This is a genomic window from Streptomyces sp. NPDC001663 (assembly GCF_042893105.1).
GTDB lineage: Bacteria > Actinomycetota > Actinomycetes > Streptomycetales > Streptomycetaceae > Streptomyces.
Genome location: NZ_JBIAUR010000010.1, coordinates 226522 through 283226 on the forward strand (window position 1 = coordinate 226522; position 56705 = coordinate 283226).

Annotated in this window: 51 protein-coding genes (1 of these 51 running past the window's edge); 21 read left to right on the top strand and 30 right to left on the bottom strand. The window is 71.5% G+C overall.

The genetic code is table 11. From position 1 onward, the window contains the following. Positions 1 to 397, bottom strand: the beginning of a protein-coding gene (locus tag ACFY1L_RS31195) for an amidohydrolase (protein ID WP_388831483.1). 1238 nt of this gene lie to the left of the window's left edge; 397 of the gene's 1635 nt are visible here — the first part of the coding sequence; its start codon is at positions 395 to 397; its stop codon lies beyond the left edge, outside the window. Positions 398 to 417: 20 nt separating this feature from the next. Further along, positions 418 to 1920: an APC family permease gene (locus ACFY1L_RS31200; protein WP_388831485.1), complete on the bottom strand. Its 1503-nt coding sequence runs from the start codon at positions 1918 to 1920 to the stop codon at positions 418 to 420. A 150-nt stretch (positions 1921 to 2070) separates the two neighbouring features. Here ACFY1L_RS31200 and ACFY1L_RS31205 point away from each other — a divergent pair, with 150 nt between their 5' ends. From ACFY1L_RS31205 to ACFY1L_RS31215, 3 genes are all read left to right on the top strand, one after another. After that, positions 2071 to 2814, top strand: coding sequence for a TetR/AcrR family transcriptional regulator (locus tag ACFY1L_RS31205; protein ID WP_388831487.1), 744 nt, complete (start codon positions 2071 to 2073; stop codon positions 2812 to 2814). Between the two features lie 29 nt (positions 2815 to 2843). After that, entirely contained in the window at positions 2844 to 3308 is a 465-nt protein-coding gene (locus ACFY1L_RS31210; protein ID WP_388831489.1) for a pyridoxamine 5'-phosphate oxidase family protein, read from the top strand. A 77-nt stretch (positions 3309 to 3385) separates the two neighbouring features. Then, positions 3386 to 3778, top strand: a complete 393-nt coding sequence (locus ACFY1L_RS31215; RefSeq protein ID WP_388831491.1) for a VOC family protein — start codon at positions 3386 to 3388, stop codon at positions 3776 to 3778. A gap of 16 nt (positions 3779 to 3794) precedes the next feature. On the opposite strand, the gene ACFY1L_RS31220 is transcribed toward ACFY1L_RS31215, so the two are convergent. Next, positions 3795 to 4097 (bottom strand): DUF4235 domain-containing protein, encoded by a 303-nt coding sequence (locus ACFY1L_RS31220; RefSeq protein ID WP_361272919.1) that lies wholly within the window; start codon positions 4095 to 4097, stop codon positions 3795 to 3797. A 33-nt stretch (positions 4098 to 4130) separates the two neighbouring features. Next, positions 4131 to 5141, bottom strand: a complete 1011-nt coding sequence (locus ACFY1L_RS31225; RefSeq protein ID WP_388831493.1) for a glutathione S-transferase family protein — start codon at positions 5139 to 5141, stop codon at positions 4131 to 4133. A gap of 120 nt (positions 5142 to 5261) precedes the next feature. On the opposite strand from ACFY1L_RS31225, the gene ACFY1L_RS31230 reads away from it, so the two are divergent. Continuing rightward, positions 5262 to 6230, top strand: coding sequence for a cation diffusion facilitator family transporter (locus tag ACFY1L_RS31230; protein ID WP_388831495.1), 969 nt, complete (start codon positions 5262 to 5264; stop codon positions 6228 to 6230). An 86-nt stretch (positions 6231 to 6316) separates the two neighbouring features. On the opposite strand, the gene ACFY1L_RS31235 is transcribed toward ACFY1L_RS31230, so the two are convergent. Further along, positions 6317 to 6754 carry a nitroreductase family deazaflavin-dependent oxidoreductase gene (locus ACFY1L_RS31235; protein ID WP_388831497.1) on the bottom strand — a complete coding sequence of 146 codons (438 nt, stop codon included), beginning with the start codon at positions 6752 to 6754 and terminating at the stop codon, positions 6317 to 6319. A gap of 302 nt (positions 6755 to 7056) precedes the next feature. On the opposite strand from ACFY1L_RS31235, the gene ACFY1L_RS31240 reads away from it, so the two are divergent. Further along, positions 7057 to 8256, top strand: a complete 1200-nt coding sequence (locus tag ACFY1L_RS31240) for a cytochrome P450 (RefSeq protein ID WP_388831499.1) — start codon at positions 7057 to 7059, stop codon at positions 8254 to 8256. A gap of 13 nt (positions 8257 to 8269) precedes the next feature. Continuing rightward, positions 8270 to 8476, top strand: a complete 207-nt coding sequence (locus tag ACFY1L_RS31245; RefSeq protein WP_388831501.1) for a ferredoxin — start codon at positions 8270 to 8272, stop codon at positions 8474 to 8476. Positions 8477 to 8478: 2 nt separating this feature from the next. Here the strand turns inward: ACFY1L_RS31245 and ACFY1L_RS31250 are convergent, their stop codons facing one another. Continuing rightward, on the bottom strand, positions 8479 to 9030 hold the full coding sequence (locus ACFY1L_RS31250) for a TetR/AcrR family transcriptional regulator (RefSeq protein WP_388831882.1): 552 nt from the start codon (positions 9028 to 9030) through the stop codon (positions 8479 to 8481). Between the two features lie 114 nt (positions 9031 to 9144). Between ACFY1L_RS31250 and ACFY1L_RS31255 the strand changes: the two genes are divergently transcribed. Further along, complete coding sequence (locus tag ACFY1L_RS31255; protein WP_388831503.1) at positions 9145 to 9603, top strand: nuclear transport factor 2 family protein; 459 nt, start codon at positions 9145 to 9147, stop codon at positions 9601 to 9603. Between the two features lie 9 nt (positions 9604 to 9612). Beyond that, complete coding sequence (locus ACFY1L_RS31260) at positions 9613 to 10140, top strand: flavoprotein (protein WP_388831505.1); 528 nt, start codon at positions 9613 to 9615, stop codon at positions 10138 to 10140. 1 nt (position 10141) lies between these two features. Here the strand turns inward: ACFY1L_RS31260 and ACFY1L_RS31265 are convergent, their stop codons facing one another. From ACFY1L_RS31265 to ACFY1L_RS31320, 12 genes are all read right to left on the bottom strand, one after another. After that, a complete protein-coding gene (locus ACFY1L_RS31265) occupies positions 10142 to 10933 on the bottom strand; it encodes an MBL fold metallo-hydrolase (protein WP_388831507.1) in 792 nt (263 codons plus the stop codon). A 52-nt stretch (positions 10934 to 10985) separates the two neighbouring features. After that, a complete protein-coding gene (locus ACFY1L_RS31270) occupies positions 10986 to 11783 on the bottom strand; it encodes an alpha/beta hydrolase (RefSeq protein WP_388831509.1) in 798 nt (265 codons plus the stop codon). A gap of 25 nt (positions 11784 to 11808) precedes the next feature. Then, positions 11809 to 12642: an alpha/beta fold hydrolase gene (locus ACFY1L_RS31275; RefSeq protein WP_388831511.1), complete on the bottom strand. Its 834-nt coding sequence runs from the start codon at positions 12640 to 12642 to the stop codon at positions 11809 to 11811. A gap of 20 nt (positions 12643 to 12662) precedes the next feature. Then, positions 12663 to 13487, bottom strand: coding sequence for an alpha/beta fold hydrolase (locus ACFY1L_RS31280; RefSeq protein ID WP_388831513.1), 825 nt, complete (start codon positions 13485 to 13487; stop codon positions 12663 to 12665). A 98-nt stretch (positions 13488 to 13585) separates the two neighbouring features. Further along, the gene (locus tag ACFY1L_RS31285) at positions 13586 to 16333 is read right to left on the bottom strand and encodes an AAA family ATPase (protein WP_388831515.1); all 2748 of its coding nucleotides are present in this window, start codon (positions 16331 to 16333) and stop codon (positions 13586 to 13588) included. A 111-nt stretch (positions 16334 to 16444) separates the two neighbouring features. Next, a complete protein-coding gene (locus ACFY1L_RS31290) occupies positions 16445 to 17287 on the bottom strand; it encodes a hypothetical protein (protein ID WP_388831517.1) in 843 nt (280 codons plus the stop codon). Between the two features lie 118 nt (positions 17288 to 17405). Next, positions 17406 to 18707 carry an alpha-glucosidase/alpha-galactosidase gene (locus tag ACFY1L_RS31295; protein ID WP_388831519.1) on the bottom strand — a complete coding sequence of 434 codons (1302 nt, stop codon included), beginning with the start codon at positions 18705 to 18707 and terminating at the stop codon, positions 17406 to 17408. Beyond that, a complete protein-coding gene (locus ACFY1L_RS31300) occupies positions 18704 to 19642 on the bottom strand; it encodes a carbohydrate kinase family protein (protein WP_388831520.1) in 939 nt (312 codons plus the stop codon). The genes ACFY1L_RS31295 and ACFY1L_RS31300 overlap by 4 nt, the downstream gene beginning before the upstream one ends. A 5-nt stretch (positions 19643 to 19647) precedes the next feature. Beyond that, positions 19648 to 20469 carry a carbohydrate ABC transporter permease gene (locus tag ACFY1L_RS31305; protein ID WP_388831522.1) on the bottom strand — a complete coding sequence of 274 codons (822 nt, stop codon included), beginning with the start codon at positions 20467 to 20469 and terminating at the stop codon, positions 19648 to 19650. After that, positions 20466 to 21431: a carbohydrate ABC transporter permease gene (locus ACFY1L_RS31310; RefSeq protein ID WP_388831524.1), complete on the bottom strand. Its 966-nt coding sequence runs from the start codon at positions 21429 to 21431 to the stop codon at positions 20466 to 20468. Before ACFY1L_RS31310 ends, ACFY1L_RS31305 begins: the two co-directional genes overlap by 4 nt. A gap of 23 nt (positions 21432 to 21454) precedes the next feature. Then, positions 21455 to 22750: an ABC transporter substrate-binding protein gene (locus ACFY1L_RS31315; RefSeq protein ID WP_388831526.1), complete on the bottom strand. Its 1296-nt coding sequence runs from the start codon at positions 22748 to 22750 to the stop codon at positions 21455 to 21457. 5 nt (positions 22751 to 22755) lie between these two features. Continuing rightward, positions 22756 to 23715, bottom strand: coding sequence for an endo alpha-1,4 polygalactosaminidase (locus ACFY1L_RS31320; protein WP_388831528.1), 960 nt, complete (start codon positions 23713 to 23715; stop codon positions 22756 to 22758). A 249-nt stretch (positions 23716 to 23964) separates the two neighbouring features. Between ACFY1L_RS31320 and ACFY1L_RS31325 the strand changes: the two genes are divergently transcribed. Next, the gene (locus ACFY1L_RS31325; protein WP_388831530.1) at positions 23965 to 24936 is read left to right on the top strand and encodes an aldo/keto reductase; all 972 of its coding nucleotides are present in this window, start codon (positions 23965 to 23967) and stop codon (positions 24934 to 24936) included. Here ACFY1L_RS31325 and ACFY1L_RS31330 read toward each other — a convergent pair whose 3' ends face one another. Continuing rightward, positions 24937 to 25758, bottom strand: coding sequence for a phytanoyl-CoA dioxygenase family protein (locus ACFY1L_RS31330; RefSeq protein ID WP_388831532.1), 822 nt, complete (start codon positions 25756 to 25758; stop codon positions 24937 to 24939). It abuts the gene before it with no gap. Between the two features lie 63 nt (positions 25759 to 25821). On the opposite strand from ACFY1L_RS31330, the gene ACFY1L_RS31335 reads away from it, so the two are divergent. Beyond that, complete coding sequence (locus ACFY1L_RS31335) at positions 25822 to 26730, top strand: helix-turn-helix domain-containing protein (protein ID WP_388831534.1); 909 nt, start codon at positions 25822 to 25824, stop codon at positions 26728 to 26730. Between the two features lie 424 nt (positions 26731 to 27154). Continuing rightward, the gene (locus ACFY1L_RS31340) at positions 27155 to 29011 is read left to right on the top strand and encodes a ricin-type beta-trefoil lectin domain protein (protein ID WP_388831536.1); all 1857 of its coding nucleotides are present in this window, start codon (positions 27155 to 27157) and stop codon (positions 29009 to 29011) included. 9 nt (positions 29012 to 29020) lie between these two features. Here ACFY1L_RS31340 and ACFY1L_RS31345 read toward each other — a convergent pair whose 3' ends face one another. From ACFY1L_RS31345 to ACFY1L_RS31355, 3 genes are all read right to left on the bottom strand, one after another. After that, the gene (locus ACFY1L_RS31345) at positions 29021 to 30274 is read right to left on the bottom strand and encodes an SLC13 family permease (protein ID WP_388831884.1); all 1254 of its coding nucleotides are present in this window, start codon (positions 30272 to 30274) and stop codon (positions 29021 to 29023) included. Between the two features lie 82 nt (positions 30275 to 30356). Then, positions 30357 to 31031 carry a DUF4232 domain-containing protein gene (locus ACFY1L_RS31350; protein ID WP_388831538.1) on the bottom strand — a complete coding sequence of 225 codons (675 nt, stop codon included), beginning with the start codon at positions 31029 to 31031 and terminating at the stop codon, positions 30357 to 30359. 127 nt (positions 31032 to 31158) lie between these two features. After that, positions 31159 to 32523, bottom strand: a complete 1365-nt coding sequence (locus ACFY1L_RS31355; protein WP_388831540.1) for a serine/threonine-protein kinase — start codon at positions 32521 to 32523, stop codon at positions 31159 to 31161. 19 nt (positions 32524 to 32542) lie between these two features. Here ACFY1L_RS31355 and ACFY1L_RS31360 point away from each other — a divergent pair, with 19 nt between their 5' ends. Beyond that, on the top strand, positions 32543 to 33115 hold the full coding sequence (locus tag ACFY1L_RS31360) for an RNA polymerase sigma factor (protein WP_388831542.1): 573 nt from the start codon (positions 32543 to 32545) through the stop codon (positions 33113 to 33115). A 4-nt stretch (positions 33116 to 33119) separates the two neighbouring features. On the opposite strand, the gene ACFY1L_RS31365 is transcribed toward ACFY1L_RS31360, so the two are convergent. After that, entirely contained in the window at positions 33120 to 35495 is a 2376-nt protein-coding gene (locus ACFY1L_RS31365; RefSeq protein ID WP_388831544.1) for a SpoIIE family protein phosphatase, read from the bottom strand. 256 nt (positions 35496 to 35751) lie between these two features. Here ACFY1L_RS31365 and ACFY1L_RS31370 point away from each other — a divergent pair, with 256 nt between their 5' ends. From ACFY1L_RS31370 to ACFY1L_RS31390, 5 genes are all read left to right on the top strand, one after another. Next, the gene (locus ACFY1L_RS31370; RefSeq protein ID WP_388831546.1) at positions 35752 to 38850 is read left to right on the top strand and encodes a glycoside hydrolase family 2 TIM barrel-domain containing protein; all 3099 of its coding nucleotides are present in this window, start codon (positions 35752 to 35754) and stop codon (positions 38848 to 38850) included. A gap of 187 nt (positions 38851 to 39037) precedes the next feature. After that, the gene (locus tag ACFY1L_RS31375) at positions 39038 to 39979 is read left to right on the top strand and encodes an ABC transporter ATP-binding protein (protein ID WP_388831548.1); all 942 of its coding nucleotides are present in this window, start codon (positions 39038 to 39040) and stop codon (positions 39977 to 39979) included. After that, a complete protein-coding gene (locus ACFY1L_RS31380; protein ID WP_388831550.1) occupies positions 39976 to 41373 on the top strand; it encodes an ABC transporter permease in 1398 nt (465 codons plus the stop codon). The genes ACFY1L_RS31375 and ACFY1L_RS31380 overlap by 4 nt, the downstream gene beginning before the upstream one ends. Positions 41374 to 41377: 4 nt before the next feature. Continuing rightward, positions 41378 to 44134: a phosphoesterase gene (locus tag ACFY1L_RS31385; RefSeq protein WP_388831552.1), complete on the top strand. Its 2757-nt coding sequence runs from the start codon at positions 41378 to 41380 to the stop codon at positions 44132 to 44134. A gap of 218 nt (positions 44135 to 44352) precedes the next feature. Continuing rightward, positions 44353 to 46596 (top strand): glycoside hydrolase family 9 protein, encoded by a 2244-nt coding sequence (locus tag ACFY1L_RS31390; protein ID WP_388831554.1) that lies wholly within the window; start codon positions 44353 to 44355, stop codon positions 46594 to 46596. Between the two features lie 6 nt (positions 46597 to 46602). On the opposite strand, the gene ACFY1L_RS31395 is transcribed toward ACFY1L_RS31390, so the two are convergent. The 3 genes from ACFY1L_RS31395 to sigJ all read right to left on the bottom strand — a co-directional run bounded on the left by ACFY1L_RS31395 (position 46603) and on the right by sigJ (position 49595). After that, positions 46603 to 47103, bottom strand: coding sequence for a hypothetical protein (locus ACFY1L_RS31395; RefSeq protein ID WP_388831556.1), 501 nt, complete (start codon positions 47101 to 47103; stop codon positions 46603 to 46605). A 105-nt stretch (positions 47104 to 47208) separates the two neighbouring features. After that, a complete protein-coding gene (locus ACFY1L_RS31400; RefSeq protein WP_388831558.1) occupies positions 47209 to 48678 on the bottom strand; it encodes a cytochrome bc complex cytochrome b subunit in 1470 nt (489 codons plus the stop codon). Beyond that, positions 48675 to 49595, bottom strand: coding sequence for an RNA polymerase sigma factor SigJ (gene sigJ, locus ACFY1L_RS31405; RefSeq protein ID WP_388831560.1), 921 nt, complete (start codon positions 49593 to 49595; stop codon positions 48675 to 48677). The genes ACFY1L_RS31400 and sigJ overlap by 4 nt, the downstream gene beginning before the upstream one ends. A gap of 171 nt (positions 49596 to 49766) precedes the next feature. Between sigJ and ACFY1L_RS31410 the strand changes: the two genes are divergently transcribed. Further along, entirely contained in the window at positions 49767 to 50378 is a 612-nt protein-coding gene (locus ACFY1L_RS31410) for a hemerythrin domain-containing protein (protein ID WP_388831562.1), read from the top strand. On the opposite strand, the gene ACFY1L_RS31415 is transcribed toward ACFY1L_RS31410, so the two are convergent. Both ACFY1L_RS31415 and ACFY1L_RS31420 read right to left on the bottom strand, forming a co-directional pair. Then, complete coding sequence (locus tag ACFY1L_RS31415) at positions 50375 to 51097, bottom strand: 2OG-Fe(II) oxygenase (RefSeq protein ID WP_388831564.1); 723 nt, start codon at positions 51095 to 51097, stop codon at positions 50375 to 50377. The genes ACFY1L_RS31410 and ACFY1L_RS31415 overlap by 4 nt on opposite strands. Positions 51098 to 51107: 10 nt before the next feature. Beyond that, positions 51108 to 51599, bottom strand: coding sequence for a methylated-DNA--[protein]-cysteine S-methyltransferase (locus ACFY1L_RS31420; protein WP_388831566.1), 492 nt, complete (start codon positions 51597 to 51599; stop codon positions 51108 to 51110). 146 nt (positions 51600 to 51745) lie between these two features. Between ACFY1L_RS31420 and ACFY1L_RS31425 the strand changes: the two genes are divergently transcribed. From ACFY1L_RS31425 to ACFY1L_RS31435, 3 genes are all read left to right on the top strand, one after another. Continuing rightward, on the top strand, positions 51746 to 51991 hold the full coding sequence (locus tag ACFY1L_RS31425; RefSeq protein WP_388831568.1) for a hypothetical protein: 246 nt from the start codon (positions 51746 to 51748) through the stop codon (positions 51989 to 51991). A gap of 3 nt (positions 51992 to 51994) precedes the next feature. Continuing rightward, positions 51995 to 52372 carry a toxin Doc gene (locus tag ACFY1L_RS31430; protein WP_388831570.1) on the top strand — a complete coding sequence of 126 codons (378 nt, stop codon included), beginning with the start codon at positions 51995 to 51997 and terminating at the stop codon, positions 52370 to 52372. A gap of 447 nt (positions 52373 to 52819) precedes the next feature. Beyond that, the gene (locus tag ACFY1L_RS31435) at positions 52820 to 54427 is read left to right on the top strand and encodes an RICIN domain-containing protein (RefSeq protein WP_388831572.1); all 1608 of its coding nucleotides are present in this window, start codon (positions 52820 to 52822) and stop codon (positions 54425 to 54427) included. A 61-nt stretch (positions 54428 to 54488) separates the two neighbouring features. On the opposite strand, the gene ACFY1L_RS31440 is transcribed toward ACFY1L_RS31435, so the two are convergent. After that, on the bottom strand, positions 54489 to 55469 hold the full coding sequence (locus ACFY1L_RS31440) for a 2-hydroxyacid dehydrogenase (protein WP_388831574.1): 981 nt from the start codon (positions 55467 to 55469) through the stop codon (positions 54489 to 54491). A gap of 2 nt (positions 55470 to 55471) precedes the next feature. Continuing rightward, positions 55472 to 56635 carry a lactate 2-monooxygenase gene (locus ACFY1L_RS31445; RefSeq protein WP_388831576.1) on the bottom strand — a complete coding sequence of 388 codons (1164 nt, stop codon included), beginning with the start codon at positions 56633 to 56635 and terminating at the stop codon, positions 55472 to 55474. Positions 56636 to 56705 lie beyond the last annotated feature (70 nt).

Here is a 56705-nt window from a genome sequence, read left to right on the forward strand (position 1 = left end):
GCCGGTCGGGTACCGCCGCGTCCAGCAGCTCCTTGGTCGGCGTACCGCCCTCGAAGGCCTCCATGGACCAGCCGCCGCCGAGGATCCACTCCCGCTCGGGATGCGCCTCGGCGTACGCGCGGACGGCGGCGACCGTCTCCTCGGCAGTCCTGCTCCCGGTCAGATCGCACTGGCTCAGCTCGAGGCCCGCCGGGATCGGATGGACGTGTGCGTCCTGGAAGCCCGGCAGCAGCAACCGCCCGGCCAGGTCGACCACTTGGGTCCGCGGCCCGGCGAGATCCAGGACCTCGTCGTGCCCGACGGCGGTGATGCGGTCGCCGGTGACGGCCACGGCAGTGGCGGTGCGGCCCTCGGGGGTGAGGACCGGGCCGCCCGTGAAGAGAAGATCTGCGTGCATGTTCCGTTTCCTGGTGGGGGTCAGTTGGGAGTGGCCAGCAGCTGCGGCGCGTCGGCGTCCGTGCCGTCGCCCGTCCTGAAGTACGGCGACCTGCGCACCCACTTGGCCCACACGGCGGCCACGAAACCGGACACGATCATCGCCAGGGGAGTGAGCAGCAGGAACCAGCCGTTGTCCGCGCGGAGTTCGAGGTGGTCGGTGGAGGTGTAGAAGGACCAGCCGAGGTAGCCGCCGAGGCCGAGCAGCGCGGCGGCGCTCAGCGCGGGCAGCACCACCGCCCGTATGCCCTGCCGCCAGTCCTCGCGCAGCAGCGAGCGGAAGCGTACGGCGGCCGCGAGTGCGGTCAGTGCGTACGAGAGGGCGACCACGATGCCCACGGCGCTCACCGTCGCCATGATCATGTCCGCGAGCCGCGGAATGACCAGGGCGAGCGCCGCGATCGCCGTCGCCAGCGCGCCGATCAGCAGCGTCCCGATGGCCGGAGTCCCGTACCGGGAGCTGACCTTGGACCACACCGGCCCGAGGGTACGGTCCCGGCTCATCGCGAACATCGCCCGGGCCGTCGGGATCACCCCGGCCTGCAGCGAGGCGACCGCCGAGAACATCAGCGCCACGAGAGGGAGTGCGGCCCAGGGCTGGGACGCCAGGCGGTCGCCGAAGTACGCCAGTCCCTGGGCACCGTGGCCCGCCAACTCCGGCTCGGACAGCACCCGTTGGAAGGCGACCGAGCCGAACAGGAACAGCGCCAGCATGGTGACCAGAGTGATGAGCCCGGCGCGGGAGGCGTCCCGAGGGTCGCGCACCTCCTCGTTGACGCTGAACGCGGCCTCGAAGCCCCAGTAGCAGAACACCGACAGCAGCAGCCCCTGCGCGAGCGCCGACGCCGACGGGATCGCGAACGGGTCGAACCAGCTCAGGCTGAAGGCGTGCGGGCCGTGGACGATGCCGTATCCGCAGAACCCGAGCAGCACGACGTACTCGAAGACCAGCAGCCCGGTCTGCAGCCGTGCCGCCGTGCGGATGCCGGTGACCGCGGTGAGCGTGACCGCGACCAGCACGACGATGCCGATCGCGGTCGTCTGCGCCGTCGAGCCCGGGTCCAGGGCGAGTCCGGCCACCCGGTGCAGCCCGGCCTCTCCGGCGAGCTGGATCAACGCAGAGCCGGTGACCGCGGTCGTGTACGCGAGGAACGCCAGCGTCGCCACGATGTTCACCCAGCCGACCATGAAACCGAGCCACGGGCTGAGCGAACGGCCCACCCACACATAGCCGTTGCCGGCGTTGGGCTCCACCCGGTTCAGCCGGGAGTAGGCGCCCGCGATGCCGAGGATCGGCAGGAACGCGAGCAGCATGATCGCCGGCAGATGCAGGCCGACCACGCCGGCCGTGACGCCCAGGCCGATGCCGATGCTCGTGGTCGCGGCCGTGCTGGACGCGGCGATGGCGACGCCGTCCAGGACGCCGAGGGATTTGCGCAGCGCGGGCCGCGCGGGTGGGTCTGCACCGAAGGGCTGGTCGGACATGGCCGGTCTCCGCTCGCACCTGGGGGGCCGGTCGGCCCCGGTGACCGCACATGAAACTGCGCGGGGCTTAACAGGTCAACGGTGTTGTCGTAAGGTGCCGGGCAGTGGGGCCGTCCGAGGGAGGCGGTCGACGTTCGAGGGAGGCAGTGCATGAGCGAGCGCGTCGTCCCGGCCACCGCGCGGCAGCGCAGACGCCCGACCAAGCAGGGCGTCGTCCTGTCCGAGGAGCTGATCGTCGAGACGGCCCTCAGACTGATCGAGGAGCACGGCGCCGACGCCCTGTCCGTGCGCCGTCTGGGCCGCGCCCTCGGCTCGGACCCCAGCTCGCTGTACCGCTACTTCCGGCACACCGACGACCTGATGCTCGCCATCGCCGACGAGCTCATCGGCCGTACGCTGCGCACCTGGCGCCCCACCGGCGACTGGCGCGCCGACCTGCGCGACCTCGGCCTGCGCATGCACGCCGGAGCCCTCGCCCATCCCCGGGCGGCCGTCCTGAGCTCGTACCGGGTGACCGGACGGGCGTACGAGATCCAGGCCGTCGAGACCATCCTGGGCGTGCTCCGCGACGCCGGCTTCCCCGACGCCGACGCGGTGCGGATCTACCACGCCTTCGTCGACCAGGCCCTCGCCTTCGGCGCCCTCGACTCGGCGAGCGTCGCGATGCCGAGGGCCGCACAGGAGGCGGAGACGGCCGTGTGGCGGGCCACGTACGCCCGGCTGTCCGCCGACACCCACCCGCACATCGCCGCGACGGCCCGCCACCTGGTGGCCGACATGCGGCACAGCTCCTACCCGGCGGCCCTGGACCTGCTGCTCAGCGCGGCGGCGACGCGGCTGGCGGAATCCCGGGCGGGAGGAGATCCCAACGATCAGACTGGGCAGGCCAGTTGACCATGTCCCGCGAGGAGGCCCGACCGCCCATGACCGCACCCGCCGCACGCACTCCCAAGCAGCGCAAGCAGGACACCCTGCACCGCCTGGAGCACGACGTCGACGCCTGGGTCGCCACCGCCGGTGCCGACGGCGGAGCGCCGTACCTCGTGCCGCTGTCCTTCCGCTGGGACGGCGAGACCCTGCTGCTGGCCACCCCGGCCAAGAGCCCCACCGGACGGAACCTGACAACGTCCGGCAGAACGCGCCTCGGCATCGGCGAGACCCGCGACGTCGTGCTCGTCGAGGGGTCCGTGGACTCGCTGACCCCCGCCGAGCTGTCCGCGGAGGAGGGCGATCTCTTCGCGGCCCACACCGGGTTCGACCCGCGCCAACTGGCCACGCCCTACCTGTACTTCCGCGTTCGCCCCGGCCGCATCCAGGCCTGGCGCGAGGCCGACGAACTGGACGGGCGGGAGCTGATGCGGGACGGGGAGTGGCTCCACGCCGACTGAATCGGCCGAAGGGGGATATCCGTGAGGTACAGGGCCGCGGGGTACAAGCCCCGCGCCCCGGACCGTTCGGAGGAGACATGCCACTGGTGGAAGCGGGCTACGTGGTGCTCGACTGCGCCGAGCCCGAGAAGCTCGCCGTGTTCTACAAGGAACTGCTGGAGGCCGAGCAGACGGACGCGACCGCCAACCGCGTGGAGATCAGGGCCGCCGACGGTATCCGGCTCGCCTTCCGCCGCGACGCGAAGGCGACGCCGCCGAGCTGGCCCCGTCCCGAGAACTCCCTCCAGGCCCACCTGGACTTCGCGGTGGAGGACCTGGACGCGGTGGAGCGCAAGGTCGTGGAACTCGGCGGACGTCCGCTGGAGACCAAGGACGCGTCCGGCCCCTTCGAGGAACGCGGCTACGCCGACCCGGCGGGCCACTCCTTCACCCTTCGCAAGGCCACACCCACCGCCCCCAAGCAGGGCTGACCCGGGGCCTGCCCGGTCAGTCCCGGCCGCCCTTGTCGTCGGTCGGCCACACGCCCGTCGACCGCTCGATGGCCTTCGCGCCCCCGCGGTCCACGGCGCTGCGCACCACGGCGAAGATGGCGCCCTGGACCGCGGCGGCCAGCAGGATCTCCCCCCAGCCGCGGTCCCGGTCCAGGGCGTCGGGGGCGTCCTCCTCGTGCCGTAGCGCCATCCACGTCTTCTGGAAGGCGAGCCCCGCCAGCCAGCCGCTCGACCAGCCCAGGACGAACCCGAGGGGCTTGTAGGCGAGGGGGAGCTTCAGCTTCTTCTTCTTGGCCATGAATCTCTCCAAACGTTGTCGGGCCTGCGTCGGTCAGGGCCGTCCCTGTGCCGGGACCTCCTCGCCCGCCGGAACGGGCCCGGGCGGTGTCCCGTCGCCGAACGGACGGCCGCCCAGCTCCTGGCGGTGATGGGCCGTCAGCCAGCCGGACAGGTCCGGTCCGAGGGGCACGATGCGGGTCGGGTTGATGCCGGTGTGCACCTGGTGGTAGTGCCGTTTGATGTGGTCGAAGTCGACGGTGTCACCGAAGCCCGGCGTCTGGTAGAGGTCGCGGACGTACGCCCACAGGACCGGGTTCTCCGCCAGCTTCCAGCGGTTGCACTTGAAGTGGCCGTGATAGACCGCGTCGAAGCGGACCAGCGTGGTGAACAGCCGGATGTCCGCCTCGGTGATCGTGTCGCCGACGAGATAGCGCTGCCGCTCGAGGCGCGGCGTGAGCAGCTCCAACCGCCGGAACACGCCGGCGCAGGCGGCCTCGTACTCCTCCTGGTCGGTGGCGAAGCCCGCCCGGTACACCCCGTTGTTGACGTCCTCGTAGACGTCCGCCATCACCGTGTCGATCTCGTCGCGCAGGTCGTGCGGGTACAGGTCGGGGGCGCCGTCGCGGTGCAGGGCGGTCCACTCGGTGGCGAGGTCGAGGGTGATCTGCTGGTAGTCGTTGGTGACCAGCTTCCCGCTCGGTACGTCGACGACGGCGGGCACGCTGACCCCGCCCGGGTAGTCGCTCTCCCGCTTGTCGTAGGCCTCGGCGAGGAAGCGGATGCCGAGGACCGGGTCGCGGCCGTCCGGGTCCAGGGTGAAGCGCCAGCTGCGGTCGTCCTGGATCGGGTCGGCGATCGCCATCGACAGCGACTCCTCCAGGCCGAGCAGCCGCCGGGAGACCACCGCGCGGCTCGCCCACGGACAGGCACGGCTGACCACCAGCCGGTAACGGCCCGCAGCCACGGGCCAGCCGTCGCGGCCGTCCGCCGTGATCCGGTCCGTGAAGTGACTCTTGGACCGCTTGAACGTCTTCCTGCCGTACTCGTCGTTGCCCCCGCCCATGATTCCTCCCTGCGGTGTCCGTGCCCTGCCGGCCGTTTGCCCCCGCGTTCGTTCCCCTGAGTTCCCCGTTTTCCGCCGCCCGCACGGTGTGAGCCGCCGGCAGAGGGGCAGTCGGCGAAGGTGAGCGGGACACCCTCGGACAAGAAGGCGGACCGGAGGACACGCGTCACCGTGCTGGTGGCGCTCGCGGCCAATCTGGTGATCGCGGCGGCCAAGGCCGTCGGCGGCCTGATGGCCGGATCGCCGGCCCTGCTGTCGGAGGCGGCGCACTCCGTCGCCGACAGCCTCAACGAAGTGTTCCTGCTGGCCGCGCTGCGCCGCAGCCGCCGCCCCGCCGACCGGCGCCACCCCTTCGGCTACGGCAAGGAACGGTTCTTCTGGTCGCTGCTCGCCGCCGTCGGGATCTTCGTGATGGGCGGCTGCTTCTCCTTCTTCCAGGGCTTCGAAGCTCTCAGGAACGGTGCCGAGGAGAAGCTCAGCGGATACGTGGCGGGCCTGATCGTGCTCGGCGTGGCCTTCCTCGCCGAGGGCGCCTCGCTGCTGCGGGCCCTGCACCAGGTGCACCGGCAGGGCGGCTGGGGCGGCCTGCGCGACCCGGCGCTGCGCACGGTGGTCGCCGAGGACGGCACGGCCGTGCTCGGCGTGACGCTGGCCGCCGTGGGGATGGCGCTGCACATGGTCACCGGAGAGGTGGTGTGGGAGGCATCGGCCTCGTTCGCGATCGGCGCGCTGCTCGTCTTCGTCGCCTTCCACCTCGGCCGCGAGGCACGCGACCAGCTGATCGGGGAGGCCGCCGACCCGGAGGCGGACCGGCGGATCCGGTGCCTGCTGGATGCGCAGCCCGAGATCGACAGCGTGGAGGCGCTGTTCACCATGAAGACGGGCCTGGACACGGCCCTGGTGGCCGCCCGCGTGGACCTGGTGCCCGGCATGGACAGCGAGCGGGTGGAGGAGGTCGCCGTCCGGATCAAGCGGTCCGTCGCGAACAGCGTGCCCGAGGCGGACCAGATCTTCCTCGACATCACCGACCGGCCGGCCGAGGAGGCACGAGAAAGCCCCGCCGCGACGGGGGAACGCGGCGGGGCCTGACGCACGGGTGCCCGGCGGATGCGGCTTCATGCGTCTTTCGGCGAAGATTTTTCCGGCAACGTTCTCAAGGCTGCTCGGGAACCCCCTCAGGGTTCGACCACGAACACCGGAATCTGCCGGTCCGTCTTCTTCTGGTAGTCGGCATACGGCGGATACGCCGCCACGGCACGCTCCCACCACTCGGCCCTCTCCGCGCCGGTGACCTCGCGGGCCGTCATGTCCTGCTTCACCGGCCCGTCCTGGAGCTCCACTTGGGGATCCCCCTTGACGTTGAAGTACCAGACCGGGTGCTTGGGCGCACCGCCCTGCGAGGCGACCAGCGCGTACCGTCCGTCGTGCTCGACGCGCATCAGCGGCGTCTTGCGGATCTTGCCGCTCTTCGCACCGCGGGTCGTGAGCACGATGACGGGCAGGCCCGTGTCCATCAGCGTCGTGCCCTCCGTGCCGCCGGAGCTCTCGTACAGCTCCACCTGATCGCGCACCCACTGTGCCGGGCTGGGTTCGTACTCGCCCTCAAGAGGCATGGCATCCGTCCCATCGTCGGGTTCTACGGCTGACGGGCCATTTCAACACCTGCACGCGCGGGATTCATCCACCCCGCGCGGCTCGGCCATATCCGGCGGTCCGTCCGCGCCATCGGGCGTCCCTATCGCGCCAGCTTCGCCGTCCTGCCGTACGGCGATCACGGGGTCCGGGACCGCAGAGGCGGGCATCACCGGCCAGATTGGGGCCGCCACCGATCTGGCCGAACTTCACGTCGCCCCATAGATGCCCCGGGCATCTAATGAAGATCTGCACGACGCACTCTTCGTCTGCGAGGTCTTCCATGACGGCAACGGAACCCGTCGCGTTCCCCCAGGACCGGACCTGCCCCTACCACCCGCCCACCGCCTACGAGCCCCTGCGTGCCGATCGCCCGCTGACCCGGGTCACGCTCTACGACGGCCGGCAGGTCTGGCTGGTCACGGGGCACGGCCTCGCCCGCGACCTGCTCGCCGACCAGCGCCTGTCGACCGACCGCACCCATCCCGACTTCCCGGCGCCCACCGAGCGGTTCGCGGCGGTGAAGAACCGGAGGGTCGCGCTGCTCGGCGTCGACGACCCCAAGCACCGCACCCAGCGGCGCATGATGGTCCCCAGCTTCACCCTCCGCCGCGCCGTCGAACTGCGCCCGGAGATCCAGCGCATCGTGGACGAGCGGATCGACGCGATGATCGCGCAGGGCCCGACCGCCGAACTCGTGAGCGCCTTCGCGCTGCCGGTGCCGTCGATGGTGATCTGCGCGCTGCTCGGCGTCCCCTACGCCGACCACGACTTCTTCGAGGGGCAGTCGCGCCGGCTGCTGCGCGGCCCGACGGTCGACGACGTGCAGGACGCCCGTAACCAACTGGACGCCTATTTCGAGGAGTTGATCGACCGCAAGCTGAAACAGCCCGAGCCCGGCGACGGCGTGCTGGACGAACTCGTCCACCAGCAGCTGCGGGAAGGCGTGCTGGACCGCCAGGAAGTCATCTCCTTCGCGACCATCCTGCTGGTCGCCGGCCACGAGACGACCGCCAACATGATCTCCCTCGGCACCTTCACGCTCCTCCAACACCCCCAGCGGCTGGCCGAGTTGCGTGACGACCCCGGGCTGATCCCCGGTGCGGTCGAGGAACTGATGCGCATGCTGTCGATCGCGGACGGACTGCTGCGCAGGGCCACCGAGGACATCGAGGCGGGCGGCTCGACCATCCGCGCGGGCGACGGCGTGGTCTTCGCGACCTCGCTCATCAACCGCGACCAGGACGTCTACGCCGACCCCGACTCCCTCGACTGGCACCGGCCCGCCCGCCACCACGTCGCGTTCGGCTTCGGCATCCACCAGTGCCTCGGCCAGAACCTGGCCCGCGCCGAGCTGGAGATCGCCCTGCACACCCTCTTCGACCGGCTGCCGACGCTCCGCCTCGCCGCCCCGCCCGAGGAGATCCCCTTCAAACCCGGCGACACGATCCAGGGGATGCTGGAACTCCCCGTGACCTGGTAAGAGGCTCGAGGCCATGCACACCGACACGCGTATCGAGATCGACAAGGACGCCTGCATCGGCGCCGGCCAGTGCGCCCTGGCCGCACCGAGCGTCTTCACCCAGGACGACGACGGATTCAGCACGCTGCTGCCGGGCCGCGAGGACGGCGGCGGCGACCCGATGGTCCGCGAGGCGGCCCGGGCCTGCCCGGTCAGTGCCATCACGGTGTCCGACGGCTGAACTCAGCGGGCCCGCAGCAGGAGGCGCGCCGCCTCGCGCGCCTCCTGGGCGGGCTCCGTACTCGGCGTTGTGCCGGCGGCGACCATGGCGCCCTCGGCCAGCAAAAACAGCTGCCCGGCCAGGATGCCGGGCAGCCCCGCGTCCGCCACCAGCCCGGCGAGGTAGTCGCGGAACGCCCGCTTGTGCGCCCGCACCTGGGCCACCACACGCTCCGACGTGGCCCCCAGCTCGCCGTAGGCATTGATCCACGCACACCCGCGGAATCCGTCCTCGCCGAACCACTGCTCCAGCCAGTCGAAGACCGCCAGGATCCGCTCCTCGGGGTCCTCGTGGCGCTCCACGAACTCGGCGAGCCGCCCGCGCCAGCGCACGTCGCGCCGCTGCAGATACGCCTCGACGAGCTGTTCCTTCGCCGGGAACAGCTGGTACAGCCGCTTGAGCGAGACGCCGGAGGCGCCGCGGATGTCGTCCATGCCGACGGACTGGATGCCCCGCCCGTAGAACAGCTCCTCGGCGGCGTCCAGCGCCTGCTCCCGGGCGGCTGCGCTGTCCATGACGGCCATGCGGCGTACGACCTTCCTTGACGTGAGAACGCGCGTTCTCCTACGGTAGCAGCCGACCGGAGAACGCACGTTCTCCATCGTTGTCCGTCCGTCGAGGAGGAGACCGTGACCGACCGTCCGCCCCGGCCCCCGTTCACCCGCGAGACCGCCGCGCAGAAGGTCCAGGCCGCCGAGGACGCCTGGAACACCCGCGATCCGCACAAGGTGGCGCTCGCCTACTCGGAGGACTCGGTGTGGCGCAACCGCGACGCCTTCGTCACCGGCCGCGCCGCGATCGTCGAGTTCCTGACCGCCAAGTGGGAGCGCGAGCTGGACTACGCGCTGCGCAAGGACCTGTGGGCCTACGACGGCAACCGCATCGCCGTCCGCTTCCAGTACGAATCCCGGGACGCCGGCGGCCAGTGGTGGCGCTCCTACGGCAACGAACTGTGGGAGTTCGACGAGCATGGCCTGATGACCCGCCGCGAGGCCAGCATCAACGACGTACCCATCGAGGAGAAGCAGCGCCGCATCCACGGCCCGCGCCCCGAAGCCGAACGCGGACGGTCCTTCCCGCTCGAATAGGGTTCCCGCGTGACCGAACAGGCCGAGAAACCCTTCCTCTACGTCGTCGTCTGCGCCGCCGGGATCGCCGCGGACGTCAGCAAGCTGATCACCGCCGCGCAGGAGCGGGACTGGGAGGTCGGCGTCATCGCGACGCCGGTCACCATGAACGGCTTCTTCGACACCGCCGCCGTCGAGGCGCAGACCGGCCGCCCGATCCGCTCCGCCTGGCGCACGCCCGGCGATCCGCGGCCCTTCCCGCCGCCGGACGCCGTCGTGGTCGCGCCCGCCACCTTCAACACGATCAACAAGTGGGCGGCGGGCCTGGCGGACACCCTCGCCGTGGCCACCCTGTGCGAGACGTACGGCCTGGGCGTCCCGGTGGCCGTACTCCCTTGCGTGGCCGACGCGTTGGCCGCCCACCCCGCCTACCAGGACAGCCTGATACGCCTGCGCGCGATGGGCGTCCGCTTCGGCGAGCCGTACTCCGGCGAGGTGGGGCAGGACGGTGTGCGGCCGGAGTTCGGGTGGGAGCGGGCGCTGGACCTGCTCGGGTGAGTCAGACGGTGACCTCCAGCGGGGACCCGGTCGGCAGCCAGCGGAAGCGTTCGCGGATCTCGGCGGGAGCCTTCGCCAACTCGGCCTCCACCGTCCGACGGCCCTCCTGGAAGTGGGACCAGCCCTCGTAGTGGACGGGCAGCGCGGTGTGCGGGCGCAGCAGGCGGCACAGCTCCACGGCACGGGACGCCGTCATCGTGTAGCGGACCGGCCCGGTCACGGGGAAGCGCACGCCGCCCAGGTGCAGCAGCGCCGTGCCGACGGTCATCCGGTGCGCGACCTCGCGTACCCCGTCGTACAGGACCGTGTCCCCGGAGATCCACAGTGCGCCGTGCTGCTGGCCTTCCCAGCGCAGCGCGAAGCCCGCCACGTCGCCGACGAACGGGTGGGACAGGGGCGGCCCGTGGCGTGCGGGTGTGGCGGTGACCTCGATGGTGGGGCGGTCCGGGGCCTGAAGGCGCCAGGTCGTCCACGGGGCCAGTCCACGCGAGTTGCCGCCGAGGCGACGCGACCCGGGCGGTGTGGTCAGGACGACGTCCGCCGTCGGCAGCAGGTCGCGTCCGGCCGCGTCGAGGTTGTCGGCGTGGTGGTCGTGGGTGAGCAACACCGCGTCCAGCGGCGGGAGTTCGGCGGCCTTGAGAGCGGGGCCGGCGGTCTTGCGCGACGAGGTGCCGTAGCCGAAGGAGTAGCGGCGGCCGGGCGGGTCGAACGTCGGGTCCGTCAGCAGACGCCATCCGGCGGCCTCGATCAGCGTGGTCGGGCCGCCGATGTGGGTGATGCGGGCCTCGGTCATGCGTGGTCCCTTCCGGATGCCCGGGGCGGTGCACCGCCCCGGGCGCACGGCGTCAACGGGCGTGCGAGAGAGCCCAGTCGAGGGCGTGGTCGGCGACCTCCTCCCAGCCGGGCGCGGCGGGCAGCAGGTGCGGCATGCCCGGGAACTCCTTCACCTCCGTGACCGTGTTCGACTTGTAGTGGCGGGCGTTGGACTGCTGCACCTTCGGCGGCATCAGATGGTCCTGCTCGCCGGAGATGAACAGCAGCGGAGCGCGGGCGTCGTTGTGGTAGTCGACGTACGTGCTCTGGTGGCCCGGGCGCAGCGTGGCCAGGGCGCTGTCCCAGAAGATGGCGCCGGAGGCGGGGATCGCATAGCGCTCGTACAGCGCCCGGGACTCCTCCTCGGAGAACGTGTTGGTGAAGGCGTAGTGCCACTGCTCGGCCGTCAGGCCCACCGCCCGGTGCCGGTTGGCCGGGTTCTTCAGCACCGGGAAGGCCGACTTGATCTGGGTCAGCGGCACCACGGCCACACCCTCCGTGGGCGCGGAGTTCATCGCCACGCCCGCGGCGCCGTGGCCGCGGTCCAGCAGCAGTTGCACGAAGACGCCGCCGGCGGAGTGGCCGATCAGGATCGGCGGCCGGTCCAGTCCGCGGACCACGTTCTCCAGGCTCTCGACGATCTGCGGGACGGTGACCTGCTCGATCGGGGCGGGGTCGGCGTTCAGGGACTCGACCTCCGCCTCGAAACCGGGATAGGCGGGCGCGAGCACGCGCAGACCCCGCTTCTCGTAGTGGGCGACCCAGTGCTCCCAGCTCCTCGGAGTGACCCAGAAGCCGTGGACGAGGACGACGGTGTCCGGAGCGGTCATGTCTCCTCCCTTCCTTCCGGAGGCGTCAGCGGGTGGCGCGGTGGGCGGCCTCGATCTGCCGGACGACGGCGTCCGGGTGCGACATCATCACGACGTGCGAGGCGCCCTTGACCTCGACGGTCCTGCTCTTGGCGCGGTCGGCCATGAAGCGCTGCACCGCGGGCGGAATGACACGGTCGGCGCCGGCCACGACGTACCAGGACGGCAGGCTCTTCCACGCCGGTACGCCGCTCGGGGCGCCCAACCCGCCCACGGCGCCCGGGCGTTGGGCGGCCGCCATCAGGCGGGTCACCGAGCGCGGCAGGTCCTGGGCGAACACGTCGTGGAACTTCGCCGGGTCGATGTAGCCGTCGGTCCCGGTGGTGCCGTCGGGCAGCGGGAACGGACGGGTCAGCAGCGCGTCCGGCAGCCCGCTCCCCGGGAACTTCCCGGCCAGCTGCAGCGCGCTCTCGCCCTCGTCCGGGGCGAAGGCCGCGACGTAGACGAGAGCCCTGACGCCGGCCCGCCCCCGCCCCGCGTTGGTGATCACCTCGCCGCCGTAGGAGTGGCCGACCAGGATGACCGGACCGGGGATCGTGTCGACGACGCTGCCGATGTACGCCGAGTCGCCGGCCAGGTCGCGCAGTGGGTTGGCCGGGGCGATGACCTCGTAACCCGCCTTCTGCAGGCGGGAGCTGACGTCGTTCCAGCCGGAGGCGTCGGCGAAGACACCGTGGACCAGGACGACCGTCGGTCTGCCGCCGCCTTCCGTGCGGACGTCGGCCGAGGCGGGCGTGGCGGCGGTGCCGAGGGTGACGGCACCTCCGGCCGCCAGCAGCCCGCCGAGGACGCGCCGGCGGGGATGACTTTCGGGGACCATCCGATGGGTTCCTTCCGGTGTCAGGAGTTGAGGAACTCGAGGAGGTCGGCGCTCAGTTGGTCCTTGTGCGTGTCCGTGATGCCGTGCGGTGCGCCCGGGTAGACCTTCAGCGAGGCGGTCTTGACGCGGTCCGCCGATGCCTTGCCGCCCACCTCGAACGGCACGACCTGGTCGTCGTCGCCGTGGATGACCAGGGTGGGCACGTCGACGGCGTCCAGATCCGTGCGGAAGTCGGTCGCGGAGAAGGCGGCGATGCACTCGTAGGCGTTTCGGTGGCCGGCCTCCATGCCCTGGCGCCAGAAGGCGTCCCGGGCGCCCTGCGAGACATTGGCGCCGGGCCGGTTGTTGCCGAAGAACGGCCCGTCGGCCAGGTCGCGGTACAGCTGCGAGCGGTCGGCCAGGGACCCGGCACGGATCGCGTCGAAGACCTCGATCGGCACCCCGCCCGGGTTGTCGTCGGTCCTGAGCATGAACGGCGGAACGGCGGAGACCAGCACGAGCTGTGCGACGCGCGCGGTGCCGTGCCGGCCGATGTAGCGCGCGACCTCGCCGCCGCCGGTGGAGAACCCGATGAGCGTGACGTCGCGCAGGTCGAGCGTGTCGACGAGGGTGGCCAGGTCGTCGGCGTAGGTGTTCATCTCGTTGCCGTGCCAGGTCTGGGTGGACCGGCCGTGGCCGCGCCGGTCGTGGGCGATCACCCGGAAGCCGTGCGAGGCGAGGAACAGCTGCTGCGCCTCCCAGCTGTCCGAGTTGAGCGGCCAGCCGTGACTGAGGACGACGGGGCGGCCCACACCCCAGTCCTTGTAGAAGATCTCGGCTCCGTCGGCTGCGGTGACGTACGGCATTGTGAGTCCTCTCGTTCGTGGGACGTGTTCGACGCGTCGAGCGTCATACGGATGCCCGCACCCCCGAATCCCGTGGAACGCGTAGTCGGGACCCGGACTCAGAGCTCCGGCGCCCGCCTGAGCTGTCGCCGGGAGGTGACGTCGAGCTTCCGGAAGATCTTCCGAAGGTGGTAGTCGACCGTGCTCGCGCTGATGAACAGCTGCGCGGCGATCTCGGCGTTGGTCGCGCCGCTCTTCGCGAGCCGCGCGATGGTGAGTTCCTGCGGGGTCAGCGCACTGGCCGCCCCCGCCTGCGCCCGCTGCGGATGCTCTCCGGTCGCCGCCAGTTCCTGGGCGGCGCGGGCCGCGTATCCCGTGGCCCGCATGCGGTCGAACAGCTCCCAGGCCGTGCGCAGTTGGTCGCGGGCGTCCCTGCGGCGCCTGCGGCGGCGCAGCCATTCGCCGTACAGGAGATGGGCGACGGCGAGGTCGGACCGGGCCCGGGTGCCGGACAGCATGGAGATCGCCTCGCGGTACAGGGGCTCGGCCTCGCTCGCCGGGGCGAGCAGGGCCCGGCAGCGGGCCAGCAGGCCGAGCGCCCACGGCGTGCCGGTGGCCGTGGCCCGGGAGGCCAATTTGCGCAGGGCGGCCATGGCCAGGACGCGGTCGCCGCAGCGCACGGCCGCCTCGACGAGGTGGGGGAGGAGGCGGGAGTGGTAGCCGATCAGGTCGTGCTCGATCAGTTCGTGGAGGATGGTGCGGGCGCGGGCGTAGTCGCCGCCGCCGAGGGCGAGGATCACCATGCCGATGCGGGCGATGGACTCGACCGCGCCGTTGCCCAGCCAGCTGCCGGCCTCCATCGACCCGCGCAGCGCCGCCTCGAGGTTCTGTGCCTCGGCATGCCAGGCGAGCAGTTCGGGATGCCGGTACAGGGCCCACATGTCGTCGGTGGCGCCGATCGCCGCGCGGATCTGGGTGCCCTGCGCCTGCACCTCGTCCGCCGTCGTCAGTTCGCCGAGGATCGTCTCGTGCATCACCGTGCAGTACAGGGCGGTGTCCAGCTGCGTCAGGGCGCCGGCCCTGCGGGCGGCGTCCGCGGCCCGGGCCATGACCGCGCTCTGCGCGTCCGCGTCCCACAGCATCATCGACAGGGTGACCGCGGGCAGATAGGCGCGCAGCACCTCCTCGTCGGGCGTGCGTGGGTCCACGACCACCGAGTGGGCCTGCCGCATGTGCGGTACGGCGCGCTCGTAGCCCTCGGTGACCAGCACGGCGAAGGCGCGCAGCACGAGGTCGCTGCCGGTCGCGGGGGCCGAGCGCGGCAGCAGGTCGTCGATGGCCCGCGCGATGTCGCCCGGTGTCACGTCGCGTATCAGGTGCTCCGCGGAGATGGCCCGGTCGACGGCTCGCAGCAGTGCTTCGCGGGCGAGGCCGGGGGCGCCGTCGGCGAGGGACCGAGCGGCGTACAGGCACAGCGCCGGGGCCCCGGCGAACGCCCCGGCGTCGCCCAGCAGGGAGATCGCGTGCGCCCGCACCAGCAGCGCCCGGCCCCGGCCCACGTCACCCAGCAGCCCCACGTCGATGCGGTCGAGCAGCGACTCCGCCTGCAGCGGCGCCCCGGCCGTGAGCGCCGCCTCGGCAGCCGAGAGCAGCCGCCCGGCCCGCACCTCGCCCTCCGGGGTCAGCTCGGCCGCCCGGGTCAGAAAGGTGGCGCGGGCCGCGTGGCCGCCGCGCGCGCCCGCCCGGTCGGCGGTCCGCTCCACTTCCGCGGCGACGGCCTCGTCCGGCCCGAACGCCGCGGCGGCCAGGTGCCAGGCCCTGCTGTCCGTGTCGGCCGGCCGGTCGGTGACCTCGGCCAGCGCGGCGTGCGCGCGCCGCCGCTCGACGCCGGTCGCCCCGCCGTACACCGCCGAACGCACCAGCGGATGCCGGAAGTCCGCGGCCGCGCGCAGCACCACGAGCCGCGCCGCCTCGGCCGGCCCGGAGGCCTCGGGATCGCAGCCGAGCAGCTTCGCCGCGGCCGTGACGTACCCCAGGTCCCCGCCCGGCTCGGCGGCCGCGAGCAGCAGCCAGGTCCGCGTCGACTCCGGCAGCTCACGGACCCGTTGCAGGTAGTGCTCCTCCAACGTGCGGCCCACCGGCAGGGGTTCGGGCAGCGCCAGCGAGCCGGCGAGCTGGTCGGCGGTCAGCTCCTGGCCGAGGTCGGCCAGCGCGAGCGGGTTGCCCGCCGTCGCGGCCACGATCCGCGCCGCGACCCGTCCGTCCAACGGCCGGGACACCGCTTCCCGCAGCAGCTCCAGGGCGAACGGCTCCTCCAGACCGGCGACTTCGGTGACGGGCAGCCCGGCGGGCACATCGAATCCGGTGCGCGCGGCGAACAGTAGGCCCACGCCCTCCGCGTGCACCCGCCGCCCCACGAAGGCGAGCACCGCAAGGGACTCGTCGTCGAGCCACTGGGCGTCGTCGACGCAGGCCAGCACCGGCCGCTGCTTCGCCGCCTCCGCGAGCAGCGTCAGCGTCGCGAGGCCCACCAGGAACCGGTCGGCGGGCGGCCCGTCGGCCAGCCCGCAGGCCACCCGCAGCGCCTCGTGCTGGGCCGCGGGCAGCGCACCCGGCTCCTTGAGCTCCTCGACGAGCGGAACCAGCAGCCGGTGCAGCGCGGCGAACGGGAAGCCTGACTCGGCCTCCACCCCCGCCACCCGCAGGACCCGCAGATCCGCTGCCTCCCGGGCCGCATGGCCGAGCAGCGCGCTCTTGCCGATGCCGGCGTCACCCCACAGCACCGCGACCCTGCTGAGCCCCTCGCGCAGGGCGGCGACGAGGCCGTCGAGCTGCTCACGTTCCTGGACCCGCCCCTTGAGGATCACGCCAACGCCCTTCGGTGAGGCCCGCACGTGAAGGCCATCGGCAGTTTTCGTGAAGCTCGGTCATTCAAACAATTTCGGACGGGGACTGTACGGGGAACGTGAGTATGGATCTCAAACGCACTCCACGGTGGGGCCCGCCAGCATTCCGCCCGTGTACAACGCCTGGCCCTGCGGCATCCAGTAACCCAGCTTGGACACCACGGTGGAGCAGGTCTGCTGCGTCACCACGCGTACGACGACGGTCGAGGGCCGTCCCGGCTGGAGGTCGGTGAGTGCGCAGTCGAGGGCGTACGCGTTCCTCGTCGTCGCGGGGTAGCGGCCGATCAGCGGATTGACGCAGCGCGGATCGGACGTGGACAGCCGCACCCCCGTGCCCTCCTCGCCGATCAGCCCGAACCGGGCGCTGCCGTCCCCGTTCTCGCTGTCGCGGAAGATCCGGTACGTCAGTGTGGTCGCCGAATCGCGCCCCAGCGTGCTGCGGTCGACCTCGATGCGGTGCGTGGCCGGCGGCTTGGGCGCGGTCAGCGTCAGCGTGGCGCGGACGGTGCCCTGCAGGTCCACACCTGCGGGCGACGACGTCACGCGGACGTCGCCCTCGATGTCGTACGTCCCCGGACCGGGATAGTCGCCCGAGCCGGGAAGCTTCCCGGAGACCACCGTCACGCCGTTCTTCCGTGCGGTCCACGTGCCCGAGGTCAGACAGGCGAGGCCGGCGGCCGACCCGCTGCGACGGCATGCCGCCGGGGCCGACACCGCCATCATCGGGGTGCCGCTGCCCGCGCACAGGCTGACCGAGGCCCGCTGCCCGTCCGCGCCCCGCAGGACTCCCGCGGGTGCGCACAGCGTGGACGGTGCCGGGGGCGGGCTCGGGCTGCCCCAGGCGGGTGACACCAGGGCGAGCGGCAGCACTGCCGTCCCCAGCAGGAGCTTCAGCTTCGTCGGGCGTGTCGGCACCGGGTTCCTCCCGCACGGCCAGGACCGGCCGGACGCCGGTCACCTGCGCCGAGGATGCGGGAGCGCGCCGACCGCCCGGCCGCTCCCACGCCGGGCGGTCACCTGCGGGCAGCAACGATCAGTGCCCCAGTCGCCCCCTCAGCTCCGGCTGCAGCAGCTCGCCATGAGCTTCTACGAGGTCGTCGCACAGGTCCCAGATCCGTTCCACCGGCAGCGCGGCCGCCGTCGCCGGGTCGGCCATCGCGGCGTGCCGGATGTGCCGCGGGTCGCCGTCCGTGGCCGCGCGGACCACCAGGTCGGTGACGGAGACGTACGCGCGGTTGAGGGCCGCGCACTGGGGTGGCAGGGCGCCGACGCGGGTGGGCTGGACGCCCAACGCGTCGACGAGGCACGGGACTTCGACGACCGAGTCGGCCGGCAGGTTGTCGATCAGGCCGCGGTTGGGGACGTTGCCGTAGACCGTGCGGGGCGTCCCGGTGACCGTGCTGTGGATGATCTGCGGGGCGTACTCCAGGGTGCCCTCCACGGGGAGGGGGCGGCCCGCGGCGAGGGCCTCGCGGGTGTGCTCGTAGCTCGCCGCGTTCTCCTCGATGATCTTCAGGTAGGCGCCGACGGGCAGCCGCAGCCGCTCGATCTCGCTGTCGTGGTGCAGATACCAGGGCACGTACTCGGAGGAGTGCTCGCTGGTCTCGGTCGGGTAGTGGCCCAGCCTGCGGTACATGTCCACGCGGACGCGGCGCAGCAGACCGGGGTCGCGGGTGATCGCCTCGTCCAGCAGGGGGTACAGACTCTGTCCCTCGCGTTCGAAGCGCAGCACCCACGCCTGGTGGTTGACGCCCGCGGCCATATAGGAAACCTCCTCGAAGGGCACACCGACCAGGGCGGACAGGTCGTGCATCGTCCAGTACACCGAGTGGCACAGGCCGGTGACCTTCAACTCCGGGGCGATACGGCTCAGATAGAGCACGTTCATCGCCATCGGGTTGGTGTAGTTCAACAGGTGGGCGCCCGGGCAGAGTTCGGCCATGTCCTCGGCGATTCCCTTGAGGACGGGGAAGGTTCGCAGCGCGCGGAAGATACCGCCGACGCCGAGCGTGTCGCCGATCGTCTGGCGCAGCCCGTAGCGGGCCGGTACGGCGAAGTCGGTGCGGGTGGCCGCGTCCATGCCGACCTGGACGATGTTGACGACGAAGTCGGCGTCCGCCAGGGCCGCCCGCCGCTCCAGATGCGCGGTGATCACCGGCTTCGCTCCGCGCACCTCCGCGATGTGGCGGGCGGCGCCCTCCGCCGTCGCCAGCCGCTGCGGGTCGATGTCGTGCAGGGCGATCCGGGCGTGCGCGAGCTCGGGGAAGGCGAACAGATCGGCCAGCAGGCCCTGCGTGAACACCACGCTGCCCGCCCCCACGAACACGATCTTCATCTGGTCCCTTTCGGATCGGTGGCGGCACAGGCCTGCTCCCACGTCGGCTGCGCCGCCGTACCGCCGTGGTCGAGCGTCGACAGTGAGCCGCATGCGACGGCGAGCGTCAGCGACGTGCGCAGGTCCAGTCCGCGCAGTCGTGCGGCGACGAAACCGGCGTCGAAGCTGTCGCCGGCGCCCACGGCGTCGACCGGCTCGACGGGGACGGCCCCGGCGCGCAGCAGCCGTGTGCCCTCGCAGACGAGGGCGCCCCGGGCGCCGTCCTTGACGACGACCGTCGGTCCGTGCCGGGCCAACGAGGCTGCTGCATCGGCGAGTTGAGCCTCGCCGGACAGGGCGCGGGCCTCGGCCGCGTTCGGCAGCAGTACGTCGGTCACTTTCAGGACGGGCTCCAGGAGGGCGCGGTCCCAGCGGCCGGCCGGGTCGTCGTTGGTGTCGAGCGAGGTGGTCGCACCCTGCGCGCGGGCCTCGGCGTAGACGTCGGCCAGCGCGCTGGCGAGGCGCGGCATCAGGAAGAAGGAGGCGGAGTGGACGTGCCGCGCGGCGGCCAGCAGCTCTGCCGGTACGGCCTCGGGACCGGTCGCGGCCAGGCAGCCGGGGGAGGTGAGGATCGCCCGGTCGCCGTCGCCCGTGGTCACAATCGCCGTGAGGGGAGTGGGCAGTTGGGGATCCACGACCAGGTGGCCGACGTCGACACCCCGCGCGGCCAGCGCCTGCCGTACGAACGCCCCCGCCGGATCGTCGCCCACCCGCCCCGCGAACGCGACCCGCAACCCGAGCCGGGCCGCCCCGCACGCCATGATCGCCGCGGAACCGCCGAGCACCAACCGGCCGTGCTCGACGAGCCGTTCGCGCTGCCCGAACTCGATCCCGGTCACCGGGCCGACCACCACGTCCGGGTTGGCGTCCCCTATCACCAGCAGGTCGAAGGACAACCCGCTCACCCCTTGAGCCCGCTCGACGTCAACGACTGGATGAAGGTCTTCTGCGCCAGCAGGAACGCCACCAGCACCGGCAGCACCGTGATCACATTGCCCGCCATCACCGCCGACCACTTGATGTGGTGCTGCCCCTGAAAGGTCGTCAGGCCCAACTGGAGCGTGTACTTCGTGTCGTGGTTGATCGCGATCAGCGGCCAGGACAGGTCGTTCCAGGTGGTGAGAAAGGTCAGTACGGCGACCGTGGCGAGCGCGGGCCGGGCCAGCGGCAGCACGATCGAGAACAGCACCCGCAGGCGCGAACACCCGTCGATCCAGGCGGCCTCCTCCATCTCCCGCGGCAGGGACAGGAAGAACTGCCTGAACAGGAACACCGCGAACGGCGTCACCAGCGACGGCACGATCAGTGCGCCCAGCGTGTCGATCAGCCCGAACCACTTCATCACCAGGAACGTCGGGATCATCGTCAGCTGGAACGGCACCACCATCGTCGCCAGCATCAGCCCCAGCAGCAGCCGCGACCCGGCGAACCGCATCCGGGCGAACGCATAGCCGCCGAGCGCCCCCAGCAGCAGATTCGACACGACCGCGACGGACGCCACGATCAGCGAGTTGGCGAACCAGCGCGGGAACATCGCGTTGCCGAGGACGTACCGGTAGCCACCGAGATGGATGCCGTCCGGCCACAGCGCGGGCGGGAACCGGTTGATCTCCGCGTCCGACATCACCGAGCTGACCGCCAGCCACACCAGCGGCAGCGCGAACAGCAGCGCGACCGGCGCCAGCAGCAGATGGCGGCCGAGAGTCGACCTGCGCGCGCTCATCGGGCGGCTCCTTCCGTACGTTCCTGCCGGCGCCGTACGAGGTGCACCGCGCCGCCCCCGACCAGCAGGGCCAGCGCGAGGACGTAGGCCGCCGCGGCCCCGTACCCGGCGGTGAACAGCTGGAAGGCCTGCTGCCAGACGAAGTAGACGACGACGGTCGTCGAACCGAGCGGCCCGCCCTTCGTCGTCACATAGATCAGGTCGAACACCTGCAACGCGGTGATGATCTGCCACAGCAGCAGGAACACGGTGACGGGCGTGAGCGCCGGAAGTGTGACGTGGTGCAGCACCTGCCGCCGGTTCGCGCCGTCGATCCGCGCGGACTCGACGAGTTCGGGCGGCACGTCCTGCAGTGCGGCCAGATAGACGACCACGCAGAACCCGATCCCGCTCCACAGGGAGATCAGCACCAGCAGATAGAGCGCCTGGTCGGGGTCGGCGAGGAAGCCCTGCCGGGAGATCCCGAGGTGGTGCAGCAGGGCGTTGGCGGCGCCGAACTCCGGGTCGAGGATGAAGGAGAACAGCACGCCCTGGGCGGTCGCCGACACCACGAACGGGACGAACACCAGCGTGCGGTACAGGCCGATGAAGCGCATCCGGCGGTTCAGCGCCAGGGCCAGGGCGAGCCCGCCGACCAGGCTGAGCGGCACGAACAGGGCCGTGTACAGGAGCGTGTTCCCCACGGCCGTACGGAAGTTGGGATCCTGGACGAGTGCGTCGTAGTTCTCCAGACCCACCCAGCGGCCCGGGGTCACCAGGTCGTCCGCGCGGAAGGACAGCAGCAGCGACCAGACGACGGGCACGACGCTCAGGCCGAGGATCACCACGACCGACGGGCTGATGAAGGCCCAGGCCGTGGTGCGCTCGCGGCGGGCACGGCGGCGGGCGGCGCGGCGCGCGGCGGCCGGGTCGGCCACCGGGGTCTGCGGCGGGAGGGTGAGAGCGCGGGGCAGAGTGGACATGAGGGTCTCCCGTACCGGGGAAGTCACCTGGGGATCCGCAAGGCCGCGTCGGCCTTGTCGGCACAGCGGCGCAGGGCGTGGGCGGGCGAGTCCTTGCCGAGCAGGACGGAGACGATCGCCTCGCCCAGCGCCTGCGAGATCTGCGGATACGCGGCGTGGACGGGACGGACGCGGGCGGTGCGCAGGGAGTCGGTGAACACGTCGAGGCCCACCGTCGTGGCGCTGTGCCGCCGCCACTCCGGCCGGTTCGCGGCCTGTGTGGTGAGCGGGAGACTGCCCGCCGAGGCGTCCCAACGGACGTCCTGGACCGGACGGTTCATCCAGCGCACGAACTCCACGGCCGCACGCGAGCGGGCCGAGCCGTTGTCGAAGACCGTCCAGATGTCGGGCCCCGAGATGGTCACCGGCCGCCCGCTGTACGTCGGCAGCGGCACCACCCCGTAGTCCAGCTTGGCGCCGACGATGTCCGGCAGCTGCCACGGGCCGGTCCCGACCATCGCCATCCGGCCGCCCTGAAAGACCTGGTACATCTGCTCGCCGCCGCCCGACGGGTCGACGTACACACTCTTGTCGCGCACCAGTTGGGCGATCGTCTCCAGGGCCCGGGCGCCCTGGTCGGCGAAGCCGATGTGCCGGCCGTCGTCGGCGACCACCTCGCCGCCCAGGTCCCAGACCATCGGCCACAGCCGCCAGACGGTGTCCTCGTCGCCCGCCCCGGGCCAGCCGGTGCCGAACACACCCCGGCCGGGGTCGGTCAACTTCCGTGCGGTGTCGGTGAATTCGTCCCAGGACCAGCCCGCCCGGGGGTAGGGCACACCGGCGCGCCGGAACAGCTTCTTGTTGTAGACGACGCACAGCGAGTCGAGCACCGCGGGCGCCGCCCGCACCCGGCCGTTGAGCGTGACCGCGTCGCGCACCGGCTTCCAGAAGGCGTTCCAGGGCGTCGGCCCCTCGTGCATCGCGTCGGTCAGGTCGACCACGCGCGGGCTGCGCGCCACGCTCGCCAGGTCCGAGCCGAAGATGTAGGCGATGTCCGGATAGGAGCCGGCGGCCAGCGCCGCGGTCACCTTCTGGAGCATCGCGTCGGCGATGACCCCGCCACCGGCCGCCTCGACACGGATCTTCGGATGCGTTCGGTTGAACTCGGCGACCAGTGTCTCCAGGGCCTTGCGCGCGGTGTCGGCCTGCCCGTGCCACAGCTCCACGGTCACCCTGCCGTCGGCACCCACCCCGTCCGACGCACCACCCGCACAGCCGCTCACGGCGGCCATCGAGGCCGCACCGAGCAGCAGCCGACGACGTGACATCCCCTCGGTCATCGCCCTCACCGCACCTTGCGCACGTAGTCGTCGCTGCCGGGCGTCGACACCATGACGTCCCGGCGCACGATGCTCAGCCGGCCGCCGAAGCCCGCAAGTGCCTTGCGCAGCCCGGAATCCGAGTACTCGACGACCACCACCCGGTCGTCGAAGGCCTTCGCGTACTGCCCGCACTCGTCGTACTCCGCGCACTCCTCGGCCACCGCGAAGTCGAGCCCGGTCCGCTTCCTGAGCCCGGCCAGCTCCACGGTGTTCTTCTGCGCGATCGCCAGATGCCGGGCGTGCGCGTGCCGGGCCAGCAGGGTGATGAAGGCGGTCGCGTCGTTCGCGGTCAGCAGGTGCCGGGAGCGGGTGTAACTGTCGTAGTTGTCCGGCTCCACGGCGTCGAAACCCTTGGCGGCACAGCCGTCGATCCACCCGTTGATCCGCGCGGCCACACGCTTCCGCCTGGCCGGCGTGCGGATGTCGAGCAGCGCCTCGCCCCAGTCCTCGTCGACGACCACCCTGCCGCCCTTGTCCCGCAGCAGCAGGTCGGCGGGCCAGGAGGCGCGCTCGTCCGGCTGGGACTGGAAGGCGTTGACGTAGCAGATGTTGTAGAGCCCGGGCGCCGGGGACGCCGTACGGTCGCGGCTGACGATGCGGACGCCGGCCGGCGGGGGATAGGCACCGCCGATCTGGTAGTCGAAGCCGGCGTGGCGGGGCGGCAGCCGGAGGTCGGCGGCCGCTGTCGGCGACGGGGTTTCCGTCGTGCGGGACGGCTTCGCCGCTGGGGAGGGCCGCGCACTGCTGGACGGCTTCCGGACATCGGCCGTCGACCTCGACGGTTTCGACGGCCCCGAAGGCTTCGACGCACCGGACGACACGCCGGCGGGGGAACCGCACGCCGTCAACCCTGCGACGAGAAGAAAGCTCGCGCCGACGGCCGTCCCGAGACCTCCGACGCGGGAGACACCCTTGACGGGCATGTCCTGCTCCATCAATCGCGGGTACGACCCCGCCTCGGACCGGGTGTCCGGTCGGTCCTGGCGACTTTGGCCGGACTTGGAGCTCGTCCGCTACCGGCTGGGCGCACCTCTGAGTGCCCCGCAGCAGGCGGCGGCACGTGTCCAGGATCAAAGCGCCCGCCGCCGTCCGCCGTCAAGAGGGCGGCACGTGACTGCACACGAAGCCGTACGCTCCCCTTCGTACCCAACCCGAAGGCAGGAGCAGCAACGATGCAGTACGTGAAGCTCGGTTCGACGGGCCTGGACGTCTCGCGGATCTGTCTGGGCTGCATGACCTACGGCCTGCCCGACCGCGGCGTCCACGAGTGGACCCTCGACGAGGAGGCCTCGCGTCCGTTGATCCGGCAGGCACTGGACGCCGGAATCAACTTCTTCGACACGGCGAACGTCTACTCCGACGGCACCAGCGAGGAGATCGTCGGCAAGGCACTGCGCGACTTCGCGAACCGCGACGAGATCGTGCTCGCCACCAAAGTGCACGGCCGGATGCGGCCCGGACCCAACGGCGGCGGTCTGTCCCGCAAGGCGATCATGTCCGAGATCGACCACAGCCTCAGCCGCCTCGGCACGGACTACGTCGACCTGTACCAGATCCACCGCTTCGACAAGCACACCCCGGTCGAGGAGACGATGGAGGCCCTGCACGACCTGGTGAAGGCGGGCAAGGTGCGCTACATCGGGGCGAGTTCGATGTACGCCTGGCAGTTCTCGAAGATGCAGTACACCGCCGAGCGGCACGGCTGGACCAAGTTCGTGTCCATGCAGAACCACTACAACCTCCTCTACCGCGAGGAGGAGCGCGAGATGCTGCCGCTCTGCGCCGACCAGGGCGTCAGCGCCCTGCCCTGGAGCCCGCTGGCCCGCGGCCGGCTCACCCGCGACTGGGGCACCGTCACCGAGCGCAGCGCCAACGACAACTTCGGCAGCCGTCTCTACCCGGAGGGCGACCGCACCATCGTCGAGTCGGTCACCCGCATCGCGAACGACCGCGGTGTCCCGCGCGCGCAGGTGGCCCTGGCGTGGCTGCTGCGCCAGGAGACGGTGGCGGCCCCGATCGTCGGCGCCGCCAAGCCGCACCACATCGAGGACGCCGTGGCCGCGGTGGAACTGGAGCTGAGCGACAAGGAGATCGAGGAGCTGGAGCAGCCGTACGGCCCGCACCCGATCGTCGGTCACAGCTGACTAGTGGGGCCCGTGCGGGGCGAACTCGGTACCGCACGGGCCCGCGCCCTCGCTCTCCGCCAGCGGAACACGCTCACCGCTCATCGACAGCGTCCGGTAGTACGCTCCGATGCGCTCGGCCGACCGCCCGACGTAGTGCCCGATAAACGACCGCCGGAACCGATCGGCCGTGCGGTTGGGCTGAGACCCGTGCACCAGGCTGCCGTTGAAGAACAGGACGTCCCCCGGCGCCATGTCGACCGGCACGGCCGCGAGACCCGGCGGCGGCGCAACGTACTCCCGTGCGAACGACACCTCGACGTCCGCCTCCTCCGGACAGAACAGATCCATCCGGTGCGTACCGGGGACGACTTCGAGTCCGCCGTTGTCCCGGTCGATCACGTCGCAGGCCACCCACGCAGCCACACATGTGCCCGGCTCCACCCGCAAATAGAAGTTGTCCTGGTGCAACGCCTGCCCCCGCGCGCCCGGCGGCTTGAAGTAGAACATGCTCTGCGCGGCCAGGACCTCCTCGCCGAGCAGAGCCTCCAGAGCGGTGCGCAGACGGGCATCCAGCAGGACGCGCCGCGCCGGCTCGCTGATCTCGTGCGGATGCATCACCCGCGGATACCTCGCGAGCGGATCCGCGGACGACGCCCGCGGCGCGAAGTGCCCGGGGACCGGCCCCGCCGCCTGCAGTGCCGCGAACTCCGCGCACAGTCGGTCGATCTCGTCGTACCCGAACAACCCGCGCACGACCGTGAACCCGTCTTCCTGGAACTGCCGCAGTCCGTCCTGCGTCAGGATGGACCGGTCGGCGGCGCCGATGCCTGTGGCTGTCATCCGTTTCCTCCTCGGTGAGGTGTCATCCGTGCAACACGCTAGGTCGCTGCCCGCCTCAGGAGGATGCCCGTGAACGCTGACGGATTGCCCGAGACTGCTGCGCCGCCACCGGGGCTGGTCGTGATCGGCTACTACGACCAGGCCCAGGGATACGCGATCAACCGGCCGGGCGGAGCCGAGAGCTGGCTCTTCCTCTGGACGACCGGCGGTCGCGGCCGCGTGCGCCAGGGAGCGGCCGAGGTGCGCGCCGGTGCGGGGGATCTGATGGTGCTCGGGCCCGGCGTGCCACACCAGTACGCAGTCGAACCGGGCGCCCCCGCCTGGCAGTTCTGGTGGGTCCACTGCCAGGCACGGCCCGCGTGGGCGCCCTGGCTGCGCCCCTACGACCGTGGCGACGGACTGTACGCCGTCACCCCGACCCCGGCCGCGCTGCACGACCGCGTCGGATCGGCCTTCCGGCGCATGCTCGCCGACGCCCGCTGGACGGGAACCGAACCGCCGCCCGCGAGCGCGCCTGCGGAGCACGACCGGGTCGCCGTGGCCCACTCCAGCGCGGCCCGCGAACTCGCCCTCTCCTCGCTCGAAGAGGTCGTCCTGCTCACGGCCGCCACCGCACGGCCCCCGTCGCCCCCGCCCGGCGCCGACCCTCGAGTGCGCCGGGCCGAGGCGCTGATCGCCGCCGACCCGGGCGCTGCGCACACCGTCCGCTCGCTCGCCGAGAGCGTCTCCCTGTCGCCCTCCCGGTTCGCCCACCTCTTCACCCGGCAGCTGGGCCAGTCCCCGATGCGGGCGCTGCGCGAGGCCCGACTGCGGCATGCCGCCCGGCTCCTGGAGGGCACCGACCTGTCGGTGGACCGGGTGGCCGCGGCCTCCGGGTTCGCCAGCCCGTTCCACTTCAACCGGGCCTTCCGCGCCCGCTACGGGGTGCCGCCCGGCGCCTACCGGACAGCCGGCCCAATGGTTGCGGAGTGAACGAACCACCTCCGCTCGACCGGTCGGATGTGCGGTGGGAGCACCTTTCAATGGTTGGGAGGCGGGCGGCTCGCAGCCAGGTGAATCCCATTCCCAATTACGCTTCCGATACGACGGTCATCCCCAAGTCGCACGGATTGACGAATCGTCAAATCCGCAGGGTGCGCACCCAATGCACAAAACCGTGAGATCTCTTGTTCATGCTCGCTGACCTGTGCAAAGGTGTGCCCTGTCGGCGCACAGCGAATACATATTCGCGCTGTGCGCGCGAGGCGCTCCAGTTCCCCCTACGCTCCAAAAGGGCTTCCCCAGGCGGGTGTTGGAGCTGCCGAATCCCGTACGGGTGGGACCCGTCGCGTCGTCGGCGGATCCCCATACCCCTTGGTATGGACTTTATGTCGCATGCCCCGAGAGGAATGCAGCCGTGAAAGACGCCGGCCTGTCGAATTCCCCGACGCCCGACCGCCGGTTCGACGTGACGGACGAGCAGCTGAGCGCCGAGCTCAAGAAGTGGACGGGGACGACGCCCGCGCTGCAGCCCGTCGGAGAACTCCTCGACCGGCACTGGGAGGCGGCGTTCGCCTATGCCCGGTTGTGCACCGACGGCGCCCCCTCCGCGGGAATGCTCACGACCGCCGCATTCACGAGGCTTTTCGGCGAGACCCTCCGGCAGAACGGGCCGACCTCCGCCTGGCGGCCCCAACTGCTCGTCACCGTGCGCCGTATCGCCGCCGAGTGGGACAACGACCACAGGCGGGAACACCTCCACCCCGAACTGCGCACCGCGGCCGGGGGCGGGGACCGCCTCGCGGCCCGTCTGCTCCCGCCGGCCGAACGGCGGCTGCTGTCCGGGGCGTTCCAGCGGCTGCCCCAGTCGGCGCGCTGCCTGCTGTGGCACGTGGAGGTCGAGGCCGAACCGGTGGAGATACCGGGTGGGTTGCTGGGCCTGGACGCGGAGGACGCGCGCATCGAAGAGGGCCGTGCCCGCGAGCGGCTCCGCGAGGAGTGCCTCCAGGTCCACCGCGAACTCGCCCCCGAGCAGGAGTGCCGCCGCTATCTGCGCATGCTGGACGTGACCTACCGGCGCGGCGGGGCCGACGTCGACCCCGACCTCGCAGCCCACCTCGCCCGCTGCAAGCACTGCCGCCACACCGCCGACCAGCTGGCCCAGTTCAACCAGGGACTCGGCGTCGCGCTGGCCGAGGCGGTGCTCGGCTGGGGCGCACAGGCCTATGTGGACTCCCGGATGGTCCCCGCCGTCGGCCTCCCGGGCCCCCTGCCCGAGGAGGTCCTGCCCCCGTCGTTCGTGGGCGAGCCCTTCACCGCCCCGGGATCCGGTCCCGCCGTGGGCCTGCGCACGGGCTCCCGTACCGCCTCCCGCCGCTCGGCCCACAAGGCCGCCCGGCGTGCCGCCGCCCGCCGCCGCAACCTCGCCGCTGCCGTGCTGACGGTGAGCGGACTGATCACGCTCCCGCTGGTCCTGTGGTCCGTGCTCGGCTCCGGCGACGGCCCCACCCCGGCGCACGGCGGCCGGCCCTCGCAGACGCCCGACCCCGCCACGAGCACCCCGGGCAGCTCGTCCTGGGTCAGCGCCAGCGAGGCAGCCCAGGGCGATGTGCAGGGCCGGCTGCACAACCTCGACTCCGGGCTCTGCATCGCGATCGTCGGCAAGAAGGCCGTCAAGGGGGCCGAGACCGAACTCGCCAAGTGCTCCGCCGCGACCGGCCAGCAGTGGTCGTACGAGACCGACGGCCGGCTGCGCAGCGTCGAGGACCCCGACCTCTGCCTCGACTCCCACCTCGGCTACTCGGTGCAGCTCGCCCCCTGCGCGGGCGCGTCCAAGTCGGCCGCCAGGAACATCCGCTACGACTTCACCCTGCAGGGCACCCTGGTGCCGCGCTGGGACCAGGACCTGGCCCTCACCCCCGCCGCCACCGACGGATCGGGCGCACTCGTCGTCAAGACCCGGGACGACGGCGACGACGCCCAGCGCTGGGTGTTCGACACGTCGAAGGCGGACCTCCAGATGCAGGTGGTCAACTGGGACGCGGACAGCGCCCTCACCCAGTCGCCCACGCCGAAGCCCACCCCCAAGGCCAAGGCATCCAAGACGCCGACACCCACCCCGACGCCGTCCGCGACCCCGTCGACCGCGAAGCCGACGAGCTCGTTCCCCTCGAACGGCTACTGCTACTACAACCCGTACTACTGCGGATGGGGCGGATACGGCTCCGGCGGTGGCTACGGCGGCGGTTCCGGCTACGGCGGCTACCGCCACTGACCGGCACGCTCAGCCCACGACCTGCAGCGACAGCCACAGGGCCGCCACGGACGCGACCAGCGCGGCCGGGGTGGCGTACAGGCCGAGGCGGGTGAACTCCTTCAGGTCCACGTCATGTTCGTGGCGGTGCACGATGCGCCGCCACAGCAGCGTGGCGAGGGATCCCGCGTACGTCAGGTTCGGGCCGATGTTCACCCCGAGCAGCACCGCCAGCACGGCACCCGGCCCGCCCGCGGCGGTCAGCGGCAGCAGGACCAGTACCGCGGGCAGGTTGTTGATCAGGTTCGCCAGCAGTGCGGCGAGGGCGGCGACACCCAGCAGTGCGAGTAGTCCGGAGCCGTCGGGCAGCACGCGGTCGAGCGCGTCGGCGAGCCCGTTGTCGACCACCGCCCGGACCACGATGCCGAGCGCGAGCACGAACGCAAGGAAGGCCGGCGCCGAGGCCCGCAGCACCGACAGCGGGGTGGCCCTGCGCCGCACCAGCGCGCGGCCGGCCAGCACCAGCGCCCCGGCGGTGGCCACCCAGACCGGTTCGACGCCGACCGCGGAGGCCACGACGAACCCGGCCAGCGTGCACCCCACGGTGACCAGCGCGAACAAGGGCAGCTCAGGCGTCTCGCCGGGCTCGGGGGAGGCAGCCGAGGCGGACAGGTCGTCGGCGAAGAACCGCCGGAAGACCAGGTACTCGGCGCCGATCGCGACCAGCCACGGCAGCGCCATCAGCGCCGCGAACCGGGTGAAGCTCAGTCCGCTCGTCTCGAACGCCAGCAGGTTCGTGAGGTTGGAGACCGGCAGCAGCAGCGAGGCCGTGTTCGACAGATGGGCGCACGCGTACAGATGAGGTCTGGCCCGCACCCCGGCCCGGGCCGCGGTGGCGAACACCACCGGCGTCAGCAGCACGACGGTGGCATCCAGGCTGAGCACGGCCGTGATCGCCGAGGCCAGCACGAACACCGCGGTCAGCAGCCGCACCGGAGAGCCCGCCGCCCGCCGTGCCATCCACGCCCCGCAGGCCTGGAAGAGCCCCTCGACGTCGCAGAAGTGGGCCAGGACCAGTACCGCCGCGAGAAAGCCGACCACCGGCCCGAGCCGCTCGGCCTCGGCCCGCGCATGGTCCAGCGAGATGGCCCCGGTGGCGATTACCACGCCCGCCGCGGGGACCGCCAGCACGGCCTCGGGCAGCCCCTTGGGACGCAGGACGGCCCAGGCGAGGACGGCGACGAGCAGGACGACGGACAGGGTCTCGGCGAGCGGGGTGTTCAGGGGAGGGTCCTTCGCGGCGGATCAGGGCGGGAACGCTCAATCAAAACAGGTCCCGGTAAGAAACCCGCCGGGCCCCCGCCGCTCAGGCGCCGGTACCGGGGCTGAACACCATCAGATACACCGAGGACGCGTTCCCGGACACGGGCACCTGGCCGCCCGTCCACTTCACCGTGAGGTGGTCCCGTTCGTCCGGCGGGGTCACCAGCAGCGACGCGGGAGTGGCGGCGTGGGCGCCGCTGACCTCCGGGTTGGAGAACGTCAGCCCCGCCCAGGCGCTCCTGCCCGGCGCCAGCTTCACCGTCGTCGGCGCGCTGCCCGACTCGCGCTTCGGGTCCGGGCCCAGCTGCCTGCCCGACGCGTCGACGAACGCCGCCCCCGGGTAGCCGCGGACCGTGCAGGTGCGGGAGGAGGTGTTGGTCAGGACGATCGGGAAGTTCTCCTGCCCGGCTCCCGGGTTGTTGCGCCCGACGGTCGCGCGCAGTTCTGAGGTGTGACAGCGGCTCGAGGTGCCGGCAGGGGAGGACTGCGGGTTCGACGCGGTGGGCGTGGTCCCACCGGGCGCGCTGCTCGACGGGGAGACGGATGCGCTCGCCGAGTCGGTGGGACGGTCGCCGGTGGCGGGTGCCGCCGTACCGGGCAGGGTGCTCGGGGCGCTCGCCGCGCCGTCGCCGCCGCCGCAGGCCGTCAGCAGACCGAGCATCGCGACCGCGCTCGCGAGCAGGGCCGCCCGACGGCCGGAGGGGGACTTGTTCGCCATGTTCCTCAACACTCCCGGAGATTCCACGTACACGTCGTGGCGTGTGCGTACGGCGCTCTGTGCCCCGTCATACATGTCCGATGCGTGCCGGGACGGAAAAGTTCGCGCGCGACCCGAGTGTTCTGCGTCAGCTGCCGAGGCGTACGGCGGCGAGGACGCGGTCGGTCGCCGAGGCCCCGCCGCTCTGCCGGATCTGCACATACACCCGAGTCTGAGCGCCGCCGCGCGCCGGGGCCAGCGCGGCCTCCGTGACCGACCCACCGCGGCCCGGGCAGTCGCTCCAGGTGCGCACCCTGCCGTGCCAGCGTGTGCCGGTGTAGGCACGGGCGCCGTCGTATCGGCAGCCGGGGTGGCCGAGAGCGTTCACCGCGGCCGCGAGGTCGCCGTGCTCGCTCAGGCCCACGAACACGCCGTTGACGTCGGCCGTCAGGTCCTGCCACTTCGTCAGGCGGTCCGCGACCGCGAACCCCGGCTCGTGGTCGGACGGCAGCCCGAGTACGCCCGGATCCCACCCCGAGTCGCGCAGCTGACGGCCCCACGCCGCGGGAACCTCGGCCGACACCCGGCCGGTGGTGTCCGCGACCCGCACCTCGGCGGCCGGGAACTGCCGGTCCACCAGCGCCAGGGTCACGCCGACGGCGGCGACCGCGGCCACAAGTCCCGTCAGCACGAGGGGAGTTCGACGCTTGCGGGGCCGGTACCCGGGCGCGGCGAGCCGTTCCAGTTCCTCCGCGAAGGCCTGCGCGCCGGGCCAGCGGCGCCTGCGGTCCGGTTCCAGCGCCCGCATCAGGGCCCGCCGGACCGCCGGATCCAGACCCGGCCGCAGCCGGTCCGGCCGTACCACCTTGCCGGGCTCGCCCGGAACCGCGCCCGTCACCAGGTGGTAGCCGACCGCGCCCAGGCTGTACACATCGGCCCGCGCGTCGATGCCCGCACCGGGCTCGGCCTGCTCGGGCGGTCGATAGCCCGCCGACCCCGCGGCCTGCGTGAGGCCGGACGCCTGCGCCAGGCTCTTGGCCAGCCCCAGGTCGGCGAGCAGCACCCGCGCGGAGCCGCCAGGAGAGGAGCACAGCAGCACGTTGGACGGCTTGATGTCCCGGTGCACGATCCCCGCCTCGTGCAGCGCGGCCGCGCCGCGGGCGGCCAGCGCCGTCAGCCGCAGCGCCTCCGGAACGGGCAGCGGACCGCCGGAGAGCAGATCGGCGAGGGTGCCGCCGTCGGCGTACTCCATCACGAAGTACGGTCTGCCGTCCGGCAGCTCACCGAGGTCGTGGACCTGCACCACCCGGTCCGAACCGGCCCTGCGCAGCATCCGCGCCTCGGACAGGAACCGCTCGCGCACATCGAGCCGGTGCGACCAGTTGTCCGCGAGGACCTTCACGGCGACCGGCGCCTCGAGCTCGTCGTCGTGCGCCAGCCACACCGTGCCGAACGCGCCCGTGCCCAGGCGCCGTTCGAGGCGGTAGCGCCCGATCCGCTCGACGGAGTGCATACGACTATCATGCCTGGCCGTGGATCGATCCCGAGAAGAGCACCTGGTCACACCCACCGAGGAGCTCGCCCGCCTGGCCGCGGCGGGCGACCGCGCGGCGCTGGAGGAGCTGCTGACGGCGATCCGGCCCGAGGTCGTCCGGCGCTGCGGGCGGTTCCTACCCTGCCGCGAGGACGCGGAGGAGGCGGCTCAGGACGTCCTGCTCCAACTCGCCCGGAAGATCCATACCTTCGAGGGCCGCAGCCGCTTCAGCACCTGGCTCTACTCGGTGGTCGCCAACTGCTGCCGCCAGAAGTACCGCGAGCTCAAGCGCCGGGCCGCCGAACAGCCGGTCCCGATCGACGACGACCGGCACGTGGACCCGCGCACGACGAGCGTGATCGCCGGGTCCCGCATCGACCTGCTGGAGGCGCTGGAACGGCTGGAGCGCGAACACCCCCAGCTGGTCGAGCCGTTGGTGTACCGGGACATCTGCCATCTCGAGTACGCCGAGGCCGCCGAGCGGGTCGGGATTCCGCTGGGCACCTTCAAGTCGCGGCTGCACGAGGCACGCCGACAGGTCAGGCCCTGGCTCGCCGACAACACGCCGTGAGCCGTCACTCCTCGTCGAGCAGGCCGATCTCCGCCCAGATCGTCTTGCCGTCCGCCGTGTGCCGGCTGCCCCAGCGCTGCGTGAGCTGGGCGACCAGCAGCAGACCGCGGCCGCCCTCGTCCCAGGTCTTGGCGCGGCGCAGATGCGGCGCGGTGTGGCTGGTGTCGGACACCTCGCAGATCAGCGTGGCCGTGTCGTGGATCAGCCGCAGCCGGATGGGGTGGGCGCCGTAGCGGATCGCGTTGGTGACCAGCTCGCTCACCACCAGCTCGGCGGTGAACGTGGCTCCCGGCAGCTCCCAGGTGTCCAGCTGCTCGACGACCTGCTTGCGGATCGGCGCGACCAGCGCCGGGTCGGCGGGGATGTGCCAGGTCGCCACCTGGGAGGCGGGCAGACCGCGGGTGCGGGCCAGCAGCAGCGCCACGTCGTCCAGGGCACCGCCCGACGGCAGCAGCGTGTGCAGCACCCGGTCGCAGGTCTCGTCCAGCGAGTCGGAGTACGTCGCCAGCGCGTCGCACAGCATCTGGTGACTGGCGTCGACGTCCCGCTCGCGGGTCTCGATCAGGCCGTCCGTGTAGAACGACAGGACGCTGCCCTCACGCAGCTCCAGCTCGGCCGACTCGAACGGCAGCCCGCCCAGACCCAGCGGTGGCCCGGCCGGCAGCTCCACCTGCGCCGGCTCGCCCCCGGGCGGCACCACGACCGGCGGCGGATGCCCGGCCCGGGCCAGCGTGCAGCGCCGTGACACCGGGTCGTAGACCGCGTACAGACAGGTGGCGCCGACCTCGCCGGGGCTGCCGTCGTTGCCGGCCTCCGCGGACAGCCGTACGACCAGGTCGTCGAGGTGGGTGAGCAGCTCGTCGGGGGCCAGGTCGATGTCGGCGAGGGTGCGCACGGCGGTGCGCAGCCGGCCCATGGTGGCGGAGGCCTGGATGCCGTGGCCGACGACGTCCCCGACGACCATGGCCACCCGCATCCCGGACAGCGGGATCACGTCGAACCAGTCGCCGCCCACCCCGGCCCGGGCCGCCGGCAGATAGCGCGAGGCGGCGTCCACGGCGGCCGTGCGCGGCAGCGAGCGGGGCAGCAGGCTGCGCTGCAGGGCGAGGGCGGTCTCGCGCTCGCGGGAGAACCGGCGGGCGTTGTCGATGCACACGGCCGCCCGGGTGGTGATCTCCTCGGCCAGCAGGACGTCGTCCGTCGAGAAGGGGTCCGGCCGTCTGAACCGGGTGAGGACCGCGACACCGAGGGTCAGCCCGCGGGCCTGGATCGGCACGGACATCGTGGAGTGGATGCCGTAGGCCTTGACCCGCTCGGCGCGCGCCTTGTGCCAGCTGAGCCACTGGTCGAGCGCGCCCGAGGAGATGGAGGCGACGATCGTGCGGCCCGCCACCAGGGAGTCGGCCTGGGGCGAGCCGGCGGGGTAGTGCTCCTGCTGCCCGGGCTTGAGGACGGCCTCGGGCGTGCCGGGATTGACCGAGAGGTGCGCGGCGCGGCGCAGGCCGATCGGGGCGGTCAGCCGCAGCGGGGGCTCGCCGCCGTGCTCCTGGAGGTCCAGCAGGTCGATGCTGACCAGGTCGGCCATCGCGGGCACGAGGACGTCCGCGAGCTCCTGAGCGGTACGGGTGACGTCGAGCGTGGAGCCGATGCGCACACTCGCCTCGTTGACCAGCTGCAGCCGTTCCCGGGCGAGGTAGTTGTCGGTGAAGTCGTGCGCGGCCAGGCACACGCCCCGCACCCGTCCCTCGGCGTCCGTGACCGGCGCCATCCGGGCCAGCCAGGCGTGCGCGTTGTCCTCGCCGCCGGTGCGCATGTACGTCTGGACGTCCAGCGGGCGCCCCGAGGTGAGCACGTGCACCATGTGCGCCTCGAGCTCCTCGCTCTGCGGCTTGCCGCCGATCTCGGACAGGCGCAGCCCCCGCACGCGCTCCTCGGGCAGCCCGATCACCTCGGCCATGGCGTCGTTGACCCGTCTCAGCCGCAGGCGCTCGTCGTACACGGCGACCGCGCAGGGCGACTGGGTGAGCACCGCCGTGGCCAGCGGATCGTCGGGGGAGTGCGGCCCGGCGCCGTCCAGCGGAGTGACGAGAAGCCACCGGCCGGGAGCGTCGTCGCGCGGCGGCCGGTGGTGGGCGAGCAGCCAGACGGACACTTCGTGGCCGTCCCGGTGACGCAGCGCGACGGTGCCGTCCCAGCGGGGCCCGGCGGGCGCGAGGACGTCGCCGTCGACCAGCAGATTCCGGCCGGGGCGGCCGACGACCTCCAGCACCGGCCAGCCCAGCAGCAGCTCCGCACCGGCGTTCCACTCGAGAAGTGTGCCGGATTCGTCGATGACAGCCCGCGCCGTCGCGGCATCGTCGAACGGATACTCCGGGCTCATCGTCGCCACTCCATCGCGAACACTCACAGTGAACCGCCGGGTCACATGAGTTCCAGCCTAGACCGTCGGCGTCCTGCACGGACGCGAACCCCCGGGGGCGCGCAGGGGCACGGTCAAGGTGGATTTCCGGCCGTTGTGACCCGTGGGGCAGAAGAGCACTCCCGCGCCCTTGACTGCCCCAAGTGGCAGCGCGTCAGAATCTGTTTGTTAACGATCAGTTGTGAGTACTTCTGGGCCCTGATGAGGGGGAGCCGCCATGACAGTGACTCGAAGATCGGTTCTGATCGCCTCCGCCGCCGCGCCCGCGGCCGGAGCACTTGTGGGGACGCCGGTGGCACGGGCCGCCGAGGCCGTCGCGGGCGGGTCCGGCCGCCGCGGCGTCGCCCTGCGGGACGGCTGGCGTTTCGCGCTGGTCAACCCGGGCGGGATCACCGACCCGACCGGCGCGTACGCGAACGCCCCCGACCCGGGCTACGACGACTCGGCCTGGCGCGAGGTGGCGGTACCGCACGACTGGAGCATCGAGCAGACCCCCACCACCGAGCACGGCACCACCAGCGGCACCGGATTCTTCCCCGGCGGCCTCGGCTGGTACCGCCTCGCCTTCACCCTGCCGTCGGCATTGGCCGGCAAGCGGATCTCGGTGGAGTTCGACGGCGTCTACATGGATTCGTACGTCTACTGCAACGGCACCCAGGTCGGCCGGCACCCCTACGGCTACACCGGGTTCGCCTTCGACCTGACCGACCTGCTGCACACGGACGGCACCACCGAGAACGTGATCGCGGTCAAGGTGCAGAACCAACTGCCCAGCAGCCGCTGGTACTCGGGCAGCGGCATCTACCGCGAGGCCCGCCTCGTCGTCACCGAGCCGGTGCACGTGGAGCGCTGGGGCACGCACGTCACCACGCCGGACATCACCGGCGAGCGGGCCGTCGTACGGGCACGGACCTCGGTGGTGAACGAGTCCGGCGCCGCGAGCCAGGTCGAGGTCCGCTCGACGGTCAAGGACCCCGACGGGCGTACGGTGGCCCGCGCGGCCACCACGGTCGCGGTCACCGACAAGACGGCCGAGACCCATGAACTCGCCGTTCCCAGGCCCAGGTTATGGGACTTCGCGACCCCGGAGCACCGCTACACGCTGGAGACCGAACTGCGGGTCGGCGGCAAGAGCGTCGACACCTACCGCACCACCTTCGGCATCCGCACCTACCGCTTCGACCCGGACGAGGCCTTCTCCCTCAACGGCACCCACAGCAAGATCAAGGGCGTCGACCTGCACCACGACCAGGGCGCCCTCGGCGCCGCGATCAGCATCGACGCCGTGCGCCGGCAGCTGACCATCATGAAGTCGATGGGCGTCAACGCCTTCCGCACCTCCCACAACCCGCCCTCGCCGCAGATCATCCAGGTCTGCGACGAGCTGGGCATCGTGATGATGGTGGAGGCCTTCGACTGCTGGAAGACCGGCAAGACGAGGTACGACTACGGCCGCTTCTTCGACGAGTGGTGCGAGAAGGACGCCACCGAGATGGTGCTCGCGGCCCGCAACTCGCCCGCCGTGGTGCTGTGGTCCATAGGCAACGAGATCCCCGACTCCACCTCCACCGCCGGTCTCGCCATGGCCGACCGCATCATCGCCGCGATCAAGGCCGCCGACGACACCCGTCCGCTCGTCATCGGTTCCGACAAGTACCGCAACCCGCCCGCCAAGGGCTCGGCGTCCGACCTGATGCTCGCCAAGCTGGACGGCCTCGGCCTGAACTACAACACCGCCAGGTCGGTGGACGCCCTGCACGCGGCCTATCCGCACCTGTTCCTCTTCGAGTCCGAGTCCTCCTCGGAGACCTCGACACGCTCCACCTACCAGGAGCCCGAGCACCTCAACACCGGCGAGAACCACACACCGGGCCGACGGGCCACCTCGTCGTACGACAACAACCTGGCCTCCTGGACGATGAGCGGCGAGTACGGCCACAAGAAGGACCGGGACCGCAAGTGGTTCGCGGGGCAGTTCCTCTGGTCGGGCATCGACTACATCGGGGAGCCCACCCCGTACAACGTCTTCCCGGTGAAGGCCTCCTTCTTCGGCGCGGTCGACACGGCCGGGTTCCCCAAGGACATGTACCACCTCTTCCGCAGCCAGTGGGTCGGCGAGCCCATGGTCCATCTGCTGCCCATGAGCTGGAACCACGAGGAGGGCGACACGGTCGAGGTGTGGGCGTACGCCAACGTCGGCACCGTCGAGCTCTTCCTCAACGGAAAGTCCCTCGGCACGGGGACGTTCGACACGAAGAAGACCACGGACGGCCGTACGTACCTGGAGACCACGGAGGCGACCGGCGACGACAAGACCTTCACCACCGGCCCCTACCCCGGCAGTTACACCAGCCCGAACGGCAGCGCGGGCAAGCTCCACCTGACCTGGAAAGTGCCGTACGAGCCGGGCGAGTTGAAGGCGGTGGCCAGGAGCGACGGAAAGGTGGTCGCCACCGATGTGCTGCGCACGGCGGGTGAGCCGCATGCCGTACGGCTCACGGCCGACCGCAAGTCGCTCGCCGCGGACGGGCGTTCGCTGGTGTTCGTGACCGCCGACGTCGTCGACGCCCACGGGGTGGTGTGCCCCGACGCCGAGGACCTGATCACCTTCGACGTCAAGGGCGGCTCCCTCGCCGGGCTCGACAACGGCCGCGAGGAGAGCGCCGAGCGCTACCAGGCCAGTACGCGCACCGCCTTCCACGGCAAGGCCCTCGCCATCGTGCGCTCCGGCACCAAGGCGGGCACCTTGAAGGTGACCGCACGGGCGGAGGGCCTGCGGGCGGGCACGGCGACTGTGCGTACGACACACGCCCGGTCGGCGGCGACCACTCCGGCGGCGGCCTTCGAGCCCGACCATCCGGCGGCCCGCAACTACCCGTACGCGGACGCCAGTTACTCCGGACGTCCGGACACCCTCCCGGCCGCGATGCTCGACGGCGACGCGGCCACCGGCTGGTCCAACGCCTTCGCCAAGTCGGCCACGGCCCTGCTGCCCGCCTTCAACGGCGCCCGGCCGTCGGACTGGGTCTCCGTGGACTTCGGGCGGGCCCGGAGCCTCGACCGGGTGGAGGTCTCCTTCACCGTGGACGCGACGCACAGCCTGCCCGCGTCGGTCGCGGCGGCGGTGTGGGACGGCCACCGGTATGTGCCGGTCACCGGAGCCGCGGTCGACTGGGCCACCGCCTCGGACACGCCGACGGTCGTCACCTTCGACGCCGTGCGCGGCTCCCGGCTCCGGCTCACCCTGACCAGCGCCCACCCGGGCCAGGCGGTCGGGGCGGTGCGGATCAGCCGACTGGAGGCACCGGCCGGCTGACGGACGCGGACCTGAGGGGCTCGGGCCGGGGGGCGACCGGTTCGAGCCCCAAGTCCGGTTCGACTCCTCGTACCGGCGACTTGCCCATGGCTTGACGATCCGTTCCATGAGTGTTCAATCCGCCGTCTGTGTATGGGATGTGTGTCCTCCCTAGGGTCCCTTGGGGTTTACGGGAAGAAGGGGCTTCATGGACGCACTCCACGCAGTCCGCGCCCGCGGGATCGCCAAGTACTTCGGCGACGTCGTCGCCCTCGACGGCGTCGACCTGGATGTGACGCAAGGTCAGATCCATGGCTTGGTCGGACCGAACGGCGCCGGCAAGACGACACTGCTCGGTCTCCTGCTCGGCCTGGCCGTCGCCGACGGCGGCCGGCTCGAGATCCTGGGGACGCCGGTCGAGCGGGCGCTCGCGGTTCCCGACGGTGTCGCCGGCTTCGTGGACGGACCCGGGCTCTACCCCTCCCTCACCGCCCGCCAGAACCTGGCCGCGCTGGCCCAACTCCGCGGCCACGACGCACGCACGGCGGGCATCGACGAGGTGCTCGACCAGGTCGGGCTCACCGATATCGCCGACGACAGGGCCCGCGGCTTCTCGCTCGGCATGCGTCAGCGGCTCGGGCTCGCCGCCGCCCTGCTCGTCCGACCCCGGCTGCTCGTGCTCGACGAACCCTCCAACGGCCTCGACCCGGCCGGCAAAAGACATGTGCACGGTGTCCTCACCCGGCTCGCCGCGGACGGAACGAGCGTCGTGGTCTCGAGCCACCGTATGGACGACGTCGAGGCGCTGTGCTCCGAGGTCACCATCCTCGCCACCGGACGGGTCGTCTTCTCCGGCCCGCTGAACAAACTGGCCGCCGAGAACAGCGAACTCGACTACCGGGTACGCACCTCCGACCCGCGGGCCGCGCACCGGCTGGCCGCCGACACGGCCGGGATCCGGGTCCTCGACGGCGCCGGGGTACGGCCGGACGCCGAGGTGCTCGTCGTGCGCGCGCTGGTGCCCGCCCTCGACGAACTGGTGGCCGGACTCGTGAAGTCGGGCGTCGCGGTACGCGAACTCGCCCCGGTGGTGTCGCCGCTGGAGGCCGCGTTCCTCGCCCTCACCGAGCAGCAGGAGGCCGGCCGATGACCGCGACCAATGCGGGGCAGCAGGAGGCCGAGCCGCTGACCGCGCTCGTCGCCGACGACAGCGTTGCCATCGCCCGCCGGGCCCCTCTGGCGCGCGGCTACCGCTTCGAACTGGTCAAGCTCGTCTCCCAGTGGCGCGTCCGCCTGCTGGTCCTCGCCTGCTGGATCGCGCCCGCGCTCTTCGTCGCCGGGGTGAGCCGACAGAGCACACTCCCGAGCGACACGCTCTTCGGCCGCTGGATGCACGCCACCGGCTGGGCCGGGCCGCTGGTGATGCTCGGCTTCGCGGGCACCTGGGCGCTGCCGCTGCTGACCTCGCTGGTCGCCGGCGACGTGTTCGCCGCCGAGGACCGGCTCGGCACCTGGCGGCACCTGCTGGTGGCAGTCCGGTCGCCGAGGCGGATCTTCGTGGCGAAGTCACTGGCCAGCCTCACCGTCATCCTGCTGCTGGTGGCCGGACTGGCCTGTTCCAGCGCGGCCGGCGGGCTCGTGTCGGTCGGCAACCAGCCGCTGGTCGGCCTCGACGGCCACCTCCTGGCGCCCGGTGACGCCGCCGGCCGGGTCCTGCTCGCCTGGGTCTGCGCCCTCGCCCCGACCCTGGCCCTCGCCGCGATCGGACTGCTCGGCTCCGTCGCGCTGGGCCGGTCCCCGATGGGTCTGCTGCTGCCCCCGCTCGTCGCGCTCGGCATGCAGGTCGCCCAGATGCTGCCGCTGCCCGTCGCCGTACGACTCGCCCTGCCCGGCTACGCCTTCATCGCCTGGAACGGCCTGTTCACCACCCCCACGCAACTCGGCCCGCTCCTCATCGGCATCGCGGTCAGCCTCGTGTGGGCGGTGCTCGCGACCGCGCTGGCCTATTTCCTGTTCGTACGGCGGGACTTCACCAACCCGGCCTACGACGGCTCCGGGCGCCGCGCGGTCACCGTCGGCCTGATCCCGCTCGCCGCACTGACCGCGCTCACGGTCGCGGTGATCGCCGTGGCGACCCCGGCCATGGGCTCCGGCATCAAGCAGGACAAGGTCCAGCACTCCCTCGCCACGGCCTTCGCCCACCTCTACCGCCTGCAGACCGAGCAACTCCACCGCCCCGCCGTGACCGAGGCACAGCTGCGGGCCACGGCGGCGTGCACCAAGAGCGACGGCCAGGGCGCCCAGCAGGGTGCGGGCAACGACTGGCGGTGCGTCGTCACCTGGCATCTCCCGAGCAGTGCGGTGGCGGGACAGGCCATCTATCAGCTCGACGTCGGCTCGGACGGGCGGTTCGTGGCCGATGGCGACGGACCGAAGGAAGTCAACGGTTACTTCCTGGTCCGGACTTCGACCGGGGACGCCCCGAACCCCCTTTGGCAGTTCGACGGCAACGTCGAGCTGCTCGACACCACCTCGAAGGGATAAGTCCATGCAGGTGACACGGCAGCGCCGGGTGAACGAGAAGGAGCAGGTCAACCTCTTCGGCAGACGCGTCGGCCGTCGCGCTCTGCTGGTCACGGCGGGCATCGCGGTCGCCCTCGGTGTGACGGGCACCGCGGTCGCCTCGACGTGGCAGTTCGGCACCCAGCAGGTCGCCCAGGAGACCTCCAACGGCCAGGTCATCTCCAGCGACCAGTACATCAAGCCGTACGGCAGCCGCAGCGTCATCAACGACGGCAAGATCATGTCGTCGACGGTCAGCCCGGACGGCAGCCACCTCGCGGCCTCGGTCGCCGACGGCGACGCGTCGCTGGTGATCATGGACCTCGCGACCGGGCAGGTGAAGCAGAAGGTCGGCACCAACGCTGCCGACGACCTGCGGATCAAGACCGGTTCCGTCGGCCAGGAGGGCCCGACCTACTCGCCCGACGGCTCCCAGTTGTGGCTCGGCCAGACCGACGGCTACACCAAGTTCACCGTGGGCGCGGACGGCACCCTCTCCAACCCGGTGGCCGTCCCGATCCCGGCCGACGGCACCAAGCACGCGCTCGTGGGTGCTGCGGTGTTCTCGGCCGACGGCTCCACCGTGTACTCCGCGGTCAACGGGCAGAACCGGGTGGTCGCCCTCGACGCGGCGACCGGAACCGTCAAGCAGAGCTGGACAGTTGGCACCGCCCCTCGCGGCATCGCCCTGGTCGGCGACAAGCTCTACGTCAGCAACGAGGGCGGGCGCCCGGCCAAGGCCGGCGACACCACCATGAACTCCTACGGCACCGACGTCCCGGCCAACCCGGACACCGGCGCCGCCACCAGCGGCACGGTCAGCGTCATCGACACGGCGGACCCGTCCGCCGCCGTCGGCAGCATCGACGTAGGTCTGCACCCGACCGCGGTGTACGCCAAGAAGGGCGCGGTGTTCGTCACCAACACCGCCGACAACAGCGTCTCGGTCATCAACACGGCCAAGGACAAGGTCGTACAGACCATCGCCACCCAGCCGTGGCCCGAGGCCTCCGTCGGCTACGAGCCCAACGCCGTGACGCTCACCGACGACAACCGTCTGCTGGTGACCCTCGGCCGCGCCAACGCGGTCGCCGTCTACCGCTACACCTCCCCGCAGCAGCCGGCCCGCTACATCGGCCTGCTCCCCACGGACTACTTTCCCTCGGGCATCGCCACCGTCGGTAAGAACGTCGTCGTCTCCAACACCCGCGGCATCGACGCCCGCCGCCCCACCACCGCCGGCGGCCACAACACCCACGACACGACCTCGAGCCTGACGCAGTTCACGCTGCCGGACGACAGTGTCGTCAGGTCCCAGACGGCCAAGGTCTTCAAGCAGAACGGCTGGACGCCCGGCTCGGTCACGACGGCCAAGGGCAACAGTCACGCGAAGGCGCTGCCGGTCCCGGTGCGGCTCGGCGACCCCTCGACGATCAAGCACGTCTTCCTGCTCGTCAAGGAGAACCGGACCTACGACCAGGTCTTCGGCGACATGCCGCAGGGCGACGGCGACTCGTCGGTCACGACCTTCGGCGAGAACGTGACGCCCAACCAGCACGCGCTGGCCGAGCAGTTCGGGCTCTACGACAACTTCTACGACGTCGGCACCAACTCCGCCGAGGGCCACAACTGGCTGATGCAGTCGGACAATCCGGAGTACACCGAGTCCTCGGCCGGTGAGTACCAGCGCAGTTACGACACCGAGAACGACGTGCTGGGCCACCAGAAGACCGGCTTCATCTGGACCGGAGCGCAGGCGGCCGGCAAGTCCGTCAAGGACTTCGGCGAGTTCCAGTCCTTCGAGAGCAAGCCGGCCGGCGCGACCTGGCAGAACCTGTACTGCGACAGCAAGAACATGGCCGCGACCGGCGCGCAGACCCAGTACCCCATCCAGACCGGCTCGGCGATCCCGTCCCTCAACAAGGTGTCGGTGCAGGGCTTCCCGATGTTCGACCTCGATGTGCCGGACATCTACAAGGAACAGATCTGGCAGCAGGACTTCGAGAAGAACGGCCCGGCGAACCTGAACATGTTCTGGTTCTCCAACGACCACACCGGCGGCCCGGCGAACGCGGCCGCCGAGGTCGCCGACAACGACCTCGCGGTCGGCCGGATGGTCGACGAGATCTCGCACAGCAAGTACTGGAAGGACTCGGCGATCTTCGTCGTCGAGGACGACTCCCAGAACGGCCTCGACCATGTCGACGGCCACCGCGCCCCGGTCCAGATCATCAGCCCGTACGCCAGGCACGACACCGTCGACAACCACTACTACTCGCAGATCACGATGGTCCGCACCATCGAGCAGATCCTCGGGGTCCACCCGATGAACCAGCTCGACAGCGCGGCCACCCCCATGTACGGCGCGTTCTCCCTGAAGCCGGACGAGACGCCGTTCACGGCGCAGCCCAACCGCACCTCGCTGACGCTCGGTGTGAGCCCGCAGCCCTCCTGCGGCTCGGACACCCCGGCGCCGCAGGACAAGAAGGCCGCGGCCGCGCCGACGTCCACCGCGGTCCCGGAGGCCCAGCAGAACCTCGCGGCAGAGTGGAAGACCTGGGCCTCGCACCAGCGGCTGACCGGCCCGCACGCGGTGCCCGACTACGCCAACCCCGAGCAGATGAACCGCTACACCTGGTACCAGACGCACAACTTCAGCAAGCCGTACCCCGGGGACAAGAAGGTGTACGCGCCCAAGGACGTGCCGGGCGCCTACATCCCGTCGCCGGACTCCGACGGCTGACCTGACCTGATTCCACCAACGGGTCCCTGGCCGGTGCCACCACCGGCCGGGGACCCCTTTTGTTCCACCCGACCCCGGCCGCGCCGTCTACCCACTGTTCCTGTCCGAACCGTTGACGGACTGTCATGGCGCGAACAAGCATGAGCTGCGTCCGCATCTGGGAGCGCTCCCACCGTGTTGGGCAGCGTCACCCGTACCTCCGCCCGAGGAGCCCAGACGTGAAACGACGCAGAACCGTCCTGCTGACCCTGACGGCCCTGTTGGGGGCCGCCCTCACCGCGCTGCCGGCCGGCCCGGCCACCGCCGACGAGGTCGAGCAGCTCAAGAACGGCACCTTCGACACCACCACCGACCCCTGGTGGACGACCGCCAATGTCACCACGGGCCTGTCCGACGGGCAGCTCTGCGCCGCCGTACCGGGCGGCACCACCAACCGCTGGGACGCGGCCGTCGGCCAGAACGACGTCACCCTGGTGAAGGGGGAGTCCTACAAGTTCAGCTTCAAGGCGTCCGGTTCGCCCGAAGGGCATGTCGTACGGGCCGTCGTGGGGCTCCAAGTGGCGCCGTACGACACCTACTTCGAGGTGAGCCCGCAGCTGAGCGTCTCCGGGAACACGTACTCCTACACGTTCACCTCGCCCGTCGACACCACCCAGGGCCAGGTCGCCTTCCAGGCCGGCGGCAGCGCGGACGCCTGGCGGTTCTGCATGGACGACGCCTCGCTGCTGGGCGGTGTCCCGCCGGAGGTGTACGAGCCGGACACCGGGCCGCGGGTGCGGGTCAACCAGGTCGCCTATCTGCCCTCCGGCCCGAAGAACGCCACGCTGGTCACCGACGCCACCGCCAAGTTGCCCTGGCAGCTGAGGAATTCGGGCGGCGCGACGGTCGCCCACGGCTGGACCGTGCCGCGCGGGGTCGACGTCTCCTCGGGGCAGAACGTCCACTCGGTCGACTTCGGTGCCTTCCGCAAGCCGGGCAGGGGCTTCACGCTGGTCGCCGACGGGGAGAGCAGCCGGCCGTTCGACATCGGCACGAGCGCCTACGAGCAACTGCGGCTCGACTCGGTGAAGTACTACTACACGCAGCGCAGCGGCATCGCGATCCGCGACGACCTGCGGCCCGGGTACGGCCGCGCCGCCGGGCACCTCAACGTGGCGCCGAACCAGGGCGATGCCAACGTCCCCTGCCAGCCCGGCGTGTGCGACTACACCCTGGACGTCACCGGCGGCTGGTACGACGCGGGCGACCACGGCAAGTACGTCGTCAACGGCGGCATCGCCACCTGGGAGGTGCTGAGCACCTACGAGCGCGAACTGCTCGCCCGCACCGGGGAGTCGGAGAAGCTGCGCGACGGCACCCTGGCCATCCCGGAGAGCGGCAACAAGATGCCCGACATCCTCGACGAGGCCCGCTGGGAGCTGGAGTTCCTGCTGAAGATGCAGGTGCCGGACGGGCAGCCGCTGGCCGGCATGGCCCACCACAAGATCCACGACGAGCAGTGGACCGGCCTGCCCCTGCTGCCCAGCGACGACCCCCAGAAGCGCGAACTGCACCCGCCGTCCACCCAGGCGACCCTCAACCTGGCGGCGACCGCGGCCCAGGCGGCCCGCCTGTACCGGCCCTACGACCGTGCCTTCGCGGCCAAGGCGCTCACGGCCGCCCGCAAGGCCTGGACGGCCGCCCTCGCCCACCCCGAGATGTACGCCTCTGCCGCTGACGGCACCGGAGGCGGCACCTACGACGACACCAACGCGACCGACGAGTTCTACTGGGCGGCGGCGGAGCTGTATCTCACCACCGGGGAGAAGCAGTTCGCGGACTACGTCCTCAACTCCCCTGTGAACACGGCCGACATATTCGGCAGTCTCGGATTCGACTGGGGAAGGACCGCCGCGGCGGGCCGCCTCGACCTGGCCACCGTGCCTAGCCGGCTGCCCGGCCGGGACAGCCTGCGCCACTCGGTCGTCAAGGGCGCCGACCGCTACCTGGCCACACTGCAGGCACAGCCCTACGGTATGCCGTACGCGCCCGCCGACAACGTCTACGACTGGGGCTCCAGCCACCAGATCCTCAACAACGCGGTCGTCCTCGCGACGGCGTACGACATCACGGGCGCCTCGAAGTACCGGGACGGCGCGGTGCAGAGCATGGACTACATCCTCGGCCGCAACGCGCTGAACATCTCCTATGTGACCGGCTACGGCGAGGTCAACTCGCACAACCAGCACAGCCGTTGGTACGCCCACGAGCTCGACCCGAACCTCCCCAATCCGCCGAGCGGCACACTGGCGGGCGGGCCGAACTCCTCCATCCAGGACCCCTACGCACAGAGCAAACTCCAGGGCTGCGTCGGCCAGTTCTGCTACATCGACGACATCCAGTCCTGGTCGACCAACGAGACCGCGATCAACTGGAACGCGGCCCTGGCCCGGATGTCGTCCTTCGTGGCCGATCAGGGCTGAGGGCCCCTACGCTCCGGCCCACCTGCGCAGCAGCGCCTCGCGCTCCTCGCGGCGCGGGGTGCCGTCCGCGGCGTGATCGCGGCCCCAGGCGAGCAGCTCACCGATCGTCGAGACACGGTCGGTGAGCCGTTCCAGAACAGCGCGGGAGAGGTCGTACTCGACCGGCGTGTAGATGCCGCCGACGGCAGGGGAGTAGACGCTCACCTCCTCGGTGCCGTCGACGGTGTCCACCCGCACGGTGAAGGCCGGCGGAAGTACGCCGTCACCGGTCACCAGCACGACCACCGAGTCCAGGGCCATGGAGGCCAGCCGCCGTCCGGCGGAGCGCACGGCCACGTCGGCGGCCTCGATCCGCCGCACCTTCTCCCAGCTCCAGGACGAGCCATGCTCGAGCCCTAGAGTCTCGACGCCGTCCCCCGTCAGCCTGACGCCGGACGCGGTACCGACGGCCTCGGCTCCCACGTACACACAGTCATCAGTGAACCAGAACAGCCCGACCATGGTCATCGGTGCCTCCCCCAAACGGTGCCGACGGGCGAACGCCGGTACGCCGCCCGGGTGTCGGTGTGTGAGACGGCCCGGACCCGGTGGCGGTTGCACCCCCTCGCCGCGTCACTTCTGCTCGTGCTCCACGAGTTCCCGGGGCCGGTCGTGCGCGGTCAGGGTGTGCAATTCGGCCTGGCTGAGCGGCTGGTGCACCTCGACGTACTCGCCGTGCGGCAGCCGCTTGATCAGGCCGGTCTCCCGGCCGTGCAACACCAGTTCCCGATCCCGGAGTTGGAGGCCGAGACAGATGCGGCGGGTGACGACGAAGACGATCGCAGGCAGGACGAAGACCGCGACACGGACCGTCCAGGTGACCGTGTTGATCGACAGGTGGAGGCGGGTGGCGACGATGTCGTTGCCGCCGCCCGCCAGCAGGATCAGGTAGAGGCTGATCCAGGCCGCGCCGATCGCCGTGCGGTTCGGGCGGTTGCGGGGCCGGTCCAGGAGGTGGTGTTCGCGTTTGTCGCCCGTCACCCGGGACTCCAGGAACGGGTAGACGCCGATGAAGACCAGCAGCAGCGGGAAGACCACGATCGGTATCAGCACGCCGAGGACGAGCGTGTGGCCCCACAGCGTGATCTCCCAGCCCGGCATCACACGGACCAGGCCCTCCGCGAAGCCCAGGTACCAGTCGGGCTGGGCGCCCGTGGAGACCTGGTCGGGGCGGAAGGGGCCGTACACCCAGACCGGGTTGATCGTCGCCACGGCCGCGATCAGGCTCAGGGCGCCGAAGACCAGGAAGAAGAAGCCGCCCGCCTTCGCCAGGTACACCGGCATGAACGGGGTGCCTATGACGTTGCGTTCGGTCCGCCCCGGCCCCGCGAACTGGGTGTGCTTGTGGTACACGACCAGGACGAGGTGCGCCACGACGAGCGCGGCCATGATGCCGGGGATCACCAGGATGTGCAGCGAGTAGAAGCGAGCCACGATGTCGTGGCCGGGGAACTCGCCGCCGAACAGGAACATCGAGAGGTACGTTCCGACGATCGGGACCGACAGCAGGGCGCCGTTGACGAAGCGCAGGCCCGTCCCCGACAGCAGGTCGTCCGGCAGCGAGTAGCCGAACAGGCCCTCGAACAGGCCGAGGAACAGCAGCGTCCAGCCGAACAGCCAGTTGATCTCACGGGGCTTGCGGAACGAACCGGTGAAGAAGTGCCGCATCATGTGCGTCACCATCCCGGCGACGAACACCAGCGCCGCCCAGTGGTGCAGCTGCCGGATCAGCAGCCCGCCGCGCACGTCGAAGCTGATGTCGAGCGTGGAGGCGTACGCCTCGGACATCCGCACGCCGTTGAGCGGGATGTAACTGCCGTGGTACGTCACCTCGTTCATCGACGGATGGAAGAACAGGGTGAGATAGACGCCGGTCAGGATCAGCACGACGAAGCTGTACAGGCAGATCTCGCCGAGCAGGAACGACCAGTGGTCGGGGAAGACCTTGCGCAGGTACTTCCTGCCGAGCGTGTGGATGCCCAGGCGGCCGTCGAGCCAGTCGGCGACACGCTCGCCCCGTCCGGGCGTCTGCGTGGCGGTCACTTCGCCTCCTCCTCGTCCTTGTGCACATGCGTGAGCTTGTCGGGATTGGTGACGATGTAGACGTCGGACACCCGGTCGCCCTCCGGCGTGAGGTCCATGACCATCACGGCGTACGGGGAGTCGCCCTCGAACAGCACGGCCGCGTCGTCGCCGTTGACGCGGCGGTAGTGCAGGTCCATGACCTGCGCGCCGCGCCGGGCCGCGTACGAGGTGATGAGGCGGGCCGCCTTGTCCCGGCCGTGCACGGGACGCAGCCCGGCCGGCCTGCGCTTGCCGCCGCCGTCCGTCCACACCGTGACGTCCGGCGCGAGGATCTCCATCAGCGCGGCGATGTCCCCGCCGAGCGCCGCCCGCACGAACCGCTCCGTCGCCTCCCGCCGCACCCGCGGATGCGCCTGGTACAGCGGCCGCCGCGCGTGCACATGGGCCCGCGCGCGATGCGCGAGCTGCCGTACGGCCGCCGGGGTGCGGTCGATGATCTCCGCGATCTCCGTGTGGGCGTACCCGAAGACCTCGTTCAGGACGAACACCGCGCGTTCCAACGGGGTCAGCGACTCCAGGACCACCAGCATCGCCAGCGAAACGGACTCGTGGCGCAGCGCCGGGTCCTCGGCGCCGACGTCGTCCGCCACCAGCGGCTCGGGCAGCCACGGGCCGACGTACGTCTCACGGCGGCGGCTGATCGCGGCCCGGCGCTGCAGCGCGTGGTTGACGGCGACACGGACCAGATATGCACGGGGGTTGGTGATCCCGCCGGTGCCGCGGCCGGTCCACGACAGCCAGGTCTCCTGCAGCACGTCCTCGGTGTCGGAGACGCTGCCGAGCATGTTGTAGACGAGGCCGAACAGCAGCTGCCGATGGTCCATGAAGACATCGGTCGCCTCGTCGGCGACAGGACTTGCCGAGCTTTCCGTCATGTGTGGGCCTCCCCGGTGCCGCGCTCAAAGCTTCGAGGCCTCCAAGGGGTGCGAATGTGACACCGGGTGGGCGAAATGTGACGTAGCTCTCAGGGAAGCGTGGTCGTGTCACACTCGTCGTCCGCGCCGGCCTCTTGAACGCGAGACCGACGCAAGGAGACGAGCAATCCGATGAGCATCGACTTCACCGCCATGTACGCATCGCACGACGCCTTCCGGCGCGACCTGGAGCGCCTCGCGCGGGCCGTCGCCGACGGCCGGGCGGACACGCCCGGGGTCCGGGACGGCTGGGAGAACTTCAAGCGCCAGCTGCACATCCACCACACCGCCGAGGACAGCGATCTGTGGCCTCGGGTGCGCGAGCGCGTCGCCGGGCGTCCCCGCGATCTCGCCCTGCTCGACGACATGGAGGCCGAGCACTCCCGTATCGACCCGCTGCTCGACGCCGTCGACACCGCACTGGCCGACCGGGCACCCGAACTGCCCGATCTCGTACGGGCGTTGACGGCAACCCTCGACGACCACCTCAAGCACGAGGAGGACAGCGCCCTGCCACTGATGCAGGAGGTCCTCACGGCGGCCGACTGGGGCGCTTTCACCGGCCGCATGCGCGAGGTCCAAGGCCTGCGCGGTGCCTCGGTGTTCGTGCCGTGGATCGTCGACGGCGCCCCGGCGGCGGACCGTGCGGCTTTCCTGGGCGCCATGCCGCCGCCCGTCCGTGTCCTCAACCGCCTGTTCTGGCAGGCGAGTTACCGCCGCCGGGGAATCTGGGCGGGCGCCTAGGACGCGTCGTGGAAGACGATGCCCAGCGCATGCCTGCGGCCGGAGCGCACGGTGCTCACCCCGTGCCGCATCGCTCCGTCCGACCAGCCGCGCCTGGTGCGCACCGGCCGGTCCCGGGTGGTGAACACCAGGCCGTGGCCCTGCCGCAGCGCGGTCGCGGTGCCCCGGGACTGGGCCCTGGGCCGCTGCTCGACCATCAGGAACTCGCCGCCGGTGTAGTCGCTGCCGTACTCGTCGAGGCCCACGACCACCTGGAGCGGGAAGACCATGTTGCCGAACACGTCGCGGTGCAGGGCGTTCCAGTCGCCCTCGGTGTAGTGCAGCAGGATCTGCGCCGAGCGGTCCTGCCCGGCCGCATGACACCGCTCCAGCCACTCCTCCAGGGAGTCCGGCCAGGGCGCCGGACGGCCGAGCCGGGCCGCCCAGTCGCGGGCGACCGGCAGCAGGCGCGGATACAGGGCGGCGCGCAGGGCGGCCACCGGGGCCGGCAGATCGTGGGTGAAGTACCGGTACTCGCCGGATCCGAAGCGGTGCCGTGCCATGTCCACCGTGGTCCGGAACAGCTCCGGCTTCTCGTACAGCGCGGCCAGGTCGCGGCACTCGGCGGGTGTCAGCAGCCGCCCCGTCGGCGCGCTGCCGAGCAGGTCCAGCTCGGCGGCGAGCGCCGGCCAGTCGGTCTCGGCGACCCGCTTGCGGGCCTGGGCGGAGGTGAGAGTCACGACGGCTCCCTCACACCAGCATCGGCTGCAGCGCACCCTCGTGCGTGAGCAGCCGTACCTTGCGCTCGACACCGCCCGCGTACCCGCGCATCGAACCGTCGGCGCCGATCACGCGGTGGCACGGGCGGACGATCAGCAGCGGGTTGGCGCCGATCGCCGCACCCACGGCCCGGATCTCGGCGCGCGGCACGTCCAGCCGCCGGGCGAGTTCCCCGTACGTCGTCGTGCTGCCGTACGGGATCTCGTCGAGCGCCCGCCATACGCGCTGCTGGAACTCCGTCCCGTCCGGGGCGAGTTCGAGCTCGAAGCGGGTGGGCCGGCCCGCGAAGTAGGCGGACAGCTGGCGGGCCGCCGCGGTGAACGCCTCGTCGTCGCGGCGCCATTCGGGACGGACGATTGGCGCGTTGCGCTGCGCCGGCATGGAGAGCGAGGTGAGCATCGTCCCCTCGCCCACCAGAAGCAGTTCGCCGGCAGGGCTGTTGATCTTCGTGTACGTCGTCATGGCTCAAGTCTGCTGCGCCGCGGCGGCCGGAACCGGCGGGAATCGGACATGGTCCTCGGCCCGGGCGAGCGCTGGCCGGTACCGTAGAAAAGCTGCTGTGACCAGCAGGTATTTACGAGTAAGTACCTCGGCGGTACCGTGAAGGCATGCCAGCTCTGAATGTGGAGTTCAGCGACCGCGAGCTCGAGGACCTGCGGCAGATCGCCAAGGAACGCGGTACGTCGATGAAGGCGCTCGTGCGCGAGGCCGCGGCGGCCGACATAGCCCGGCACCGTGCGCTGCAGGAGGGCGCGGAGGCGTTCCGCCGCTTCTTCGCGTCCCACGCCGACGAGTTCGCGGCCGCCTTCCCCGAGGACGAACCAGCACACGGCGCCGAGGGGCGGGTCGCCTGACCGATGGCACCCGTCATCCATATCGACGTGCCCTGGCTGCTGCAGCGCCACGAAGAGGTCCTGCCGGAGCAGCCCACCATCAACGACTTCTCGGCGCTGGTCGCCGCCGTAGCCCGCCATCGCGTGGACCCGCCCCGCCTGGGCGTGGACTCCGACCCGGCCTGGCGGGCCGCCGCCCTGCTGCACACCCTCGCCCTGCTCAAGCCCCTGCCGGCGGCCAACGCCCGGTTCGCCTGCGCGACCGCCATGGCGTACATGTTCGTCAGCGACGTCGGCATCGACCCGCCCTACGGCGCCCTCGTCGACCTCGCCCGCGACCTGATCTCCGGCAAGACCGACGTCTACGGCGCCGCCGACCGGCTGCGCTCCTGGCAGATCTGAGAGCCCTCGTCTCCGGTGCTCGCCGACCCGCCCTCGGGGCCGCCGACCGAGGGCGGGAGGAACAAGGTCGGCGGCCCGTGAGGCGCAGGAGAGCCGCCGTCCTGCGCGTGGCCTCCGAGAAGGGCCGGTACCCAGTGCACTACGGGGTGGTGCACGCCGGGAGCGTGCGCGGTGCTCCGGCGCGTGCGCCTGTTTCACACGGGGCGCATGGAATGGCGAAAGGTCCTGCGGGTGAGGCGAGTTGCCGGCGTTTCTGACCAAGTTTCAAAGAGGCGGATGTTGCCCAAGTGCCTTGTTGGTCATGAGTGTGTTGTGCAAGGGTGAACTACCCGTGCGGGGGGTGTAATGGCCGGGTGTCGTTCGCCCTATGGGGATCCGGGTCGGATGGACGTACCTGAATTCACGCCCTCCTGATTTGTGCCATGTGCGTGGGAAGGAATCCGCTCAGTGCCCACCCCCCACCCCCCTCGTCCTCCTTACCCGCCGCCCGGCGGGGTTCCCGGAGAATCCGACGAGAACGTCGCCGCCCGGCTCCGGGGTCGTCCCGACGGCGAGATCGCTCATTCCGTCGCGCTGCTCATGGCGCGGCACTGGCAGCCGGCCCGCGACTACGCGGGCATCTGCCTCGCCTCCCCGGCCGACGTCGCCTCCATGGTGACGGCGGCCGCGTTCCACCAGGTCCTCGACCGGCTGGCGCTGGGCGAGCCGGCCCTCGCGCTGCGGCCCCGGCTCCTGGTGGCCGTCCGGGAGACGGTCCGGGTGTGGTCCGCGGAGGACCGAATATCGAGTGTTCTGCCGGAGCTGGAGAAACCCTCCGGCGGCCGCGGTATGCGTACGGCGAAGTCCATGACGCCCGAAAACCGCAAGCTGGCCGAGCGTTCATTCCAGGGCCTTCCCGGACTTGCGCGGTGTTTGCTGTGGCACACCGAGGTCGAGGCGGAGTCGATATCCGTTCCCGCCGGTCTGCTCGGCATGGATACCGACACCGCGTCGGCCGCGCTCGAACAGGCGCGTGAAAAATTCCGCGAGGGTTGTGTACATGCTCATCGGGAACTCGCACCGACCAAGGATTGCCGGTTCTACAACCGCCTCCTTGATGTTCCGATTCGCCGGGGCGGGGCGCTGCTGCCGGATGTCCAGCAACATCTGGCCCAGTGCCGCTACTGCCGTTTCGCCGCCGAACAACTGAGCCATTTCGAGGGCGGGTTGGGGATGCTCCTCGCCGAAGCGGTGCTCGGCTGGGGCGCCCGCCGCTATCTCGAATCCCGCCCGGGCCGTGCGAGCGGGCCGACGCGCACCCGGAGCTCCTCCCGGCACGGCGGCGGCCGCCCGCGCATCCTGCCCCGCATTGCCCTGCCCGGCCGCCGGCCGCCGGGGGCGCCGCGGAACTCGCGGGCGCTGCTGACCGGGGTGGGCGTCGCCTCCGCCGGGCTGATCGCCACGTTCGTCGTCGCCGGCCTGTGGTCCCAGGACGACGGCGTCGACCCGGCCGCCTCGACCAGCGCGAGTGACGGCGCGACACCGGGCGTCGGCTCCCAGTCCTCGCCCGGTACCGCCCAACTCCCCAGGGCGCCCGGGCAGTCGAGGCTGCGCAACGCCGCTGCCGACCTGTGCCTCGACATCAAGGGCAAGGTGAAGGCCGGCGCCGGCACCGAACTGGCGGCATGCTCCAACTCCCGGACCCAGCAGTGGTCGTACGAGAGCGACGGGCTGGTGCGCAGCGAGGCCGACTCCGGTCTGTGCCTGGACTCGCACGTGGACGCCGGTGTGGTCGTCCTCGGCAAGTGCGCCGGGGAGAAGGCCAAGCGTGGCGACGACGTCCGCTACGACCTCACCGTGCAGGGGGAGTTGCTGCCCCGCTGGGACGAGCAGCTCGCCCTCGCTACCACCGGCGACGAGCCGGGCGCCGACATCGTCGTCAAGGTCCGCGACCGCTCCGCGGCACAGCGCTGGCTGGCCGACCCGGCCGCATCGGCCACCCCGGGCTCGCTGTCGGTCACAGGGACGGAGACCCCGGCCGCGCGTTCCGTGCGGTTGTCGGAGCAGGCAACCTGAGGCAGGGCCGGTCCGGCGGATCAGGTCGGCTGCCGAGCCGGTCCGCCGGACAGGCCATGGTTCAGCTAACGACGTCCCGCGGCTGCCCGCCCGCCAGGAAGTCCGCCACGTTCTGCACGGCGGCCAGCGCAATGCGGATCAGCGTCTCGCGGGTGACCCCGCCGACGTGCGGCGAGAGCACCACGTTCGGTGCCTTGAGCAGGCGCAGGGCCGGGGTGGGCGGCTCGGGGTCGAAGACGTCGACGCCCGCCCCGGCCAGGGTGCCCTTCTCCAGCGCGTCCGCGAGGGCGTCCTGGTCGATCATCGCGCCCCGTGCCGTGTTGATCACGAACGCCGTGGGCTTGAGCAGCGCGAGCCGCTCGGCGTTCAGCAGATTCCGGGTCTCGTCGGTGAGCGGCGCGTGCAGCGAGACGTAGTCGGCGGTGCGCAGCAGTTCGTCGAGCGGGACGTGCCGGGCTCCGCCGAACCGTGCTTCCGTCTCCTCGGGCAGCCGTCGGCGGCCGGTGTAGACGATGCTCATGTCGAAAGCGGCCGCGCGGCGGGCGACTTCCTGCCCGATCTGACCGAGTCCGACGATGCCGAGCGTCTTGCCGGACAGCTCGGTCAGGGAGCGCTGGAGGCGGGGGAGTGCCCAGTCCACCTCCACGAGCGCGGTGTGCGCGGGGATCAGCTGTTTGGCGAGCGCGAGCATGAGCGCGAAGGTCTGCTCGGCCACGTTCTGCGACTCGGCGCCGCTGGAGCCGATGTTGGCCACCTGCACCTCCTGGGCACGCGCCGCGTCCACGTCGACGTACTCGAAGCCGTGGCTCGCGCACTGCACCAGCTTCAACTCCGGTGCGGCGGCGAGGTGTTGGGCGGTCACCGGAGCGAGCGCGGTGATGATCACATGCGCCTCGCGCAGCGCGTCCCGGTTCTCGTCTGCCGCTTCCACGACGGTGACGTTGGCCTCGCCGGGGAAGAGCGTGGCGAGTCCGGCCCCTGCGGCGCGGCCGCCGACGTGCGGGGCGATGACGGCGAGAACGTTCTTCGGGGCAGTGGTCATGCTCAGTCCTCGATGAGGTCGGCGGGGCCGATCGTGGCGGGCGTGGCGTGTCCGGACAGGGCGAGGGTCAGATCGAACTCGGCCAGCAGACAGCGGATCACGTGCTCGACGCCGGCCTGTCCGTCGAGGCCGAGCCCGTAGACGTACGGCCGCCCCACGAGCACCGCCTGCGCGCCGAGCGCGAGCGCCTTGAAGACGTCGGCGCCGGTGCGGACACCGCTGTCGAACAGCACGGTCAGCCGGTCGCCGACCGCCTCGGCGACGCGGGGGAGTGCGTCCGCGGCGCCCACGGAACCGGCCACCTGACGGCCGCCGTGATTGGAGACGACCACGCCGTCCATCCCGGCGTCGGCGGCGAGGCGGGCGTCGTCAGGGTGCTGGATGCCCTTCAGGACGATCGGGCCGTCCCAGTTCTCCCGCAGGAACGCCAGGTCCGGCCAGGTCTTCGCGGGGTCCGCGAACATGCCGAGGAAGTGCATCACCGCGGCGTTCGGGTCCTCGGCCGCCGGCTTGGCGAGGCCCGCCTGGAAGGCCGGGTCGGAGAGATAGTTGGCGGTGCCCACACCGTGCAGGAACGGCAGATAGGCCTGGTCGAGATCGCGCGGCCGCCAGGCGAGCATCGGCGTGTCGAGCGTGACGACCAGCGCCGTGAACCCGGCCGCCTTCGCCCGGTTGAGGAAGCTCCGGGCCACCTCGACGTCCTTCGGCCAGTACAGCTGGAACCAGCGCTCGGCGTCCCCCATCGCCTGGGCGACCTGCTCCATCGGCGTGCTGGAGGCCGAGGACAGGAGGTACGGCACGCCCTGCGCGGCGGCGGCCCGGGCGGCCGCGGACTCGGCGTCCGGGTGCATGATCGACAGCACGCCGACTGGCGCCAGGCCCAGCGGGGCGGGCAGCGCGCGGCCCAGTACCTGGACCGACAGGTCCCGCTCGTGCACGCCCCGCAGCATCCGCGGCACGATCCGGCGCCGCTCGAGCGCCGCCCGGTTCGCGCGTGCGGTGCTGCCGTCGCCCGCGCTGCCCGTCACATAGCCGACCGGGCCGGCGCCGAGGCGCTGCTCGGTCAGCTGCTCCAGCCGGGTCAGATCGGTGGGCAGCCGCGGTACGGCGCCCGACATCCCGTTGAGATAGATCTCGTACTGGAAGTCCGCCCAGTGCTTGGCCATGGACACGCCCCGCCTCTCGTCGCTGAGAACGCCCCTGCAGGCCGACCATACCGGCGGGTAGGTCAAGGAG

Bases quoted from the DNA above. Each gene is read 5' to 3' on its own strand.
- ACFY1L_RS31275 (WP_388831511.1), bottom strand. From the start codon at position 12,642: ATGGTCCCCGAAAGTCATCCCCGCCGGCGCGTCCTCGGCGGGCTGCTG.
- ACFY1L_RS31425 (WP_388831568.1), top strand. From the start codon at position 51,746: ATGCCAGCTCTGAATGTGGAGTTCAGCGACCGCGAGCTCGAGGACCTG.
- ACFY1L_RS31295 (WP_388831519.1), bottom strand. From the start codon at position 18,707: ATGAAGATCGTGTTCGTGGGGGCGGGCAGCGTGGTGTTCACGCAGGGC.
- ACFY1L_RS31240 (WP_388831499.1), top strand. From the start codon at position 7,057: ATGACGGCAACGGAACCCGTCGCGTTCCCCCAGGACCGGACCTGCCCC.
- ACFY1L_RS31225 (WP_388831493.1), bottom strand. From the start codon at position 5,141: ATGGGCGGGGGCAACGACGAGTACGGCAGGAAGACGTTCAAGCGGTCC.
- ACFY1L_RS31350 (WP_388831538.1), bottom strand. From the start codon at position 31,031: ATGGCGAACAAGTCCCCCTCCGGCCGTCGGGCGGCCCTGCTCGCGAGC.
- ACFY1L_RS31270 (WP_388831509.1), bottom strand. From the start codon at position 11,783: ATGACCGCTCCGGACACCGTCGTCCTCGTCCACGGCTTCTGGGTCACT.
- ACFY1L_RS31335 (WP_388831534.1), top strand. From the start codon at position 25,822: ATGCCCGTGAACGCTGACGGATTGCCCGAGACTGCTGCGCCGCCACCG.
- ACFY1L_RS31220 (WP_361272919.1), bottom strand. From the start codon at position 4,097: ATGGCCAAGAAGAAGAAGCTGAAGCTCCCCCTCGCCTACAAGCCCCTC.
- ACFY1L_RS31265 (WP_388831507.1), bottom strand. From the start codon at position 10,933: ATGACCGAGGCCCGCATCACCCACATCGGCGGCCCGACCACGCTGATC.
- ACFY1L_RS31330 (WP_388831532.1), bottom strand. From the start codon at position 25,758: ATGACAGCCACAGGCATCGGCGCCGCCGACCGGTCCATCCTGACGCAG.
- ACFY1L_RS31310 (WP_388831524.1), bottom strand. From the start codon at position 21,431: ATGTCCACTCTGCCCCGCGCTCTCACCCTCCCGCCGCAGACCCCGGTG.
- ACFY1L_RS31375 (WP_388831548.1), top strand. From the start codon at position 39,038: ATGGACGCACTCCACGCAGTCCGCGCCCGCGGGATCGCCAAGTACTTC.
- ACFY1L_RS31325 (WP_388831530.1), top strand. From the start codon at position 23,965: ATGCAGTACGTGAAGCTCGGTTCGACGGGCCTGGACGTCTCGCGGATC.
- ACFY1L_RS31355 (WP_388831540.1), bottom strand. From the start codon at position 32,523: ATGCACTCCGTCGAGCGGATCGGGCGCTACCGCCTCGAACGGCGCCTG.
- ACFY1L_RS31210 (WP_388831489.1), top strand. From the start codon at position 2,844: ATGACCGCACCCGCCGCACGCACTCCCAAGCAGCGCAAGCAGGACACC.
- ACFY1L_RS31365 (WP_388831544.1), bottom strand. From the start codon at position 35,495: ATGAGCCCGGAGTATCCGTTCGACGATGCCGCGACGGCGCGGGCTGTC.
- ACFY1L_RS31250 (WP_388831882.1), bottom strand. From the start codon at position 9,030: ATGGACAGCGCAGCCGCCCGGGAGCAGGCGCTGGACGCCGCCGAGGAG.
- ACFY1L_RS31420 (WP_388831566.1), bottom strand. From the start codon at position 51,599: ATGACGACGTACACGAAGATCAACAGCCCTGCCGGCGAACTGCTTCTG.
- ACFY1L_RS31430 (WP_388831570.1), top strand. From the start codon at position 51,995: ATGGCACCCGTCATCCATATCGACGTGCCCTGGCTGCTGCAGCGCCAC.
- ACFY1L_RS31245 (WP_388831501.1), top strand. From the start codon at position 8,270: ATGCACACCGACACGCGTATCGAGATCGACAAGGACGCCTGCATCGGC.
- ACFY1L_RS31205 (WP_388831487.1), top strand. From the start codon at position 2,071: ATGAGCGAGCGCGTCGTCCCGGCCACCGCGCGGCAGCGCAGACGCCCG.
- ACFY1L_RS31370 (WP_388831546.1), top strand. From the start codon at position 35,752: ATGACAGTGACTCGAAGATCGGTTCTGATCGCCTCCGCCGCCGCGCCC.
- ACFY1L_RS31445 (WP_388831576.1), bottom strand. From the start codon at position 56,635: ATGGCCAAGCACTGGGCGGACTTCCAGTACGAGATCTATCTCAACGGG.
- ACFY1L_RS31215 (WP_388831491.1), top strand. From the start codon at position 3,386: ATGCCACTGGTGGAAGCGGGCTACGTGGTGCTCGACTGCGCCGAGCCC.
- ACFY1L_RS31305 (WP_388831522.1), bottom strand. From the start codon at position 20,469: ATGAGCGCGCGCAGGTCGACTCTCGGCCGCCATCTGCTGCTGGCGCCG.
- ACFY1L_RS31385 (WP_388831552.1), top strand. From the start codon at position 41,378: ATGCAGGTGACACGGCAGCGCCGGGTGAACGAGAAGGAGCAGGTCAAC.
- ACFY1L_RS31320 (WP_388831528.1), bottom strand. From the start codon at position 23,715: ATGCCCGTCAAGGGTGTCTCCCGCGTCGGAGGTCTCGGGACGGCCGTC.
- ACFY1L_RS31440 (WP_388831574.1), bottom strand. From the start codon at position 55,469: ATGACCACTGCCCCGAAGAACGTTCTCGCCGTCATCGCCCCGCACGTC.
- ACFY1L_RS31395 (WP_388831556.1), bottom strand. From the start codon at position 47,103: ATGACCATGGTCGGGCTGTTCTGGTTCACTGATGACTGTGTGTACGTG.
- ACFY1L_RS31315 (WP_388831526.1), bottom strand. From the start codon at position 22,750: ATGACCGAGGGGATGTCACGTCGTCGGCTGCTGCTCGGTGCGGCCTCG.
- ACFY1L_RS31380 (WP_388831550.1), top strand. From the start codon at position 39,976: ATGACCGCGACCAATGCGGGGCAGCAGGAGGCCGAGCCGCTGACCGCG.
- ACFY1L_RS31410 (WP_388831562.1), top strand. From the start codon at position 49,767: ATGAGCATCGACTTCACCGCCATGTACGCATCGCACGACGCCTTCCGG.
- ACFY1L_RS31280 (WP_388831513.1), bottom strand. From the start codon at position 13,487: ATGCCGTACGTCACCGCAGCCGACGGAGCCGAGATCTTCTACAAGGAC.
- ACFY1L_RS31200 (WP_388831485.1), bottom strand. From the start codon at position 1,920: ATGTCCGACCAGCCCTTCGGTGCAGACCCACCCGCGCGGCCCGCGCTG.
- ACFY1L_RS31235 (WP_388831497.1), bottom strand. From the start codon at position 6,754: ATGCCTCTTGAGGGCGAGTACGAACCCAGCCCGGCACAGTGGGTGCGC.
- sigJ (WP_388831560.1), bottom strand. From the start codon at position 49,595: ATGACGGAAAGCTCGGCAAGTCCTGTCGCCGACGAGGCGACCGATGTC.